The organism is Microbacterium sp. NRRL B-14842 (assembly GCF_050470785.1).
Genome location: NZ_JBFLUM010000001.1, coordinates 3,156,586 through 3,213,409, shown reverse-complemented (window position 1 = coordinate 3,213,409; position 56,824 = coordinate 3,156,586). Strand labels below are relative to the sequence as shown.

General features: G+C 69.8%; 51 protein-coding genes (2 of these 51 running past the window's edge). 23 read left to right on the top strand and 28 right to left on the bottom strand.

Going from position 1 to position 56,824, the window contains the following annotated elements; all coding sequences use genetic code 11:
• The 3 genes from AB1285_RS15630 to AB1285_RS15620 form a co-directional block, all read left to right on the top strand.
• A protein-coding gene (locus AB1285_RS15630; protein WP_370428236.1) for a 3'-5' exonuclease crosses the window boundary here: on the top strand, positions 1-639 show its final stretch. The gene continues 759 nt to the left of window position 1, outside the view; the window shows 639 of its 1,398 coding nt (coding positions 760-1,398); its start codon lies off the left edge, out of view; its stop codon occupies positions 637-639.
• Complete coding sequence (locus AB1285_RS15625) at positions 636-1,292, top strand: DarT ssDNA thymidine ADP-ribosyltransferase family protein (protein ID WP_370428235.1); 657 nt, start codon at positions 636-638, stop codon at positions 1,290-1,292. The genes AB1285_RS15630 and AB1285_RS15625 overlap by 4 nt, the downstream gene beginning before the upstream one ends.
• A 138-nt stretch (positions 1,293-1,430) precedes the next feature.
• Positions 1,431-3,008 (top strand): ADP-ribosylglycohydrolase family protein, encoded by a 1,578-nt coding sequence (locus tag AB1285_RS15620; RefSeq protein ID WP_370428234.1) that lies wholly within the window; start codon positions 1,431-1,433, stop codon positions 3,006-3,008.
• A 1,256-nt stretch (positions 3,009-4,264) separates the two neighbouring features.
• Here AB1285_RS15620 and dnaB read toward each other — a convergent pair.
• Positions 4,265-5,638: a replicative DNA helicase gene (dnaB, locus tag AB1285_RS15615; RefSeq protein WP_268776890.1), complete on the bottom strand. Its 1,374-nt coding sequence runs from the start codon at positions 5,636-5,638 to the stop codon at positions 4,265-4,267.
• Between the two features lie 516 nt (positions 5,639-6,154).
• Here dnaB and AB1285_RS15610 point away from each other — a divergent pair.
• A complete protein-coding gene (locus AB1285_RS15610; RefSeq protein ID WP_370428233.1) occupies positions 6,155-7,219 on the top strand; it encodes a hypothetical protein in 1,065 nt (354 codons plus the stop codon).
• A gap of 102 nt (positions 7,220-7,321) precedes the next feature.
• Positions 7,322-9,016, top strand: a complete 1,695-nt coding sequence (locus AB1285_RS15605) for a hypothetical protein (protein WP_370428232.1) — start codon at positions 7,322-7,324, stop codon at positions 9,014-9,016.
• A gap of 203 nt (positions 9,017-9,219) precedes the next feature.
• On the opposite strand, the gene AB1285_RS15600 is transcribed toward AB1285_RS15605, so the two are convergent.
• Positions 9,220-9,585: a cupin domain-containing protein gene (locus tag AB1285_RS15600; protein WP_187662741.1), complete on the bottom strand. Its 366-nt coding sequence runs from the start codon at positions 9,583-9,585 to the stop codon at positions 9,220-9,222.
• Between the two features lie 16 nt (positions 9,586-9,601).
• Positions 9,602-11,728, bottom strand: a complete 2,127-nt coding sequence (locus AB1285_RS15595; RefSeq protein WP_370428231.1) for a CapA family protein — start codon at positions 11,726-11,728, stop codon at positions 9,602-9,604.
• Positions 11,729-11,815: 87 nt separating this feature from the next.
• Here AB1285_RS15595 and AB1285_RS15590 point away from each other — a divergent pair, with 87 nt between their 5' ends.
• On the top strand, positions 11,816-13,510 hold the full coding sequence (locus AB1285_RS15590; protein WP_370428230.1) for a trypsin-like serine protease: 1,695 nt from the start codon (positions 11,816-11,818) through the stop codon (positions 13,508-13,510).
• An 80-nt stretch (positions 13,511-13,590) separates the two neighbouring features.
• Here AB1285_RS15590 and rplI read toward each other — a convergent pair whose 3' ends face one another.
• The 4 genes from rplI to rpsF form a co-directional block, all read right to left on the bottom strand.
• Positions 13,591-14,043 carry a 50S ribosomal protein L9 gene (gene rplI, locus AB1285_RS15585; RefSeq protein WP_187662744.1) on the bottom strand — a complete coding sequence of 151 codons (453 nt, stop codon included), beginning with the start codon at positions 14,041-14,043 and terminating at the stop codon, positions 13,591-13,593.
• Positions 14,044-14,054: 11 nt separating this feature from the next.
• Positions 14,055-14,309: a 30S ribosomal protein S18 gene (gene rpsR / locus AB1285_RS15580; protein WP_017829850.1), complete on the bottom strand. Its 255-nt coding sequence runs from the start codon at positions 14,307-14,309 to the stop codon at positions 14,055-14,057.
• Positions 14,310-14,380: 71 nt separating this feature from the next.
• Complete coding sequence (locus AB1285_RS15575; protein ID WP_025102815.1) at positions 14,381-14,884, bottom strand: single-stranded DNA-binding protein; 504 nt, start codon at positions 14,882-14,884, stop codon at positions 14,381-14,383.
• Between the two features lie 5 nt (positions 14,885-14,889).
• Positions 14,890-15,258, bottom strand: coding sequence for a 30S ribosomal protein S6 (rpsF, locus tag AB1285_RS15570; protein ID WP_021201450.1), 369 nt, complete (start codon positions 15,256-15,258; stop codon positions 14,890-14,892).
• A 226-nt stretch (positions 15,259-15,484) separates the two neighbouring features.
• On the opposite strand from rpsF, the gene AB1285_RS15565 reads away from it, so the two are divergent.
• Together AB1285_RS15565 and AB1285_RS15560 are read left to right on the top strand one after the other, a co-directional pair.
• Positions 15,485-16,189, top strand: coding sequence for a hypothetical protein (locus AB1285_RS15565; RefSeq protein WP_187662745.1), 705 nt, complete (start codon positions 15,485-15,487; stop codon positions 16,187-16,189).
• 89 nt (positions 16,190-16,278) lie between these two features.
• The gene (locus tag AB1285_RS15560) at positions 16,279-16,518 is read left to right on the top strand and encodes a DUF2283 domain-containing protein (protein ID WP_187662746.1); all 240 of its coding nucleotides are present in this window, start codon (positions 16,279-16,281) and stop codon (positions 16,516-16,518) included.
• Positions 16,519-16,551: 33 nt separating this feature from the next.
• On the opposite strand, the gene AB1285_RS15555 is transcribed toward AB1285_RS15560, so the two are convergent.
• Genes AB1285_RS15555 through AB1285_RS15535 form a run of 5 tightly spaced genes read right to left on the bottom strand, consistent with a single transcriptional unit; the run spans position 16,552 to position 21,760 of the window.
• On the bottom strand, positions 16,552-17,391 hold the full coding sequence (locus AB1285_RS15555; protein ID WP_259952709.1) for an ABC transporter ATP-binding protein: 840 nt from the start codon (positions 17,389-17,391) through the stop codon (positions 16,552-16,554).
• Entirely contained in the window at positions 17,384-18,199 is an 816-nt protein-coding gene (locus AB1285_RS15550) for an ABC transporter ATP-binding protein (RefSeq protein ID WP_187662748.1), read from the bottom strand. Before AB1285_RS15550 ends, AB1285_RS15555 begins: the two co-directional genes overlap by 8 nt.
• The gene (locus tag AB1285_RS15545; protein ID WP_187662749.1) at positions 18,196-19,107 is read right to left on the bottom strand and encodes an ABC transporter permease; all 912 of its coding nucleotides are present in this window, start codon (positions 19,105-19,107) and stop codon (positions 18,196-18,198) included. The genes AB1285_RS15550 and AB1285_RS15545 overlap by 4 nt, the downstream gene beginning before the upstream one ends.
• Complete coding sequence (locus AB1285_RS15540) at positions 19,104-20,165, bottom strand: ABC transporter permease (protein WP_370428229.1); 1,062 nt, start codon at positions 20,163-20,165, stop codon at positions 19,104-19,106. The genes AB1285_RS15545 and AB1285_RS15540 overlap by 4 nt, the downstream gene beginning before the upstream one ends.
• Before the next feature lie 11 nt (positions 20,166-20,176).
• Positions 20,177-21,760 (bottom strand): ABC transporter substrate-binding protein, encoded by a 1,584-nt coding sequence (locus AB1285_RS15535; protein WP_370428228.1) that lies wholly within the window; start codon positions 21,758-21,760, stop codon positions 20,177-20,179.
• A gap of 151 nt (positions 21,761-21,911) precedes the next feature.
• On the opposite strand from AB1285_RS15535, the gene AB1285_RS15530 reads away from it, so the two are divergent.
• Positions 21,912-22,499 carry an Lrp/AsnC family transcriptional regulator gene (locus tag AB1285_RS15530; protein ID WP_370428227.1) on the top strand — a complete coding sequence of 196 codons (588 nt, stop codon included), beginning with the start codon at positions 21,912-21,914 and terminating at the stop codon, positions 22,497-22,499.
• 2 nt (positions 22,500-22,501) lie between these two features.
• Here the strand turns inward: AB1285_RS15530 and AB1285_RS15525 are convergent, their stop codons facing one another.
• Entirely contained in the window at positions 22,502-22,861 is a 360-nt protein-coding gene (locus tag AB1285_RS15525; protein WP_231729533.1) for a hypothetical protein, read from the bottom strand.
• Positions 22,862-22,926: 65 nt separating this feature from the next.
• Between AB1285_RS15525 and AB1285_RS15520 the strand changes: the two genes are divergently transcribed.
• On the top strand, positions 22,927-23,832 hold the full coding sequence (locus AB1285_RS15520) for a hypothetical protein (protein WP_370428226.1): 906 nt from the start codon (positions 22,927-22,929) through the stop codon (positions 23,830-23,832).
• Complete coding sequence (locus AB1285_RS15515; RefSeq protein WP_370428225.1) at positions 23,829-24,917, top strand: hypothetical protein; 1,089 nt, start codon at positions 23,829-23,831, stop codon at positions 24,915-24,917. Before AB1285_RS15520 ends, AB1285_RS15515 begins: the two co-directional genes overlap by 4 nt.
• Before the next feature lie 223 nt (positions 24,918-25,140).
• Here AB1285_RS15515 and AB1285_RS15510 read toward each other — a convergent pair whose 3' ends face one another.
• Positions 25,141-26,451 (bottom strand): glycosyltransferase, encoded by a 1,311-nt coding sequence (locus AB1285_RS15510; RefSeq protein WP_370428224.1) that lies wholly within the window; start codon positions 26,449-26,451, stop codon positions 25,141-25,143.
• A 63-nt stretch (positions 26,452-26,514) separates the two neighbouring features.
• On the opposite strand from AB1285_RS15510, the gene AB1285_RS15505 reads away from it, so the two are divergent.
• Positions 26,515-27,153, top strand: coding sequence for a TetR/AcrR family transcriptional regulator (locus AB1285_RS15505; protein WP_259953765.1), 639 nt, complete (start codon positions 26,515-26,517; stop codon positions 27,151-27,153).
• A gap of 61 nt (positions 27,154-27,214) precedes the next feature.
• Complete coding sequence (locus tag AB1285_RS15500) at positions 27,215-27,643, top strand: hypothetical protein (protein WP_370428223.1); 429 nt, start codon at positions 27,215-27,217, stop codon at positions 27,641-27,643.
• Between the two features lie 31 nt (positions 27,644-27,674).
• On the opposite strand, the gene AB1285_RS15495 is transcribed toward AB1285_RS15500, so the two are convergent.
• The 4 genes from AB1285_RS15495 to AB1285_RS15480 form a co-directional block, all read right to left on the bottom strand.
• Positions 27,675-28,079: an arsenate reductase ArsC gene (locus tag AB1285_RS15495; protein ID WP_370428222.1), complete on the bottom strand. Its 405-nt coding sequence runs from the start codon at positions 28,077-28,079 to the stop codon at positions 27,675-27,677.
• An 84-nt stretch (positions 28,080-28,163) separates the two neighbouring features.
• On the bottom strand, positions 28,164-28,553 hold the full coding sequence (locus tag AB1285_RS15490; protein WP_187662759.1) for a DUF779 domain-containing protein: 390 nt from the start codon (positions 28,551-28,553) through the stop codon (positions 28,164-28,166).
• A 70-nt stretch (positions 28,554-28,623) separates the two neighbouring features.
• Positions 28,624-30,174 (bottom strand): acetaldehyde dehydrogenase ExaC, encoded by a 1,551-nt coding sequence (gene exaC, locus AB1285_RS15485; protein WP_187662760.1) that lies wholly within the window; start codon positions 30,172-30,174, stop codon positions 28,624-28,626.
• 170 nt (positions 30,175-30,344) lie between these two features.
• Complete coding sequence (locus AB1285_RS15480) at positions 30,345-31,667, bottom strand: GAF domain-containing protein (RefSeq protein WP_370428221.1); 1,323 nt, start codon at positions 31,665-31,667, stop codon at positions 30,345-30,347.
• A 206-nt stretch (positions 31,668-31,873) separates the two neighbouring features.
• On the opposite strand from AB1285_RS15480, the gene AB1285_RS15475 reads away from it, so the two are divergent.
• From AB1285_RS15475 to treZ, 4 genes are read left to right on the top strand one after another with little or no spacing between them, the layout of a single operon-like run.
• The gene (locus AB1285_RS15475) at positions 31,874-32,158 is read left to right on the top strand and encodes a hypothetical protein (protein WP_060922071.1); all 285 of its coding nucleotides are present in this window, start codon (positions 31,874-31,876) and stop codon (positions 32,156-32,158) included.
• A complete protein-coding gene (gene glgX / locus AB1285_RS15470; RefSeq protein ID WP_259953756.1) occupies positions 32,155-34,335 on the top strand; it encodes a glycogen debranching protein GlgX in 2,181 nt (726 codons plus the stop codon). Before AB1285_RS15475 ends, glgX begins: the two co-directional genes overlap by 4 nt.
• The gene (treY, locus tag AB1285_RS15465) at positions 34,332-36,680 is read left to right on the top strand and encodes a malto-oligosyltrehalose synthase (RefSeq protein WP_370428220.1); all 2,349 of its coding nucleotides are present in this window, start codon (positions 34,332-34,334) and stop codon (positions 36,678-36,680) included. Before glgX ends, treY begins: the two co-directional genes overlap by 4 nt.
• On the top strand, positions 36,677-38,419 hold the full coding sequence (treZ, locus tag AB1285_RS15460) for a malto-oligosyltrehalose trehalohydrolase (RefSeq protein WP_370428219.1): 1,743 nt from the start codon (positions 36,677-36,679) through the stop codon (positions 38,417-38,419). The genes treY and treZ overlap by 4 nt, the downstream gene beginning before the upstream one ends.
• An 88-nt stretch (positions 38,420-38,507) precedes the next feature.
• On the opposite strand, the gene AB1285_RS15455 is transcribed toward treZ, so the two are convergent.
• The gene (locus AB1285_RS15455) at positions 38,508-39,935 is read right to left on the bottom strand and encodes a CCA tRNA nucleotidyltransferase (RefSeq protein WP_370428218.1); all 1,428 of its coding nucleotides are present in this window, start codon (positions 39,933-39,935) and stop codon (positions 38,508-38,510) included.
• Positions 39,936-40,077: 142 nt separating this feature from the next.
• Between AB1285_RS15455 and AB1285_RS15450 the strand changes: the two genes are divergently transcribed.
• A complete protein-coding gene (locus AB1285_RS15450; RefSeq protein ID WP_370428217.1) occupies positions 40,078-42,639 on the top strand; it encodes a fibronectin type III domain-containing protein in 2,562 nt (853 codons plus the stop codon).
• Positions 42,640-42,764: 125 nt separating this feature from the next.
• A complete protein-coding gene (locus AB1285_RS15445; RefSeq protein WP_370428216.1) occupies positions 42,765-43,415 on the top strand; it encodes a hypothetical protein in 651 nt (216 codons plus the stop codon).
• A 128-nt stretch (positions 43,416-43,543) separates the two neighbouring features.
• Here the strand turns inward: AB1285_RS15445 and AB1285_RS15440 are convergent, their stop codons facing one another.
• From AB1285_RS15440 to AB1285_RS15420, 5 genes are all read right to left on the bottom strand, one after another.
• Positions 43,544-44,392, bottom strand: coding sequence for a PrsW family glutamic-type intramembrane protease (locus AB1285_RS15440; RefSeq protein ID WP_370428215.1), 849 nt, complete (start codon positions 44,390-44,392; stop codon positions 43,544-43,546).
• Between the two features lie 124 nt (positions 44,393-44,516).
• Positions 44,517-45,167, bottom strand: a complete 651-nt coding sequence (locus AB1285_RS15435; RefSeq protein ID WP_268777846.1) for a dihydrofolate reductase family protein — start codon at positions 45,165-45,167, stop codon at positions 44,517-44,519.
• A 73-nt stretch (positions 45,168-45,240) separates the two neighbouring features.
• Complete coding sequence (locus AB1285_RS15430) at positions 45,241-45,738, bottom strand: GNAT family N-acetyltransferase (protein WP_370428214.1); 498 nt, start codon at positions 45,736-45,738, stop codon at positions 45,241-45,243.
• Between the two features lie 35 nt (positions 45,739-45,773).
• Positions 45,774-46,832: an LLM class flavin-dependent oxidoreductase gene (locus tag AB1285_RS15425; RefSeq protein ID WP_187662773.1), complete on the bottom strand. Its 1,059-nt coding sequence runs from the start codon at positions 46,830-46,832 to the stop codon at positions 45,774-45,776.
• Between the two features lie 28 nt (positions 46,833-46,860).
• Positions 46,861-48,369: a class I SAM-dependent methyltransferase gene (locus tag AB1285_RS15420; protein ID WP_370428213.1), complete on the bottom strand. Its 1,509-nt coding sequence runs from the start codon at positions 48,367-48,369 to the stop codon at positions 46,861-46,863.
• 96 nt (positions 48,370-48,465) lie between these two features.
• Between AB1285_RS15420 and AB1285_RS15415 the strand changes: the two genes are divergently transcribed.
• The 4 genes from AB1285_RS15415 to trxA all read left to right on the top strand — a co-directional run bounded on the left by AB1285_RS15415 (position 48,466) and on the right by trxA (position 53,716).
• Positions 48,466-50,661, top strand: a complete 2,196-nt coding sequence (locus tag AB1285_RS15415; protein WP_370428212.1) for a DUF6049 family protein — start codon at positions 48,466-48,468, stop codon at positions 50,659-50,661.
• Positions 50,654-52,270, top strand: coding sequence for a murein biosynthesis integral membrane protein MurJ (murJ, locus tag AB1285_RS15410; RefSeq protein ID WP_259953744.1), 1,617 nt, complete (start codon positions 50,654-50,656; stop codon positions 52,268-52,270). Before AB1285_RS15415 ends, murJ begins: the two co-directional genes overlap by 8 nt.
• Before the next feature lie 79 nt (positions 52,271-52,349).
• Positions 52,350-53,324, top strand: coding sequence for a thioredoxin-disulfide reductase (gene trxB / locus AB1285_RS15405; RefSeq protein ID WP_280567630.1), 975 nt, complete (start codon positions 52,350-52,352; stop codon positions 53,322-53,324).
• 68 nt (positions 53,325-53,392) lie between these two features.
• Positions 53,393-53,716 carry a thioredoxin gene (gene trxA / locus AB1285_RS15400; RefSeq protein WP_025102859.1) on the top strand — a complete coding sequence of 108 codons (324 nt, stop codon included), beginning with the start codon at positions 53,393-53,395 and terminating at the stop codon, positions 53,714-53,716.
• 71 nt (positions 53,717-53,787) lie between these two features.
• On the opposite strand, the gene AB1285_RS15395 is transcribed toward trxA, so the two are convergent.
• The 4 genes from AB1285_RS15395 to AB1285_RS15380 all read right to left on the bottom strand — a co-directional run.
• Entirely contained in the window at positions 53,788-54,312 is a 525-nt protein-coding gene (locus AB1285_RS15395) for a GrpB family protein (RefSeq protein ID WP_370428211.1), read from the bottom strand.
• Between the two features lie 6 nt (positions 54,313-54,318).
• Positions 54,319-54,654: a hypothetical protein gene (locus AB1285_RS15390; RefSeq protein ID WP_025102860.1), complete on the bottom strand. Its 336-nt coding sequence runs from the start codon at positions 54,652-54,654 to the stop codon at positions 54,319-54,321.
• A gap of 9 nt (positions 54,655-54,663) precedes the next feature.
• Positions 54,664-56,112 carry a sugar porter family MFS transporter gene (locus AB1285_RS15385; RefSeq protein WP_187662780.1) on the bottom strand — a complete coding sequence of 483 codons (1,449 nt, stop codon included), beginning with the start codon at positions 56,110-56,112 and terminating at the stop codon, positions 54,664-54,666.
• A gap of 61 nt (positions 56,113-56,173) precedes the next feature.
• Positions 56,174-56,824: the 3' portion of a ParB/RepB/Spo0J family partition protein gene (locus AB1285_RS15380; RefSeq protein ID WP_187662781.1), read on the bottom strand. The gene runs 324 nt beyond the window's last position; only the last 651 of its 975 coding nucleotides appear in the window; its start codon lies beyond the right edge, outside the window; its stop codon occupies positions 56,174-56,176.

The following is a 56,824-nucleotide window of genomic DNA, read 5'->3' as shown; positions in this document are numbered from 1 at the left end:
AAGCACGGCTTCGCTTGGTCCGACGTCGGCCTCAGGAACCCTCGCGTGCGGTCGCTGAAGAAGAACCATCGCAATACGCGTCAGATAGCCGCATTTGCGCGGCCCCTAGTCGATGGCCTCACGGTCAGTTCTGACGGGATGCTGCCCGACCTGGACGCCGCTACCCGCGAGGGCCCCAAGCCCATCATTCTCTCCGGCCGTTTTCGCGGCCAGCTGCGATGGGTCCTCGATAACATCATCCGCAAAGTGGATCTGGCCAACGAGTCCGTCGCGTTCCTGCACGCGCTCGGCGGCGGGTGGAACAGTGAACTGCTTGCGCGTCTCGATGCGGAGAGCGTCCCCTACGTCGACCTGCAGCGTGCAGACCATTGGCCCGCAGGAGACGAGGCTGTCGCTGTGTCCACCCTGCACTCCGCGAAGGGACTCGAGTTCGACCACGTTGTCATCCTGGGCCTCAACGCCGAAGTCACCCCCCACGGCGCCGCCGCCGACGACACCGACCTCGACGGGTTGCGACGCCTACTCGCTATGGGCATTGGACGAGCACAACAGACCGTCACCATCGGCTACAAGCCGACCGAAGCCTCAACGCTCGTGTCCTACTTCGCCGCCGACACCTACACGAAGATCTCCGTATGACTGCGCGCCCCTCGGATCTAGCCCGCGAACGCGGTGTCACCGAGCTGCTCCACTTCACCACCAGCAACGGCCTCATCGGCATCCTCCACAAGGGGATGGTTCTCAGCCGCGGGCTCCTCGAAGTCGACGACTACCTCGAGAACATCAAGATCCTGAACTCTCCCGACCGATCCCGTGACATCGCCTGGGTCAACTGGGTGAACCTGTCCGTCAGCCAAGTGAATTCCGCGTTCCTCGGGCACTCCAAAGGGTGGCACGTGGACGACGACATCTGGTGGGCATGCCTGTCCTTCGACGTCAGTCTCCTCGACCACGACGACGTCTACTTCTGCACCGGCAACAACGCATACACCGCTACAACCCGTGGGCAGGGTGTCGCTGGCTTCGAAGCTCTCTTCGCGCCCCGCGTCATCTGGGGCATGTACAACACCCCCAAGAATCGTCCCGCTGACCATCCCCCACACTTGCCCACAGATGAACAGGCCGAAGTGCTCTATCCCGGAGGGATCGACCTGTCCTACCTGCGCGCGGTCTATGTCCCAGAGCCAGATCACCTCGACGAAGTCGCTGGGATCGTCGAGGTCACAGGCACCCCTGACCGCATCGATCTCACTGGACTCTCCGTCTCCGTCGCAGCCGGGATCTTCCAATGATCACCCCGCCGCTCTCCGTCTCACCCCGAACGTCCCCCACACCCAGTAGCGTTCGGTATGGAGGTACTGCACATGGCTGAATCGCGGCCGCGCCCAGCGAGCAACGCGCGAGAATATGAGCGACGAGTCACCTCGTCGATGCTATGGGCTGCCTGGGCAGACGCCGTCGGATTCATCTCCGAGCTGACCGACGAATCCGGACTTCGTCACCGCACCCACGGGAACGAGCTGGACGGGACCCTTGACTGGCGGCGTCGCATCGGCGGCAAGTACGGAGTGCACGCTGACCTCCCCGCCGGCACCTACTCCGACGACACACAGCTGCGACTGGCAACCGCCCGTTGCATCTCCAGTTCCGGCTTCGATGTCGAAGCTTTCGCGCGCATCGAACTTCCTGTGTGGCCCGCCTACGCTCTCGGCGGTGGACGAGCGTCCCGTGCCGCCGCGACCAGCATGACGAAGGCCAACGCCACCTGGTACGCCAACTTCTACGACGGGTGGACGACGGCCGGCGGTAACGGCGCCGCAATGCGCATCCAGCCTCATGTATGGGCCGACGGGTTCCACGACACATACATCTCCGCCGTCATCCGTGACGCCACCGTCACCCACGGGCATCCTCGCGCGCTACTGGGCGCCGTCCTGCACGCCATCGCCCTCTCTTACAGCCTTCGAGAATCGACCACCCCGACCCCCCGCACATGGATCGACCTGCTTGCTGCCGCCCGCCGCGCAGTCCGGTTCTTCCGACAAGACACCGACCTCTGGACAATCTGGGTCCCCGCATGGGAGCACCACGAACAACGCTCCTTCGACGACGCCTGGAATCAAGCAGCCGACGAATGCGACGCACTCCTCGACATCGCTGGCCGGTTCGTCGCCCACACCCCCCCGACGTCCGACACCTACCAGACCCTTGTTGACCAGATGGGGCTCCGCGATCCGAAGACACTCGGCAGCGGCACGGGCACCGTCATCGCAGCACTCGCCCTCGCCGCCGCGTTCCCCACCGACCCGAGAGCGGCGACCCTCCTCGCCGCGCACACCCTCGGCACAGACACCGACACGATCGCGACGATGGCCGCCGCACTGATCGCTGCCGCCCACCCACAACCACTCCCCAGCCCCGTACAAGACGAGGTCTACCTGCGCGCCACCGCCGCACGGCTGGCCGCTGTCGCACTCGGCGAACATGTGCGCCCCTTCGCTCACCCCGACATTCTTCGCTGGAAGCCGCCCACGTCCCAACTCGATACCGTCGGACTCGCAGACGGCACCCCCGCGATCAGCGGGCTGGGATGGATCGATCACACCCGCCAGGTCTACCCCTCCCGCGACAGTGTGTGGAGCTGGGTGCACAGTTCCTTCGGCGCCAGCTTCCTCATCAAACATCGCAACGAACTCCGCGAACTTCCCACCGGAAACTGGCCGATCCCGCAGACAGAACTGTCCGACGCTGCGTCGCGGCCCGTCGCAGCCCAGCCCGTCCCCCTCGATCTTTTCCCCGTCTCCACCGTCATCCCCGATGCAGACAGCGACGAGGACGTGCGCCACACCGGTGTAACGGACGACCTCGACGAGATCCGCAGTCTGAGACGAGATGCCCGCGACGACGATACCCTTGGGCGCCTCGTCCGAGAGGCGGCGCTACGGGGAAACCGCGACGAGCTCGCCCTCCTCATCGGGGCGATATGGTCTCACTACTCCGCGCCATAAGCAGAAGCCAACCTACGAGTTCACCGATGCCCGGGAGCTCGAGTTAGGTCACCCGCTACGCCCCGCAACACAGCCGAAGCATCGGCAGTCGCGTTCTGCAACGACGCACGAATCCCGCCCAAGACCCCGACGCCTGCCACGATCTCCCCCGGTGCTGCGTGCACAACGAGCGACTCAAGGAACGTCGACTCTCCAACACCGAAGTCTCGCGCGGCCGCGAACACACCGAACATGGCAGCGATCGCGGATCGGTCCACGTCGCGTCCATACTCCGGCGCACTCATGAGACTGATGTGGCGCACGCCGGCCCACAGACGCACACATCGCCGCGCCCGCGGTCATGACCGTTCTACCGTCTGGAGCCGCTAGCGTTCCGGGCGTGCGACGGGCACAGCGCCACGGACCACAGCGCCACCGTGTGGACCGTTGCCGGCGCCCCACACTCTTCACACGTCCAAGCACTTTCTCGCTCGGCCGCATCGACGGCGGCAGTGAAGACCGGATCGAAGCCGGCCGGGTCCTCGGTCGGGCGAGCGCAGAACGACAGCACCGCGAACTTCGACTTCACCTGCGCGACGACGCACGTCGGAGCGATACTCGCCAGCGTGCCATCCAGAGTGACTAGGAGCGAACACCACCCCGGTCCGACCTCGAGCACTGCTGGCCACGGGTCCTCGAACCGGGTGAGCAGGCCGCTGAGTTCCGGCGGATGGACCTCACTCACACAGTTCTTCTCACTTCCATCAGATACCACCGGTCACCCTCCAACGTGACCGGGACGGGCACTCTCGCCCCGGCAAGCGCTCGGGCCACGTCACGCCCCCGTGCGGAGATCAGCCACCACTGATTGTCCGCACCAGTCGAGCGCTCCCGTCGTGGACCACCTCGTGCAGACCCTCGACGGTGTGATGTGCCGGGAGCTCCACACGCAGCTGTCCGCTCAGGTCCCGGAGGCGTTCACGAGCGAGCGCCTTCTCGACCAGGGCCAGATGGTCAAGGTCGCCCTCTCGCACCCCGGCACCGCGCTCCCAGACCCATACGGCGACGTCACTCGGCGGAACGGCGGAGTGTGTCGGGCTTGGCGTATGAGGGCCGACACCGCGACGATCAACGGTGCTGTGCCGCGTCGCCTGACGACGACGAGAGCGTTCCCGGAACACGCGACCTACGCGCAGGCTTCGGGCCACTCCCCCGATCAAAAGCGATCATACCACGCCGACTCCGCTCGATCGCCACATGCCGGCGGAAGTCAGCGATCAGTTGAAGTCGCCGCCCGGGGCCATGTCGGCGAACCGGGAGTAGTGCCCCTGGAAGGCGACCGTGATGGTCGCGGTCGGCCCGTTACGGTGCTTGGCCACGATGAGGTCGGCCTCGCCGGGACGGACATCCTTGTCATAGACCGAGTCGCGGTGCAGCAGGATGACCATGTCGGCGTCCTGCTCGATCGATCCGGACTCTCGCAGGTCGCTGATGGCGGGCTTCTTGTCCTGTCGCTGCTCGGGACCACGGTTCAGCTGCGACAGGGCGATGACCGGGACCTGCAGCTCCTTGGCGATGAGCTTGAGGCTTCGCGAGAACTCCGAGACCTCCTGCTGACGGGACTCGACGCGCTTGCCGGATGTCATGAGCTGGAGATAGTCGATGATGACCATCCGCAGACCGGCCCGCTGCTTCAGCCGCCGGCACTTCGCCCGGATCTCGACGAGCGTCATGTTCGGGCTGTCGTCGATGTAGAGCGGGGCGTCGTTGATGCGGCCGCGGGTGGCGGCGACCGTCGTCCAGTCCCGCGGGTCGAGCGTTCCCTTGCGCATGTTCTGCAGCGGGATCGCCCCCTCGGCGCTGAGCAGACGCATCGCGATCTCGCTCTTGCCCATCTCGAGCGAGAAGAAGATCGAGGGGAAGTCGTGCCCGATCGAGGCCGCACGGGCGAAGTCGAGGGCGAGCGTGGACTTACCCATCGCGGGTCGCGCGGCGACGACGATCATCTGGCCGCCGTGCAGGCCGTTGGTGAGCTCGTCGAGCTCGCGGAAGCCGGTGGGGATGCCGGTCATGGAACCGTCGCGGCCGTTGGCCGCCTCGATCTCCTCGACGGCGGCATCGACCGCGACGGTGAGCGGTACGTAGTCCTCGGCCGTCTCCGAGCCGGTGACCGAGTAGATCTCCGCCTGCGCGTTGTTGACGATGTCGGTCGCGTCGCCCTGGCCGTCGTAGCCGAGCTGGACGATGCGCGTCCCGGCGTCGACGAGGCGGCGGAGGATCGCTCGCTCGGAGACGATGCCCGCGTAGTAGCCGGCGTTGGCCGCGGTCGGGACGATCGACGTAAGGGTGTGCAGGTAGTCCGCGCCGCCCGCCTTGTTCAGCTCACCGGTCTTGATGAGCTCGTCGGTGACGGCGACGACGTCGGTCGGCTCACCGTGGGAGTAGAGGGAGAGGATGGCCTCGAAGATGAGCTCGTGCTTCGGGATGTAGAAGTCGGCGCCCTTGAGCGTCTCGATCACATCGGCGACGGCGTCCTTCGACAGAAGCATGCCGCCCAGGGCGCTCTGCTCGGCGAGGAGGTCGTGCGGAGGGGTGCGCTCGGGCGGACGCTGCCCTCCCAGGCGCTCCGCGGAGATGTCGGCGATCGACACTGTGTTCCCTTCGATGCGACGGTTCTGAGGCGGGCCCCGCGCGCGCATTCGCGGATGCCGGTGCGGGGGACCGCGGCCGCGCGGCGGCCATCCCCAGACAAGCAGGTGCCCCCGACATTCGGTCGCTCGACCACGCTATGAGCGGTCTCCACACGGTGCAACACGGCCTGTGGATAACCATGTGGACAGCGTGCGGACAATCTCGGAGTGTCTGTGCAGAACGGGTGTGGATAACCCGGTGGACGGTGTGAAGAGCGAAGTTTTTTCTGCGAACTGACCAGGTATAAATCGTTTCCCCAGCCTGTGGATGAAAACGAGTTTAAATTGCGCGTTGAAGGTTTCCCCTCCGGAGGGGGCATGTGTAGAACCTGGGGAAAGTCAAGCCGGAAATCCGCCGGGCGCGTCACGATCTGACACGAGACGAATCGGATGTAAACGCCCCTGGACAGAGAGGGGGTCCGCGAGTATTGTGCCTCCCATCGACACACCCGTAGACCTTCGGAGGGGGAGGACGACGTGGACGCTCGGACCACCCGACGCGGCGTACCCAACGCCGTCCTCTGGGGTGGCGTCGGCGTGCTCGCCTGGGCGGCCCTGACCGTCCTCACCGGTGGGGGCTCCGCGCATGCGGCCGAGGAGCCGAAGGGTCCGCTCGACGGCCTCACCTCCGTCGTGTCGGAGACGGTCACCGCCGTGACGAAGCCGGTCGTGAACAACGTCGTGGCTCCGGTGGTGAAGCAGGTGGCGACGCCGGTGGTCCAGGAGGTCGTGGCCCCCGTCGTGCAGGAGGTCGTCGCGCCGGTCGTGACCCACACCGTTGCTCCGGTCCAGGAGGCGGCTCCCGCCGTCGTCGAGACGGTTACCGAAACGGTGACGCAGGTCCCGGTCGTCGGAGACACTGCGGCTCCGTTGCTCGAGGCGGTCGCCGAGACCACCGAGACGGTCGTCGAGCCCGTGACCGACGTGCTCGGCTCTGCACCGGTCTCGCAGATCACCGCGCCCGTGCTCGACCTCGTCGGCGGCCTTCCGCTGGTCGGCGGCATCGTCGTGGACTCCGGCGCCATCGACCTGGTCGAGAACGTCGTCGGTGTCGTCGACGGCACGACCAGCCTGATCGGCGGCGTCGTCGAAGAGACCGTTCCGCCGGTCGTCGAGGTGCTCACGCCACATGAGCCGGCTGCACCGCAGACCCCGGAGGGCTCCGTCCCCATGGGCGTCCCCCCTGTGCGCGAGGACATCGCCGCGCTTCCCGAGCCTGCTCCCGCACCGTCGGCCTCGCCGAGCACGGGCCAGGACTCTGTGCTCCGCACCGTGGCTTCCTTCGCAGGTCCGGTCTCCGCACCCGACTCCTCGGACGCCGGTGCCGGTGACACCGCTCCGGTGCCGTTCGGTGCTCCTCCGGCCGCTCCGACCGCCCCCGCCTCTTCCTCCGCCACCTCGGCCGGAGGTTCCGCCAGCGCCCCCGCTCGCCTCAGCGAGATCGGCGCAACCCCGCTCCGTGCCTGGGAGCGGGCCGCCGGCGCACGGGACGACGCCCTTCCGGGCGCACCCGTCGCCGACACCGACGTCTCGCCTGACTGACGGACTGTCGCGTCATCCCACCGGGATGACAGATGCCGTGCTGCGCGCGCACTTCCTCGCGCGCATCCCATCAGACAGACCAGTCACGTCAGGAGAACCATCATGCGTACCTACGCGAAGCGCGTCCTCTGGGGCACGCTCATCGCCGGCGGGATCACCCTGCTCGGCGCGACGGCCGCCAATGCGGCCGAGACATCCGGAGACGACGGCTTCCTCTCCGGCACCCAGGCAGTAGCGCCCATCACCGCCCCGATCACGGTCGTCGACAACGCGATCTCCGTGCTCGGCGACGCGGCATCCACCGCGCCGGCTCCGGCCCCGGCTCCCGCCCCTGCTCCGGCTCCCGCACCGGCGTCCGCCCCCGCTCCGCAGACGAGCGGCGAGGAGGGCACCGCATCCGGCACCCAAGCCGTGGTGACCGTGAACCTCCCCGTCACGGTGACGGACAACGCGATCAGCCTCACCGAAGACTCCACGACCAGCACCCCGGCCGCCGCTCCTCCCCAGAGCGCGGCTCCCCAGGCCCCTGACGCGGCCGGGGTGCTCTCCCTCGACACGGACGGCCTGGATGGCGTGCTCTCGGGCACGCAGGCTCTGGTGGCGGTCAACGCCCCGGTGACCGTGTCCGACAACGCTATCTCGCTGCTCGGTGACTCCGAGTCGGCCGCTGAGGGAGAGAGCGCCGCAGCACCGGCGCCTGCCCCGGCGACCGGGTCGAGCACCTCGGGCGAGGACGGCACCGCGAGCGGCACCCAGGTCGTCGCCCCGGTGACGGCCCCCGTCACCGTCGGCGGCAACGCCATCTCGCTCCTCGGCGACAGCGAGGCCACCGGCACCACCGGCGGCACCGCGGCCCCGACCGCACCCGCGGCCGGCGGGAGCACCACCGGCGGTGACGACAGCATCCTCGGGGGCACGCAGGCCGTGGCACCCGTGACGGCGCCTGTCACCGTCGGCGGCAACGCCATCTCGCTCCTCGGCGACAGCGAGGCCACCGGCACCTCCGGCGGCACCAGCCCGGCACCGGCTGCGCCCGCGGCCGGGTCGAGCACCTCGGGCGAGGACGGCACGGCGAGCGGCACCCAGGTCGTCGCCCCGGTGACGGCCCCCGTCACCGTCGGCGGCAACGCCATCTCGCTCCTCGGCGACAGCGAGGCCACCGGCACCACCGGCGGCGCCACGGCCCCGACCGCACCCGCGACCGGAGGCAGCACCACCGGCGGTGACGACAGCATCCTCGGCGGCACCCAGGTGGTCGCGCCCGTGACCGCCCCCATCGGCGTCACCGGCAACGCCATCTCCGTCACCGACGACGCCACCGTCACCGGCACCACCGGCGGCGCCACGGCCCCGACCGCACCCGCGACCGGAGGCAGCACCACCGGCGGTGACGACAGCGTCCTCGGCGGGACTCAGCTGGAGCTACCGGTGACGCTTCCCATCACGATCGGCGGGAACGCGATCTCCGTCGTCGGCGAGAGCACGGTGACCGATCCCGGCACGAACCCCGGCACCGATCCGGGCACGGACCCGGGCACTGATCCCGGAACGGACCCGGGCACCGACCCGGGCACCGACCCCGGCACCAACCCCGGAACCGACCCCGGAGCGAACCCGGGAACGACGCCGAGCACCGGAGCCGGCATGACCAGCATGCCGTGGGCTGCGGGTGCCGCCGCGACGGGTGAGGCCACCGGTCTCGCGATGACCGGTGGCGCCTCGGCCCCGTGGCTGTGGGCCCTCGCCGCTCTCCTGCTGCTGGGAGGTGCGGGCCTGCTGCGCCGTCGCACGGCGTAGGCGCTGAGCCCCGGCGGTGGCGATGTCCTCGGGGGAGGAGACTCGCCCCCGCCGGTGCGCGGCAGCGTCCGCCCGTGCGGTGCAGCCCTCGCTGCGCTTCCTCTGCCGAGCGTGACCGCCGCGCAAACGGCGGATGCCCCGTGGTCCCCCCACCGCGGGGCATCCGTGCGCCCGTTCCGCGGACGCACGGGACGTGATGGGGCTTAGCCGAGCTCCTGGAGCTCCGCCGTCATGTCGCCGCCTGCGTCTCCGGTGTTGACCGTGCCCTTCGGCTCGAAGAGGATCGCCTGCACCTCTTCCTCGGCTTTCGGGCAATGCTCGACCCCCCGAGGAACGACGAACACGTCGTTCGGGTTCAGGACGACGTCGCGGTCGCGGAGCTGGATCGTCAGGCGCCCGCTCACCACGAAGAACAGCTCGTCGGTCTCGGGATGCGTGTGCCAGACGAACTCGCCCTGCAGCTTCACGACCTTGACGTCGTAGTCGTTGACGCTCGTCAGCCGGTGCGGCTGCCAGTGCTCGTGGATGGTGGAAAGGGCCTCGCGCACATTGCGAACGTCGTCCGTCATGGCCAGCAGCCTATACTCACGGCGGGGCGATCGACCCGTCGGCGTCGACGACGGCGGCACTGCCCGGGAAGTCCCGTCGGCCGCGCTCGTCCATCAGGGCGCCGGCCCGACCGGTCGGATCGGGCGCCGGGGCGCCGCCGTCGGCCTCCAAGCCGATCGAGCGGACCTGTCCGCCGAGATACGTTCCGTCTGCGCGGAGACGGACCGACAGGTAGGCGCCGAAGCGCGTCTCCTCCTCGGCCCCGAAGACGCCCCCTCCCGCGAAGTTGCCCAGGCTGTACGCGATGAGCCGGCCACGGTAGAACTCCGCACCCCGGACGACGTGCGGACCGTGCCCGACCACCAGATCGGCCCCGGCGTCGACGGCCGCATGCGCGAACGCCTGCGGATCACCCCGGTTCTCCCCGAAGCTGTGCTCGGTCCCGCCGGTGACCGCGTCGGCCTCTGGTCCCTCGGCGCCCATGTGCGCGTGGACGACGACGAGATCGGCCTGTTCCGCCGCCGCGCGCACCACCTGACCGACGTGACGGAGGTCGGTGACCCGGTTGAACCCCCCGTAGGGCGCGAACCCGACCAGGGCCACGGTGGTCTCCCCCACCCTCGTCACGACGACCTCGTTCCGGTCGCCGACCGCGTCCATGCCCTCTGCGCGGAGGATCGTCCTCGTCTCGTCGACGCCCTCCCGGCCGAAGTCGTGACTGTGGTTGTTCGCCTGATTGAGCACGTCGAATCCACGCAGCGCCTCCACGGCATCCGGCTCGCTGCGGAACGCGAGGCAGTGGTCGCTCCCGCCGCACTTGTCGACGCCGGTGTCCGCCGCGATCACCTGCTCGAGGTTGCCGGTGACGATGTCTTCGGTGAACCACGGGCGCACGGCGTCGAAGGTCGATCGTCCGCGATCCACCGGGATCCCGCGCGACGCGTCGTACAGCAGGATGTCGCCGACGGCGCCGATGCTGACCTCGCCCTCGTTGGTCGCGGCGCGGTCGGCGATCGCGGCGGGGCGGGCGGGGACCGCCGCCGCGGCGCTGACGGCGAGGCCGACCCCCACCAAGGTCAGCACCGCGACCGGTGTCCGCCAGGGGACTCTCCGAGGCGCGCCGTCGACCGCGGCCCGCCGACGAGGCAGATCCCACAGCCAGGCGAGTCCATCGCGAGCGGTGAGGCGATCGAGGCCGATGCACGCGGCGACCAGACCCGCCGTGAGCACGACCGGGAGCAGGACGGCCGCGAGCAGCTGCACGGCTTGCCCCGCGTCGGACAGGACCCCCACGAGCGCGGCGTCGGCGAGCGCGAGCAGCGGCATGTGCAGGAGGTAGATGGGCAGGCTCCGGACGCCGAGCGCTTGCAGGCCCCGCCCGGCCAGCGGGAGGCCCGCGAGGATCGGGGCGACGGCGAGTCCCATCGCCACCCCGAGGACGGACACCGCCGGCCACACCCCGGGAACGGTCTCCGTACCCGTCACGCGCATGACGGCGTAGGCGGCGAGGTACCCGAGGATCAGGGCCCCGGCGAGTGCTGGTCGCGGACGAGCGGTGAAGCGACGGATGCGCGGTGCGAGGTACGCACCTCCGAGGAAGAAGAAGAGGTTGTAGAGGAGCGATCCGCGGTTGCTCACCACATCGACCAGCCCGGCGGCCACCGCCACCGAGAGGACTCCGGAACCCGCCAGCAGGACGCCGCGCGGCAGTCGCTGCAATCCCTTCGCGACGACGAAGTACAGCGCGAGGGCGTAGAGGTACCAGGTGTTCGGCGGGCTGATCGTCACCCCCTCCACGAACGCGGAGACACTCCTCGGTACGAACGTCGGGAAGTCGGGGAACGCCCACATCGCGGCGGCATGGATGAGGCTCCAGAGGAGATAGAGGTAGAGGAAGCGGCCCACGCGCGGACGGAGCACGGCCGCCCACGGTCGAGCCAACGCTGCGGAGGCGAAGTATCCGGACAGGAACAGGAACAGCGGCATGAGGAACGGCCAGATGAGGTCGCTCGCGAGACCCCAGGCTCCGGGAAGGGGGATGCCGAGCCGCCAGTCGACCTGCAGGTAGGTCTTCAGCACGACGTGCCAGAACACCACGAGGACGATCAGCAGCCCCTTCGCGGCATCGCCCCAGGGCGCGCGCGATGTCGTCGCTGCGGTCATGACACCAGCCCACCCCACCGGATGTTGCGAGAGCGTATGCGAATCCGGCGACAGTCCTGCAACATCCCCGTCCGTACGGTCCTTCGCATGACACGCATCAGATACCTCGTCGCCGCCGTGCTCGCCTCGCTCCTGGTCCTCGCGGGCACGACGCCCGCGCTCGCGATCAGCGACGGCAGCGACGCGACGGAGTCCTACCCCTTCATGGGCGCCTACAAGCCCGGCTACCCGGAGACGCCGGGGCCGGGAGGCAACGGCTGCGGCGTCACCCTGATCGACGCGAACTGGGGCCTCACCGCCGCGCACTGCCGCAAGAACAACCTCGTCAGCACGGGAACGCCGAAGGGATGGACGGTCCAATTCGGTTCCGCCGACGTGACGGAAGGCGGTGAGGTCGCCACGGTGAGCCGGTTCTTCCGCCTCCCCGAGGGTACCGAGCCCGTGATCGGTGAAGACCTCATGCTGTTGCGCTTCGACGAGCCGGTGTCGCAGACGCCGATCCCTCTCGCGTCGGCGCGGCCGAAGGTCGGCACGGCGGTGCGTTTTCTCGGTTGGGGTAATGACGCGAGTCCGGGCGAACAATCCCACTATCCGACGATGCTGAAGGAGTTCGACGCGCGAGTCCTCGACAACGCCGACTGCCCCACCATCGAACGAGTCAGCGAGATGTGCGCCGGCGACGGCGACGGCAAGACCGGAAACGCAGACTCCGGGGGGCCGCTGCTCGTCCGTGTGAACGGAGGGTGGGCCCTCGCCGGCATACTCACCGGCAGCGAGGACCAGAACCCGGAGGTCAGCGGCCTCTTCACCGACGTGACCGCGCACGCCGACTGGATCCGGACCGTCATGTCGACGTACGAGTCGATTCCCGATGACGTCGTGCCCCATGACCCCCTCGCCGGCTACCCGGGCGTCGGGCCCTGCGCGTCCTCCATCGTCAGAGCCGCGGCGTCGACGGACGAGGACCATGCCCTCCTCCTCACCAACGGGCACTGCACCCCGGCCGTGGATCCGTCTCGAGACATCCCGCAGCCTGGAGCATTCGAGCTTGACCGATCATCGGACTCCTCGGTCCCGTTCAAGGACGAGAACGGGTACCTCCTGACCACATCGAGAACGGAGCGGCTGCTGTTCGCCACCATGACCGGCACCGATCTCGCGCTCTATCGGCTCGACGCCTCCTACGCCGACCTCGAATCGCAGGGCGTCACCGTCCTGGACATCGCCGCCGCGCCGCCGAAGATCGGAGACGTGGTCACCCTGCAGGCGGATGAGGGCTCCACCTGCACCGTCGAGACGATCGTCCCCACCCTGCGCGAAGGCGAGTATGAGCTCTATGACTCGCTGCGACTGGCGAAGGACGAGGACTGCGAGACCTACCACGGCACCTCCGGGGCAGCCCTCGTCGCCGCCGACGGGAAGACCATCGTCGGGGTGAACAGTTCGAGCAACACCGACGGGGAGAAGTGCACGGAGGACAACCCGTGCGAGGTGGGGGCGGACGGGAAGATCAGCGTCCACACCGATCAGGCCTATGCCCGTCAGGTCACCGTGCTGAACGACTGCATCGCGGCCGGTTCGGTGTTCGACGCGGACGCTCCCGGGTGCACCCTCGCCGCCTCTGCCCGTGGCGAGGAGCCGCTGAACGTCCCGCTCCTCGTCGGCGGTGCGGTGTTCGGCCTCGGCATCGTGGCGTTGGCGTGGGCGCTCGTCGCGCAGCGTCGACGGAGGCATCACCTCATCGACCAGACGATGGAATCAGGCAGCACCCCTGCCGCCTGACCCGCGTCCAGACGCAGAAACGCCCCCTGTCCCGGAGGACAGGGGGCGTTCTGTTCGACAGGCAGGGCCCGTCGGGTGCCTTACTTGGCGGCGACGACCTGCAGCGTGATGACGGCAGTGACGTCCTCGTGCAGACGCACGGTCGCCTCGTGCTCACCGGTCGCCTTGATGGGCGAGGTGATGTGCACCTTGCGCTTGTCGATCGAGCCGAGGCCCGCAGCCGTGACGGCCTCTGCGACGTCGGCGGTCTTCACCGAGCCGAACAGACGGCCTTCCTTGCCGGCCTTCACCGCGAGGCGCACCTTGGTGCCCTCGAGGGTGTTCTTCAGGGCCACAGCCTCGTCGCGGTCGTGGATCGCGCGTGCCTGACGCGCGGCCTGGATCGATGCGACCTGCTTTTCGCCACCGCGGGTCCACGCCGTAGCGAAGCCCTGCGGGATGAGGAAGTTGCGGGCGTACCCGTTCTTGACCTCGACCACGTCACCGGCGCTACCGAGCCCGGCGACCTCGTTCGTGAGAATCAGCTTTGCCATCTCGATACCCCTTACCGGCCGGCGCCAGCGTAGGGCAGGAGCGCCATTTCGCGCGCGTTCTTGATCGCCGTGGCGATCAGACGCTGCTCCTGCACCGAGACACCGGTGATACGACGGGCGCGGATCTTGCCGCGCTCCGAGACGAACTTGCGAAGGGTGGCGACATCCTTGTAATCGATGACACCGACCCGGATGGACTTCGCGGGAGCGGTGGGCTTGCCACCCTTCCGCGGCTTGCGGCGGTCGCCGCTCGACTTTCCAGCCATAGTTTTTCCTTAGTGATGAGCGGGGTGCGGCCCTTCGACAAGCTCAGGGACCCACCCGTGAAGAAGTGTTTTCAGAAGGGGGTGTCGTCGCCGAAGCTGCCCGGAGTGCTCCAGGCGTCGGCGCTGGTCGACGAGCCGGGCGTGGACCACGGCTCCTCCGACACCTGCTGCTGCTGCGCGGGACGGGACTGTCCCCCGCCGCCACCGCCCGAGGCCGCACGGGTGACCTGCGCGGTCGCGTACCGCAGCGAGGGGCCGATCTCGTCGACCTCCAGCTCGATCGCGGTGCGCTGGTTGCCCTCGCGGTCCTGGTAGGAACGCTGGCGCAGACGACCCTGCGCGATCACGCGCATGCCCTTGGTGAGCGAGCCCGCCACGTGCTCGGCGAACTCACGCCACACCGAGGCGCGGAGGAACAGCGCTTCGCCGTCCTTCCACTCGTTCGCGGCACGGTCGAAGTTGCGAGGCGTCGATGCGATGGTGAAGTTCGCCACCGGCAGCCCGTTCTGCGTGTAGCGCAGCTCGGGGTCGGCGGTGAGGTTGCCCACCACGGTGATGACGGTTTCGCCGGCCATGAGACTTAGGCCTTCGCAGCCTTGGCGGCCTTGCGGGCAGCCTTCTCTTCGGAGCGCTTGGCCTCGGAAGCGATCATCGCCTGAGCCTCTTCAGCGCGGAGCACCTTGGTGCGCATGATCTGCTCGTTCAGCTTGAGCTGACGGTCGAGCTCCTGCGTGGCGGCGCTGGTCGCGGTGAAGTTGACGACGGCGTAGATGCCCTCGGTCTTCTTCTGGATCTCGTAGGCGAGACGGCGCTTGCCCCAGATGTCGACGTTCTCGATAGAGCCACCATCGTTGGTGATGACCTTCAGGAACTTGTCGAGCGTCGGGGCGACCTGGCGCTCGTCGATCTCGGGGGTCAGAATGACCATGAGTTCGTACTGGTGCGTCACTTACCCACCTCCTTCGGACTAGAACGGCTCTCGGGGCTTTCCCGGGAGCAGGAGGGTGTGTGCACGTGCCCGCCCGTGGAATCCCGAATGGACGCCGCAAGGCAGACAACCTCGACAGTCTAGCGGAGTTTCCTCGGAACCGCCTCCCGCACATCCGCTCGGTCCTTGGCATGCTGGAGGGCGTGCCTGGTGACGGTCATCGGCACATGACCTGGAGGGGGGCGCCATGCGCGTCAACAAGTGGGGGGTCGGCGTCGTGCTCGCCGCCGCCGTCATGCTCACCGGATGCTCGGCGGGAGCGTCGGACAAGCCGGCCGAGTCGAAGCCGAGCGGGGCCGCGTCGCAGGAGGCCGAAGCGCCGTCCACCGACTGCCCCGAGCTCGCCGACGGCGCCACCGTCGACGGCTCTGCCCTCGGCGCCTGCATCGCCGAGGCCATGACCGACACTGCCGGCTACGCCGCCAAGACCGTCGTGATGGGCATGGAGTCCACCACGCGCTTCAACCCGTCCGAGAAGGCGCTGGAGTCGCTCTCCCCGATGGGCTCGATCGTCGCGATCGGCGACGACGTCTGGGTGAAGTCGCCGTCGAGCGACTGGCAGACCGCCGACCCGTCGTCGAGCGACCCGATCATCGCGGGCCTCAGCACCACCGCGAAGGACGTCACCGCGATGGACCCCGCCGAGACGGCGAAGGCCATCACGGGTGACTTCACCGTGACCGGCACCGGCGAGCGCCTCGGCCAGAAGGTCTACCTCGTCAGCGGCACCGTCGAGCAGGCGGGCACGCCCGTCGAGGTCGTGTTCGAGGTCACCGAGGACTACGTCAACCTCGCCTCGACCAGCTCCGCGACCGTCCAGGGGCAGTCGGTCGACGTCGCGCTCGAGATCACCGAGTGGGACGTGAAGCAGGACATCGTCGCGCCGCTCTGATCGCACGAGACACGCGAAGGGCCGGGGTGCATGCTCCGGCCCTTCGCCGTCACCAGGACCGGTGGCGGAGGAACGAGCGGAGGCCGTTGATGCACCTCAGATATGACCCCGAAGCGGATGCTGCGTACCTCCCGGTCGGACGTGAGCTCCACGCGGGCGAATCCGCCGCGCAGGTACCGGAGATACGCAACCCGCACGGCGCCGGGGAGATCATCCTCGATTTCGACGCCGACGGGCACCTTCTCGGCGTCGAGATCCTTCAGGCGTCGAAGCTCCTCCGGGCCGAAGACCTCGATCGGGCTCAGCGCATCTCCGACGAATCTCCCTGACGGAGCATCGGGTCCGCCCCGCCGTGCCCGGCGTCAGTAGGCGACGGGAGGCACCTCGGCCCAGACCGCGCGGTCGTCGGCGGAGGGGGCATCGGGGATGCGGCCGGTGCCGTCGGGCTCCGGGATCGCGGCGAGCAGCGCCTGCGTGTAGGGGTGCCGCGGCGCCGCCCAGAGCTCAGCGGTCGGCCCTGATTCGAGCACCCTCCCGCCGAACATCACGAACGTGCGGTCGGCGATGCGGCGCACGACGGCGAGGTCGTGGGAGATGAAGAGCATCCCGGCGCCGGACTCGGCCACGAGGTCGCGCATGAGCCCCGCGACACTCGTCTGGGTGGACGCGTCGAGGGCGGAGATCGGCTCATCGGCGACGAGCAGCGAGGGCCGCGCGGCGAGCGCTCGGGCGATCGCGATGCGCTGCTTCTGGCCGCCGGAGAACTGATGCGGGAAGCGGGTGCGCACCTCAGCGGGCAGTCCGACCCGCTCCAGCCACTCCTCCACGGTGGAACCGGCGGCACCGCGCGCGCGGGCGGTCGCGATGCCGTCGGAGATCTGGTCGCCGATCCGCCGGCGCGGATTCAGCGAGGTCGCCGGGTCCTGGAAGACCATCTGGATGCCCGTGAGCGCCGTGTCACGACGACGGATCCCCAGCGGCGCGACGGGGGCTCCGCGGAACGACACCGTCCCGCCGGCGGTCTTCTCGATGCCGACGACAGCGCGGGCCAGGCTCGACTTGCCGCTGCCGGACTCGCCCACGAGGGCGACCGTCTCTCCCGCCGCGACACTCAGCGAGACGCCGTTCACCGCGATCACGGGCGGGGTGCCCGGATACCGCACCACCACGTCGCGCGCGTCGAGGACGCTGACCTCACTCATCCGCGGCCTCCTCCGGGCTCTCATCGATGCGCGACCCCGGCAGGGCCGCGAGCAGCATGCGCGTGTACTCGTGCTGCGGGGCGCGGAACAGCGTCTCCCGGTCGGCGAGCTCCACGATGCGACCGTCCTTCATGACGGCGACCGTGTCGGCGATCGCGCTCATCACGCCCAGGTCGTGAGTCACGAGCAGGACGGCGAGGTTCCGCTCGATCGCGAGGTCGCGCAGCAGCTTCAGGATGCCGGCCTGCACCGTCACGTCGAGGGCGGTCGTCGGCTCGTCCGCGAGCAGCACCTCCGGATCGCACGCGAGGGCGCACGCGATCGCGATGCGCTGCCGCTGCCCGCCGGAGAACTGGTGCGGATACCGCTTCAACGCCTCGGCCGGATTTGGCACCTGCACGGTCTGGAGCAGCTCCACCGCCCGCTCGCGCGCAGCGGCGCCCTTGAGCCCGAGATGCACGCGCATGTGATCGGTGAGCTGCCGACCGACCGGAAGCTGCGGGTGCAGCGAGGCCGACGGATCCTGGAAGACCATCGCGATGCGCTTCCCGCGGATGCGGTTGAGCCCCCGGCGGTTGCGACCGACGAGCTCCTCCCCCGCGAGCAGGATCGAGCCGCCGGTCTTCGCCTGTCGCGGCAGCAGGCCGAGCACGGCGAGGGAGGTGAGCGTCTTGCCGGAGCCGGACTCCCCCGCGAGGCCGTGGATGCGCCCCGGTTCGAGTTCCAGGGACACGCCCTTGACCAGCGGACGGCCGATGTCGATCGTGAGGTCGCGGATGCTCAGCGTCGCCGTGCTGTGCGCGGTCATGCGGGCACCCCCGTCGCGGAAGCCGTGTGCTCCGCCTGCTTCTCGTGGGCGATCTCGGCGGTCGGGTCGAGCACGTCGCGCATCGCGTCTCCGAGGAAGTTGAACGCGAGCACCACCGTGAGGATCGCGAGACCGGGGAAGACTCCGAGCCACCAGGCGTCGAAGTTCTGCATCGCACCGGAGATCATCGACCCCCACTCGGCCGTCGGCGGCTGCGCCCCCAGGCCGAGGAAGGAGAGGCCGGAGAGCAGCAGGATCGCCGCCCCGATGTCGAGTGTCGCGAGCACCAGGACCGGGCCGGCGATGTTCGGGAGGATGTCGACGAACAGGGTGCGCACCGGCGAGTGTCCGAGCAGGCGGCCCGCGATCACGTAGTTCTGTCCGCGGAGACCGAGCACGATGCTGCGGGTGACGCGGGCGTACTGCGGCCACGAGACCACGATCGCGGCGATGACGGCGTTGAACAGCGAGGGGCCGAGCGAGGCCGCGACCACCATCGCGAGGATCACGGTCGGGAACGCCATGAACAGGTCCGTGATGCGCATGAGCGTCTCGTCGACGGCGCGCCCGAAGTACCCGGCGACCGCGCCGACGAGGGTGCCGATGATGAGGGCGGCGATCACGAGCATGAGCGCGAGCGGCAGACTCACCGTCGCGCCGGTCATCAATCGGGAGAAGATGTCGCGGCCGTTGCCGTCGGTGCCGAGGATCGTGTCGATGCCCGGCGCCTGCAGACGGGGCAGCACCTGCGCGTTCGGCGGGTAGGGCACCCACCACTGCGCGGTGAAGGCGACGATGATCCACGCACCGGCGATGACGGTGCCGATGATGCCGAGCGGGGTGCGCCAGGCGCGCGGCCAGCGGAAGCGGAAGCGTCCGGCGGGGGTCGCTGCGGCGATGCGGCTCATGCGATCCTCACTCTCGGGTCGAGCACGCCGTAGAGCAGGTCCACGATGAAGTTGATGAGGAGGTAGATGACGCCGACCACGAGGCCCACGCCCATGATGCCGGGCAGGTCGAGGTTCGCGGCGGAGTTGTAGGCGTACGTGCCCAGCCCCGGCCAGGCGAACACCGACTCGACGAGCACCGTTCCGGAGAGCAGGGCTCCGAAGGCCACGCCGACCACGGTGAGGATCGGCAGCGAGGCGCCCCGCAGCACGTAGTCGAGGATGACGCGCATCGCCGGCAGGCCCTTGGCACGGGCTGCCCGCACGTAGTCGCTGCCGAGGACCTCGAGCACCGAGGTGCGGATGAAGCGGGTGAGCAGACCGATGGTCACGAGCGAGAGCACCATGACCGGCAGCGCGAGGTGCGCGAGGGCGTCGAAGAAGCCCACCGCGTCGCCGTTGAGGAGGTAGTCGACCGTGTAGAGCCCGGTCACACGGGGCGGCGGGGTGATCGACGGCGAGATGCGTCCGGAGCCCGGCGCGATGCGCAGCTCCAGGAAGAACACGTAGAAGCTGACCAGCGCGAGCCAGAAGGTCGGGACGCTGAGCCCGACGAGCGTGACGACGCGGATGACCTGGTCGGCGACGAGTCCGCGGCGGTAGGCGGCGAGCGTGCCGAGCACGACGCTGACCGCGAGGCTGACGATGATCGCGCTGATCGCGATCTCGATCGTCGCGGGCACGGCGGTGGCGAGGTCGCTGGTGACCGGGCGTCCGGTCACCAGCGACGTGCCGAGGTCCCCGCGGAGCAGGTTCCCCATATAGATGAAGTACTGCACGAACAGTGGCTGGTCGAGACCGTTCGCCGTGATGAACGCCTCGCGCGTCGCGGGGTTCTGCGACGCGCCCTCGCCGAGCGCGGCCGAGACCGGGTCTCCCGGCACCAGGTTGGTGAGCGCGAACGTGACGATGGTCACGCCCACCAACAGGAGCAGGGAGGTCCCGGCCCGCCGCAGCAGGTACCCGACGAGAGGCGAGCGGCGCCGCTGCGCCTGCCTCTGCACGGCCACTGTCGTCATGAGTCGTCCGATCAGCCGGCGGGCGTGATCTCGGCGATGTCCATCTCCCACACGGAGTTGTAGACGGCGCCGGACACGCTGGAGGCGGAGGAGATGTTGCGACCGGGGACGATCAGCGGCACGAACGGGCCCTCGGCCTGCATGGCCTCGGCGAACTCCGTGAAGGCCTCGGTGCGCTGCTCGGCGTCGGTCGCGGCGGCCGCACCGGCGGCGATGCCCGCGATCTCCGGGTTCGCCTCGGCCGCCCAGCCGGCGCGGAGGCCGACCTTCAGACCGGGCGCGAAGGGCAGGAAGTTCGCGGAGTCGGCGTAGTCCGGACCCCAGAACCAGAGGCCGAAGCCCTCAGTGCCGTTGACGTACGCGTCGAGCTCGGTCGCGAACGGTGCAGGAGCGAGGTCGACGGCGATGCCGGCGTCCTCGAGCTGCGCCTGGATGCGCTCTGCGAGCGGCGTGAACTCCACGCCGCCGACCGGGTAGTCGTTCGGGAACTGGAGCTTGAGGGTCTGACCGGTGTAGCCGGCCTCCTCCAGCGCGGCCTTCGCCTTGTCGAGGTCCTGCTCCACGCCGCTGTCGAGGGCACCCTCGAACCCGGGCGGGATGACGCCGGTCGCCTGCACGGCACCCGCGCCCGCGAGCTCGAGCAGCGCGTCGTAGTCGAGCGCGTAGCGGATGGCCTCCGCGATCTTCACGTTCGCGAGGTCACCGCCGGCCTCGCCCTGGTTGAGCAGCAGGAAGATGGTCTGACCGGAAGGGACCGAGTCGACGCTGATGTCGTCGCCGAGGCCCGCGACCTGGTCGCCGTTGAGGTCCATCGCGACCATCGAGTCGCCGCCCTTGAGGTTGGCGAGCTGGGTCGCGCTCTCCGAGACGTTGCGCACGACGACGCGGCTGTAGGCCGACTCCTCGTCGCCGTTGTACTCGTCGTTGCGGGTGAGGACGACCTGCGAGCTGAGGTCGAGGGTGTCCAGCACGAAGGGGCCGGATCCGGCGGACTCGCCGTCGAGGAAGCCCTGGGCGCTGTCGGTGCCATCGGTGGTCCCGCCGTTCTCCATGACGACGTCGGCGTTGACGATGCCGAGCGCCGGGTTCGCGAGGATCGCGGGGAGCTGCAGCAGCGGGGTCTCCGAGGTGAACCGGATGGTCTTGTCGTCGACCTCCTCGATCGTGAGGCCGCCGAGCAGGAAGTTGGGCTTGGCGTCTGCCATGCCCTGGATGCGCTGCAGCGAGAACACGACGTCCTTCGCCTCGATGGGCGAGCCGTCGGAGAACACGCGGTCGCCGTCGAGCGTGAAGGTGAACTCCGTCGCCTCGTCGTTCTGCTCCCACGACGCCAGGCCAGGGACCGGGGTCGAGACGTCGGAGCCCTCGAAGTCGACAAGGGTCTCGTACAGCGCCTTCGCGATCATGTTGCCGGTCGGGTCGTAGGTGTGACCGGGGTCGGTCGTCTCGATCGAGAACGCGGTGTCGATGACGAGGGAGTCGGAGCCCTGGGACGACTCGGAGTTGTTCGCCGAGTTCCCTCCCGAGCAACCTGCGAGCGCCAGGAGCGCGACGGCTCCGAGCGCGATGACCGGCGTGATACGGCGTGACGACATCAGGGCCTCCAAGGGCGAGGAGTACATTCGGGTCCGGTCGCCACCGATGTGGACGACCGGGGATCAGATTCGCATCATATGCGACGATGTGTCCAGCAAGTGCGCGTCACACAGGCACGCATTGTCGAGAACCTCGGATGTGAGGAGCAATATGTCCAGCAAGGACGCGGATCCGTCGAAGCAATCTGGACGAAGTGCCGCCCCTTTGGATGAGACGGCGTACAGAATCCTCGATGTGCTGCGCGATAACGGTCGCGTCTCGATCGCCGCGCTGGCCGAGAAGGTCGGCATCTCGCGGGCCAGTGCGTACACGCGGGTCGAGTCGCTCGTGCACGACAACGTCATCACGGGGTTCAGCGCGCGCGTTGATCAGGCGAAGGCCGGGCTGTCGATCGGGGCGCTCGTCTTCGTCACGGTGATGCCGCAGGCCTGGGCCTCGTTCCGGGAGCGCATCATCGAGATGCCGGACGTGGAATGGTGCGCGATCACGACCGGGGAGCACGACGCGATGCTGCTCATCCGCGCCGTCGACGTGAGCGGCGTGCACGAGTTCTCGACGGGGGTCATCGCGCAGCTTCCGGAGGTGCGGACCGTGGTCAGCGTCGTCGTGCTCGACGAAGTGATCCGGCGGCCCTACCTGCTGCCCGGCGACCTGCCGGAGCGGCAGACCGAGGTCCCGTTGGGGATGACCCGGTGGACGCCGGCCTCCCCCGGTCGGGATGCGCTCCCGCCGCGCTGAGGTCAGGCGGCCGGGATCTCCTCGACGACACTGAGCTGCGGGAGTCCGTGCATCTCGTAGTGCTCGACCAGACGGATGCGGCCGTCGTCGGTGAGCTCCAACTCGCTCTCGCCGTCGCCGGTGACGACGGTGCCGTCGGCCTTGAGCACGTGGACGAACGAGACCCAGATCGTGTCGCCGGTACGCGTGCCCACGAACTTCCCGAAGGTGACCGTGTCGCCCTCGTAGCCGCCCCAGATCGCGCCGTCGCGTTCGAAGTACTCGAAGACGCTGGGGGCGTCGGGGTCGACGGCGGAGGTCGTGGACGAGACCATGCGGAAGCGTCGGCCGTCGAGGGAAGGGAGGGTCGCGGTGGCAGTCACCCCTCGATTATGAGGGATCGACGGCCGCGGATCGTGTCGTCGGACACGGCCGGTACCGTGGTCGCATGGAGTGGATCGCAGACCCCGGCGTCGGCGCGTGGCTGCGCGAGACCCTCGACGAGGGTTTGGGCAGCATGCACGCGGTCGTCCCCCGCGGCTTCCCCGCGTACGCCCGGGTCTTCCATCCCGCCACCGTGCGGGAGAGTCCCACGGCAGCGGATTCCGAGGTACGCGTCAGCTGGGCGCAGACCGCCGCCGCCTTCGGCACGACGATGCACGCGGAGGCGCAGTGGCACCGGATCGTGCGGACTCCCGTCGACGCCGATTGGCGGACCCGCATCGCTCCGGACGGCCGCGAGTTCACGGCGCCGCTCGAGGGTGCGCTCGACAGCGACCTCGTGTCGATCCTGGCCGGGCACCTCGCCGCCCACACCGCGACCCCGGACGACGGGGTCGTCGCGCTCTGGGACGGGTTCGGCGCCCTCGTCGGGTTCTTCGGCGACGGCCCGTCCCGCGCGTTCCTCACGTTCAGCGACGACCCGAACCATCAGGCGATGCTCGACCGGAGCATCCACGACCCGTTCAACAACGTCTTCCGGAAGCCCACCTGGCAGGACGGCATCCTCTCGCGGGAGATCTCCGAAGGGCCGCGGCTGCAGCTCCCCGGGCGCGACTACGTGCTGTTCTCCGGCGGCGCCAGGGACTTCATCGATCCGGCGTGGGTGCTCGGCGTGCCGTGGCGCGACCGGGTGGGCGAGGAGCACGGCTTCCCGCCCTCCGCGCAGAGCCCGAACATCCTGTGGCCGAAGGATCGCACGTGGGTGATGGTCTCGGAGATCGACTACGACTCCACGATCGTCGCGGGCTCGCCCGACCTCGTCCGCGCGATCTGCACGGGCGAACGTCTGGAGGCGAAGGCGCTTCGCGAGGGCGCCGACCTCACCTGGGACGCCGACGAGGTCAACCGATGACGTCTCCGCAGGCGTCGGCGTCGTTCGACGCGCGTCCCCTCACCGATCCGGTCGACCCGGCCGCCGTCCGCGCCTTCACGGCGGAGCTCCGGTCCCGGCGGACGACCGGCATGGCGGTGTCGTCGATCATCGCCATCGTGGCCGTGGCGATCGCGGGTGTCGTGCTGCTCCCGATCCTCGCCTCCGTGGTGGTGGCGCTGGCAGCGGGCAGTGGGTCCCCCGCCTCCGCGGCGATCCCGCTCGTCCTCCTGCTCCTGGTGGCGGCGGGGGTGGGCGTCCTCGTCTGGATGGGCGTCCGCAACGCGCGCACCGCTCGGTACCGCCTGCACCGTTTCGCGCAGGCCAACGGCATGACATACGAGCCGCGGGTCGACGATCCCCCGCTCCCCGGCATGATCTTCCACCTCGGCCGTTCGCGCCTGGCCACCGACCTCGTCCGCGGAACCCACCCGCGGTTCGTGGAGTTCGGCAACTACCAGTACACGGTGCAGTCCGGGAAGAACTCGACGACGTATCGCTGGGGCTACGTCGCCGTGAAGCTGGATGTGCCCCTGCCGAACATCGTGCTCGACGCGAAGGGCAACAACGGCTTCGGCTCCAACCTGCCGGCATCGTTCCAGCGGGCGCAGCGTCTGTCGCTCGAGGGCGACTTCGATCAGCACTTCACCCTCTACTGCCCCGAAGGCTACGAGCAGGACGCGCTCTACCTCTTCACGCCCGACATCATGGCGCGCTTCATCGACAACGCCGCGCAGCTCGACGTCGAGATCGTCGACGACTGGCTGTTCCTCTACACGCCCCGCCGGGCCTCCACACTCGATCCGGCGACGTGGGCCTGGCTGTTCGGGACGGTGGGCGCGTTGCTGACCAAGCTCGACCAGTGGGCGCGGTGGCGCGACGACCGCCTGGCTGCCGCGGCGACGCCCGGGGGCCACGCGCTCCCGTTCGCTCCGCCGGCGGGGATGATCACCCCGCCACCGGGGGTCGCGCCGCAGGGTCGGCGCCTCAAGCGCACGGGCACGTGGGTCCCGATCCTCGTGGTGATCGGATTCGCGGTCTTCTGGATGCTCAGCCGCTGGAACTGACGACGGTCCGATGTGGGGGTGGGTGTCGTTCTGGGGAACCGACGCCCACCCCATCCCCCCTCGGGATCGAAAGGAATTCGACGTTCCCTCCGCATTGACGGTTCGACCGTCCCGCCCGTGGTCAGCTGGGGACTGACGCTGCGTGGCGATACCCGGATGGTATACCGGCGGACGTTGCACCCGGTTGCGTTCATGCGCGGGAATGCACTTTCCCGCGCGGCAGTCAGCGGTGCATCGCGCTGTCTGGTGCGGCCCGAGTGGCCTCCCCCGCCAGGACCGCGTCGAGCGTCTGCCAGGCGTCCGCAGCGCGCATCGCCTCTCCGACCTGCCGTGCGCGGTCGCGGAACGCCGGCTCGACCAGCACCCGGTGCACGGCCGCGGCGACCTGTCCCGGCTTCGGCGCATTCGTCCGCAGGTTGATGCCGACGCCGGTCCACCCAACTCGGGCGGAGACCTCGACCTTGTCCTCCGTCTGACCCGCGACCACCAGCGGGACGCCCTGGGCCAGGGCCTGCTGCACCCCGCCGAAGCCGCCGTTGGTGACGAACACGTCGATCTCCGGCAGCAGCCGGTCGTAGGGCAGGTACTCGGCGACCCGGACGTTCGCCGGGAGCTCCGCCGGGAGCGCGTCGACAGGACGACCGCCGGTGGAGACCACCACGAGGGCGTCCGTTGCCGCGAGCCCGGCGATCGTGGGGAGCACGAGCTGACCGAAGTCGGCGTTGGCGATGGTGCCCTGACTGACATGGATCACGGGCCGCCGGCCGTCCAGGTCGGACCACCAGTCGGGCAGTGGCACGGTCGACGGCGCGGCCGGAAGGGGGCCGGCGAAATGCACGGACGCCGGGAGGTCAGAGCGCGGGTACTCGAACGCGGACACGGAGAACTGCACGTACGCGTCGGCGCGGCCCGCCCAGTCCAGCACGAATCCGCCGAGATCGCGGCCGACGGCCTCGCGCGCCATGGCATCGGCCTCCTTCTGCACGCCCCCGAAGATCACGCGCTCCGCCACCAGACGCAGGAAGGCGTTGCGCACGCGTCCGAACGGCCCGGGCATCGGCGTGACTCCGAGCCCGAACGGGGCCGTGTCGACGCTGCGAGCGCCGAGCGGGAAGATCCCGAGGACCACGACCGGGGGCCGCTCGGCCTTCGGCAACCGCTGCAGCAGCGCCGCACCGACGAATAGCGGTTCGGTGAGGACCGCGTCGATGCGGTTCCGCGCCAGCTCGACGCGCACGGCCTCGAGCTGAGCCCGACCCGGGCGGATGAAGAGGGTGCTCATATCAAAACGGAGCGCGGCCGCCCCGGTGAGACCTTCGCGCTCGGGGAACGCGTCGTTCGCGTCGTCGAGATCGACGTCGGCCTCCGCGGGCAGCGGGCGGAACAGCGCACCGGCCGCTGTCACCCGCTCCTCGTATCGGCTGCTCGTGAGGAAGAGGACCTCGTGCCCGCCCGCGACCAGGTGCCTGGCGACCTGCAGCAGCGGGAGCACGTGCCCGTGAGCGGGAGTGCAGGTGAGGAGGTAACGGGACATGGCGGCTCTCTCGATAGGGTTGGTTGTACCGTTGAAGTATTCATCACCCTTTGAGGAAAGTCAATGACGTCGAGTGTGCGCCCCTACCGCTCCGCCCTGCGGACCCGCCAGGCCGAGGAGACCCGTGCGCGCATCGTCGCGGCGGCCGCCCGCCTCTTCGCCGCGCAGGGATACCAGGCGACGACGATCTCCGCGATCGCCAAGGAGGCCGGGGTGTCCGCGGAGACGGTGAAGACCACGGCGGCGAAGGCGGAACTGCTCATCGCCGCCTTCGAGGTCACCTTCTCCGGCTCGGAAGCCGCCGAGACCCTCGCCGACACCGAGGCCGGTTCGGGACTGACGGCCCTGCCCGACGACGTCTTCCTGGACGCCGTCATCACGCAGATCGGCGCCGCGAACGAGCGCGGGCATGCCCTCTGGACGGTCCTCCTGGGTGCGGCGCTCTCCGACCCGGTCGTCGATGCCGCCCTCCAGCGCATCCTCGCGAACCGGGCGGCGGACTACCGGGGGTTCGCGGCGGAACTGCAGCGCCGGGGCATCGTCGCCTCCGACCGCGACGGCGACACCCTCGCCGACGTGCTCTCGTTCCTGCTCTCGCCCGAGAGCCACCAGCAGCTCGTCGTGCAGTCCGGCTGGTCGCCGGACCGCTACCGCTCCTGGCTGCGGAGTGCTGTGCTCGCCGCGGCCTCTCCGTCGGCGTGACGACGAGGTCGGCGAGGACATTCGTTGACCGATTCGTCAACCAACGCGTAACGTGCTACTCATGCGCATCAAGACACCGACCGCCAAGGTCGGGTATCTGCTCGTCGTCATCGTCGGGATCGTGCTCACCGTCGTACCGCTCACGGTCCTCAGGTTCGAACTCGGATTCGTGTGGGCCACCGTGGTTATCGTGGCGGCCGTCGTCGTGGCGGCACGAACGTTCCGTAGCCCCGGAGAGTCGGACGCCCCACGCCCCTGGTGGAAGATGACCAGCACACGAGGGAGCGGAATCCTCCTCAGCGCAATGTTCTTGATCCAAGGGATCATGGCCTCCTCCGGAGCATTCGCTTCACCGAGTCCGGTGCTGGCCGTGATCGGTGGCCTGGTGGCGCTCGCAGTGGCAGCTCTCTACCTGAACTCCGCAGTCCGGGTCCAGGGCACTCCGGTGCCGTCGCTGCCAGAGAGCTCCAGGCCGAAGCTCTCCCCCTGACAGGTGCTCGACGGGGCGGGCTGAGCGCGGGTCAGAGCAGCTCGGCCACGAGGGTCTCGATGCGGCCGCGGATATCGTCGCGGATCGGCCGGACGGCATCGATTCCCTGGCCGGCGGGGTCATCGAGCACCCAGTCCTCATAGCGCGTGCCGGGGAAGAACGGGCACGCGTCACCGCAGCCCATCGTGATCACGACGTCCGACGCCTGCACGGCCTCGGTCGTGAGCACCTTCGGCTGCTCGGCCGTGATGTCGATGCCGAGCTCCCCCATCGCCGCCACCGCGACGGGGTTGATCTCGGCAGCGGGCATCGACCCGGCGGAGCGCACCTCGATGCGGTCGCCGGCGAGGTGCCGGAGGAAGCCGGCGGCCATCTGCGAGCGCCCCGCGTTGTGGACGCAGACGAAGAGGACGGAGGGTCGGTGCGGTGCGTTCACGATGGGGCCAGCGTATCCCGTTCGAGTCGCTTGATTGGCTGCATCTCCGGCCGAAATGGGACCAATCGGGCGATTCGAAGGCCCTCAGGCCAGGCCGAGGCCCGCCAGCTCGGCGGGGTCGAGCATCCGCGACCGGATGAGGAACCGCATCCCCGTGGGGCCCTCGACGCTGAACCCGGCGCCGCGTCCCGGCACGACATCGATGGTGAGGTGCGTGAACTTCCAGTACTCGAACTGCGAGGCCGACATGTAGACCTCGACCGGATCGTCGAGCCCGACGTCGAGGGTGCCGAGGAGCACGTCGCCGGGACCGGTGAGGAACATCCCCACGGGGTAGCACATGGGGGCGGAGCCGTCGCAGCAGCCGCCGGACTGGTGGAACATGAGCGGCCCGTGCTGCGCGGTGAGTTCGCGGACGAGCGCGGCGGCGGGGTCGGTCACCGCGACGCGGGCGGGCGTGGTCTGACTGACCATGGGACTCCTTCCGGAATGCCGAGTGCCGGACGGCGCGGCGAGCGCCGCCCGTCACCCGGGCTCGGGCGGATCAGAAGAAGCCCATCGGGCCCTCCGCGTACGAGACGAGGAGGTTCTTCGTCTGCTGGTAGTGGTCGAGCATCATCTTGTGGTTCTCGCGGCCCACCCCCGACTGCTTGTACCCGCCGAACGCGGCATGCGCCGGGTACTGGTGGTAGGTGTTCGTCCACACGCGACCAGCCTCGATCGCCCGGCCCGCGCGGTACGCGGTGTCGCCGCTGCGACTCCACACACCGGCCCCCAACCCGTACAGGGTGTCGTTCGCGATGGAGATCGCGTCGTCGAAGTCGTCGAACGAGGTGACCGAGAGCACCGGACCGAAGATCTCCTCCTGGAAGATCCGCATGTCGTTCGTCCCCTCGAACACGGTCGGCTGCACGTAGAAGCCCTCGCTGAGGTCGCCGCCGAGGTCGGCGCGCTCGCCTCCCGTGAGCAGCCGGGCCCCGCCCTGCTTGCCGATGTCGATGTAGCTGAGGATCTTCTCCAGCTGATCGTTCGAGGCCTGCGCGCCGATCATCGTCGCAGGGTCGAGCGGATTGCCCTGCACGACCTTCTCCACCCGCTCGAGGCCGTCGGCGAGGAAGCCGTCGTAGATCGAGCGCTGGATGAGGGCGCGTGACGGGCAGGTGCAGACCTCGCCCTGGTTGAGCGCGAACATCGTGAAGCCTTCGAGCGCCTTGTCGTAGAACGGGTCGCTCGTGGAGCGGGCGACGTCCTCGAAGAAGACGTTCGGGCTCTTGCCGCCGAGCTCCAGGGTGACCGGGATGAGGTTCTGCGAGGCGTACTGCATGATGAGGCGGCCGGTCGTGGTCTCGCCGGTGAAGGCGACCTTGCGGATGCGCTTGTGCTGCGCGAGCGGCGCGCCGGCCTCGATCCCGAAGCCGTTCACGATGTTCACGACCCCGGCCGGCAGCAGGTCGCCGATGATGTCGAACAGGAACAGGATCGACGCGGGGGTCTGCTCCGCAGGCTTGATGACGATGCAGTTGCCCGCGGCGAGCGCCGGCGCCAGCTTCCACACGGCCATGAGGATCGGGAAGTTCCAGGGGATGATCTGCCCGACCACGCCGAGCGGCTCATGGAAGTGGTACGCGACGGTGTTCTCGTCGAGCTGGCTGATGCCGCCCTCCTGCGCGCGGAGCACCCCCGCGAAGTAGCGGAAGTGGTCGATCGCGAGCGGGATGTCGGCGGCGAGGGTCTCCCGCACGGGCTTGCCGTTCTCCCACGTCTCCGCGACCGCGATCTCCTCGAGGTGCTGCTCCATCCGGTCGGCGATGCGGTTCAGGATCACGGAGCGCTCCGCGGGGCTGGTCTTGCCCCAGGCGCTGAAGGCCTTCCAGGCGACGTCGACGGCGCGGTCGATGTCCTCGACGGTGCCGCGGCCGACCTCGGTGAAGGGCTTGCCGTTGACGGGACTGATGTTCTCGAAGTATTGGCCCTTGGCGGGCTCGACGAACTCGCCGCCGATGTAGTGACCGTAGCGGGGCCGGTAGTTCGCGACCGCTCCGGGCTGTCCGGGGGCGGCGTAGGCGAGGGACACGTCTTCTTCGACGATGGTCATGGGGTCTCCTTCGACGGGGGCGCCGCGGCGTCGATGCCGCGGTGTTCCCTCGACGCTAGGCCGCGCTCCGTTGCACTCCCGGTGCGCAACGTTGCACGCGGTTGCACCCGGCTCGAATCGCCCACCTGGCTGCATCCGCGGCCGAAATGCGACCAATCGGGCGATTCGAATCAGCCGAGGCGCTCGATCCGCGTCACGAGACCGGTACGACGCGGCGAGCGCGCCGGCAGCATCTCCAGCGCGAGCCGGAGCACCTCCGCGTCCTCGCTCCCCTCGGGGGTGTCCGCATAGGCGAGCAGCACGTCCAGACTCGCCCCCGACAGCATCACCTCCCGCAGCGCCGCACGGACCGAATCGCGGAACTCCTCGACGCCGGGCGAAGTCGAATCCGGCAGCACCGGCCCCCGGTAGGCCGTCAGCGCGACCCGGTGCGCGCCGCGATCCAGGAGGGACAGCACGTCCTGAGCATCGGTCTCCAGCGGCACCGGAAGGCGATACGGGCGGGACTCCGGCACGAGATCCGGGGCCGCCCGCTCCAGGACCTTGCGCAGGCGCACCATCTCCGGCCGCAGGGTGTCCGGCGAGACCCCGGGACCGTAGACGAGCTCCGCGAGCCGGTCGGCGGAGAGGCCCTGGCGGTGCACGGCCAGCATCAGGAGGATGGCCGCGTGCCGGGCGCTGAGCTCGGTGACGGCCTCCTCGTGTGCCGACGCGGTCTCCAACCGGGCACGGTCGCGTCCGAGCACCTGCAGTCGCGCGCGAGCGAGGGGTTCCGGCGGGGTCCTGCCCGGCAGGCGTCGAGCCGGAGGCTCCGCTCGTCGCTGCAGCCGCGCCACGAGGAGCTCGGACTCGACCGCCCGCGCCGTCGCGTCGACGAGCAGTCGCGCCTGCGGGGTCACCACTTCGGGTCCGCCGGTGATGTCGATCACGCCGAGGACCCGCTGCGTCTCCGGGTCGCGCACGGGCGCCGCACTGCACGACCACGGGTGCACCAGGCGGTTGTAGTGCTCGGCCCCACGGATCTGCACCGACCGCTCCAGGGCGAGCGCCGTGCCCGGGGCGCTCGTGCCGACGGCGTCCTCCGCCCAGTTCGCGCCGGCCACGAACCCCATGCCCTCGGTGAGGGACCGGAGCTGCGCATCGCCCTCGATCCACAGCAGGCGCCCTGCCTGATCTCCGACGGCGATCACGACCCCCGAGTCCTCGGAGTCGCCGGGAAGCAGCAGCGCGCGGATCATCTCCATCGCGGAGGCGAGCGGGTGAGTCAGACGATAGGCGTCGAGCTCGTCCTCGAACAGGTCGAGCGGTGGCAGCGCCTCCGGACCGACACGGCGGCGCCAGGACCGCTCCCACGACTCCCGCACGAGTGGCCGCACCTCGCGGAGGCGGTGGTCGTCGAGATTGCCGGCGATGAGCTCCTCGTGCGCACGCTCGACGAGGAGGCGAGACGCCGTCGGCGACGCCTCCCGCGGATCGTGCCACGTCGCAGACACGCGTTCTCCGTTTCTGGAGTCGAGAGCGTGCCCTCAGTGTACGAGCAGGATCGACCGGGCGGAACAGCGGCCGCGGCAGTGGTCAGGGCAACAGGGAGTGATCCCGCCGTCATCGGGTGCGTAGCCGGTCGAGGCCCGGATGGCAATACCGTTCTCGAATCTGTTCCCGGTTCCTATCGTGGTCCCATCACGAGTCAGGAGGCGCCATGAACGTCCACACCCCCACCAGCACTGGCTCCTCGCAGCGCGCCGACGCGGCCCACCCCGCCGCGACCGAGCCGGCCTGCGAGCGGATCGACTTCGACCGGTACGTCGTCGCGCACGACGCTCCCGTCGGATACATCGAGGTCGTGCCGCCGCTCTACGTCTGCTACCTCGGACACCCGTATCCTCGGGCTGTGGAGATCGCTCAGGTGTACGACTACGACCATGCCGTCAGCATCGTCAGTGCCATGGCCGCGGGTTCGCGCGACCACGCCCTCGCCGGATGAGCGGCGAGGTCTGGCCCGGGTCCGCGTACCCGCTGGGGGCCACCTTCGACGGTCAGGGCACCAACTTCGCGCTCTTCAGCGAGGGCGCGGAGCGCGTGGAACTCTGCCTCTTCGACGCGGACGGCACGGAGACACGAGTGCCGCTCACCGAGGTCGACGCGTTCGTCTGGCACGGCTACCTGCCCACGGTGCAGCCGGGGCAACGCTATGGCTACCGTGTGCACGGTCCGTACGATCCCGCGCAGGGACAGCGCTTCAACCCGAACAAGCTGCTCCTCGACCCCTACGCGAAGGCCGTCGCCGGTGAGATCGACTGGGGCCAGTCCCTCTTCGGCTACGACTTCGGCGACCCCGACTCCCGCAACGACGACGACTCCGCGACCGCGATGGCGAAGGGCGTGGTCGTCAGCCCGTTCTTCGAGTGGGGCGGCGACCGTCCGCTGAAGACCCCGTACGCGGAGACGGTCATCTACGAGGCCCACGTCAAGGGGCTCACCCAGCGGCACCCCGAGGTCCCGGAGGAGCTGCGCGGCACCTACGCCGGCATCGCGCATCCGGCAGTCATCGAGCATCTCCAGCGCCTCGGCGTCACGGCCCTGGAGCTGATGCCGGTGCATCAATTCGTGAACGACTCGGTGCTGCAGGACAAGGGCCTGTCGAACTACTGGGGCTACAACACCCTCGGATTCTTCGCACCGCACAACGCCTATGCCGCCGGCGGCCAGGACGGCCAGCAGGTGCAGGAGTTCCGCGCCATGGTGCGCGCGCTCCACGAGGCCGGCATCGAAGTCATCCTCGACGTCGTCTACAACCACACCGCTGAGGGCAACCACCTCGGGCCGACGCTCTCCATGCGCGGGATCGACAACGAGGCGTACTACCGGCTCGAAGAGGACAAGCGGTACTACACGGACTACACCGGCACGGGCAACAGCCTGAACGCGGGCAACCCGCACGCGCTCCAGTTGCTCATGGACTCGCTGCGCTACTGGGTGACCGAGATGCACGTCGACGGTTTCCGATTCGACCTCGCGGCGACCCTCGCCCGCGAGTTCTACGACGTCGACCGCCTTGCAGCCTTCTTCGAGCTCGTGCAGCAGGATCCGATCGTCTCGCAGGTGAAGCTCATCGCCGAGCCGTGGGATATCGGCCCCGGCGGCTATCAGGTCGGGAACTTCCCGCCGCAGTGGACGGAGTGGAACGGCAAGTACCGCGACACCGTGCGCGACTTCTGGCGCGGTGAGCCGCAGGCGCTCGGCGAGTTCGCCTCCCGCCTCACCGGGTCCGCCGACCTGTACGAGCACTCCGGCCGGCGCCCGGTCGCCTCCATCAACTTCGTCACCGCCCACGACGGCTTCACGCTGCGGGACCTCGTGTCGTACAACGAGAAGCACAACGAGGACAACGGCGAGGACAACAACGACGGCGAATCCCACAACCGCTCCGACAACATGGGCGCCGAGGGGCCGACCGACGACATCGACATCAACCGGCGGCGCGCGCGTCAGCAGCGGAACTTCCTGGCGACGCTGCTGCTCTCGCAGGGCGTGCCGATGATCTCCCACGGCGACGAACTCGGTCGCACGCAGCACGGCAACAACAACGGCTACGCGCAGGACAACGAGCTCACGTGGATCGACTGGGAGGCGGCCGACCTGCCGCTCGTGGAGTTCACGGCGGCGGTCGCTCGGCTCCGGCACGAGCACCCGACCTTCCGCCGCAGCCGCTTCTTCGACGGACGCCCGGTCGCAGACGAGGACGAGGACGGCGAGCGCATCCCCGACGTCGTATGGCTGCGCCCGGACGGTGCCCGCATGACCCCGGAGGACTGGGACTCGGGCTTCGGACGCTCCGTGGGCATGTTCCTGAACGGCCGCGGCATCCGCGAGAACGACCGCCGCGGACGTCCCGTGGAGGACGTGAACTTCCTCGTCTACTTCAACAGCGGAGACGAGCCCGTCGACCTCGCCCTGCCGGACGACCGGCACGGCGCGGAATGGCTCGTCTCCGTGGACACCGCCGGCGAACTCGGTGACCGGAAGCTCCGGGCGCGGGACAGCGTGCCGCTCGAGGGCAAGGCCATGCTCGTGCTGCAGGAACTCGACGGCGAGCCCGTCGACACGGATGACTCCGTCGATGCCTCGCTCCGCGCGCAGAGCGAGCAGGCTGCGTCATGACCGACAGACCGGTCTCGACGTATCGCCTGCAGATCAGCGAGGACTTCCCCCTGGACGCGGCCGCGGAGGTGACCGGATACGTCGCCGAGCTCGGCGCCTCGTGGGCCTACCTGTCACCGTTGCTGGCGGCGACCCGCGGCTCGAACCACGGCTACGACGTCGTGGACCACGGCCGCATCGATCCCGACCGCGGCGGCGCGGAGGGGCTCGTCCGCTTCGCGGCGGCCGCACGGGCGGCAGGCCTTGGCATCCTCGTCGACATCGTGCCCAACCACGTGGGGGTGGCCGTGCCGCGGCAGAACCCGTGGTGGTGGGAGGTGCTGCGGCTGGGTCGGAAGACCCGTCATGCGGCGGCGTTCGACATCGACTGGGCAGCGGGCGGCGGGCGTCTCCTGCTGCCCCTGCTGGGCGCGAGCCCGGACGAGGTCGTCGCGAACGGCGAGCTCGTGGTCGACACCACACCGGCCGCCGACGCGCCGGACGGCGTTCTGCGCTACTTCGAGCATGAGCTGCCCCTCGCCCCCGGGACCGCGGCACTGGCGGACGATCTCCCGGCGCTCCTGGGCGCCCAGAACTACGAGCTGCGGTTCTGGCAGGACCAGAACACCGACCTCACCTACCGCCGGTTCTTCGCCGTCTCCGAACTCGCCGGCATCCGGGTCGAACGGCCCGAGGTGTTCGCCGAGTCGCACCGGGAGATCCTGCGCTGGATCCGGGAGGGCCTCGCGGACGGTCTGCGGGTGGATCACCCGGACGGCCTCGTCGACCCCGGCGCGTACCTGGAGCAGCTCGCCGACGCGACCGGACGCGCGTACACGCTCGTCGAGAAGATCCTGGAGCCGGGCGAGGCCCTGCCGGCCTGGTGGCGGACCGACGGCACCACCGGATACGACGCGCTGGCCGAGCTCGACCGCCTGTTCGTCGACGCGGAGGGCGTCGCGGCGCTGGACCGGCTGGATGCCAGGCTCCGCGCGGAGACCGGTCTCCCGGACGCGCTCCCCTGGCACGACCTCATCCACGACACGAAGCGGATGATCGCGGACACCCTCCTGGCCGCCGAGGTGCGCCGACTGGTGCGTACGCTCCCCCACGGGATCGTGCACGCCGACGACGCGCTGGCCGAGCTCCTCGCCTGCTTCCCCGTGTATCGCTCCTATCTCCCGGAGGGCCGCGAACACCTGCGCGCCGCCTTCGCGGAGGCCCGTCGCCGACGCCCCGACCTCGCGACCGCGTTCACAGCGCTGGAGCCGCTGCTGAACGATCCGCGCCTCGAGGTCGCGCAGCGATTCCCGCAGGTGAGCGGCGCCGTGATGGCGAAGGGTGTGGAGGACACAGCGTTCTACCGGTTCACCCGCCTCGGAACGCTGACCGAGGTCGGCGCCGACCCGTCCCTCCCCGCGCTGTCGGTCGAGGAGTTCCACGACGCGCAGCGGGCGCGGCTGGCGGCGTGGCCGCACTCGATGACGACGCTCTCCACGCACGACACGAAGCGCTCGGAGGACGTGCGCGCGCGCCTGTCGGTGCTCTCGGAGATCCCGGAGCGCTGGGCCGAGGTGCTGGCGGAGCTGCGCGCCGTCGCGACCACCGGACACGGTCCTCTCGACACGCTGATCTGGCAGGCCGCGGTCGGCGCCTGGCCGCTCCCCTCCGACCGGCTGCTCGCCTACGCCACCAAGGCCGCGCGTGAGGCCGCGGAGGGGACGACCTGGCAGCATCCGGATGCGGAGTTCGAAGAGGGCCTGGCCGCGATCGCCCGGTCCGTCGAGGGAGAGGCCGCGCCGATCCTCGACCGTTTCGTGGCCGAGATCGTCGATGCGGGGCGCTCCAACTCCCTCTCCGCCAAGCTGCTGCAGCTCACCGGCCCCGGCGTGCCTGACGTGTACCAGGGCACCGAGCTGTGGGACCTCTCGCTCGTCGACCCCGACAACCGTCGACCCGTCGACTTCGCTCTGCGCGCCCGGATGCTGCGGGAGCTCGACGCGGACCACGCCCGCGGTGTGGTCCCCCCGATCGACGACTCCGGCGCCGCGAAGCTGCTGGTGACCTCGCGGGCACTGCGACTGCGGCGGGACAATCCGGAGCTGTTCCGCTTCTACCGGCCGGCCGTCGTCGAAGGTGAGGCCGCAGACCACGCGATCGCCGTGCACCGCGGCGGCGCAACCGCCGTGGCCACACGGCTGCCGGTCGCGCTGGCGCGCCGCGGGGGCTGGGGCGACACGGTCATGATGCGCCCCGAGCTGCCGGGGACCGACCTCCTCACCGGCCGGCGGATCCCGCCCGGGCCCGTGCGACTGGCGGAACTCCTCGACACCTACCCCGTCGCGCTGATCGAGCTGGCCCGATGATCTCGGTGTGGGCGCCGCGGGCGACCCGTGTGCGGGTACGACGCCTCGACGACGCGGGCACCACCGTGGAGGAGCGCGCACTCACGGCGGGGGCAGAGGGGCGCTGGACCACCGACCTCGTCCTCGCGGACGGTGAGCGCTACGGCTTCGTCCTCGACGACGGCGACGACCTCCGCCCTGACCCTCGCTCGCGGCGGCAGCCGGACGGCGTGCACGGGGCCTCGGCGGCCTTCGACCCCGCCGCCTTCGCGTGGACCGACGCCTCCTGGACCGGACGGCAGCTCGCGGGCGGGCTGATCTACGAGCTGCACCTCGGCACCTTCACACCGGAGGGCACGCTCGACGCGGCGGTCGGCCGCCTGGCGCATCTCGTCGACCTCGGCGTCACCCATGTCGAGCTGCTGCCCGTCAACGCCTTCAACGGCGCCTGGAACTGGGGATACGACGGCGTGCTCTGGTACGCGGTGCAGGAGGAGTACGGCGGCCCCGCGGCCTATCAGCGCTTCGTCGACGCCGCCCACGCGCACGGGCTCGCCGTCGTGCAGGACGTCGTCTACAACCACCTCGGCCCGAGCGGCAACTACCTCCCCCTCTTCGGCCCGTACCTGCGCGAGGGCGAGAGCACCACGTGGGGCGACTCGGTGAACCTCGACGAGGACGCCGTGCGGGAGTACATCCTCGACAACGCCCTGATGTGGCTGCGCGACTTCCACGTCGACGGACTCCGGCTCGATGCCGTGCACGCCCTCCACGACCGGCGGCCGGTGCACCTGCTGCGGGAGCTCGCCGAACGCGTGGACGCCCTCTCCGCGCAGCAGAACCGGCCGCTGAGCCTCATCGCGGAGTCAGACCTCAACGATCCGACGCTCATCCTGCCGCGGGAAGCCGGGGGCTACGGGCTCACGGCGCAGTGGTCGGACGACTGGCACCACGCCGTGCACGTCGCGCTCACCGGAGAGACCGCCGGGTACTACGCCGACTTCGCCGCAGACGAGGCGGTGGCCAAGGTGACGGAGGGCGGCTTCTTCCACGACGGCTCCTTCTCGTCCTTCCGCGACCGTCCGCACGGCGCCTCGATCCCGGCCGAGGTGCCGAGCTGGCGGCTGGTCACCTTCGCGCAGGACCACGATCAGATCGGCAACCGCGCCGCCGGGGATCGGCTCTCTGCCACCCTGTCCCCCGATCGGCTCGCGGTGGCCGCCGTCCTCACGCTGACGGCCCCGGGCACCCCGATGCTGTTCATGGGTGAGGAGTGGGGGGCCACGACCCCCTGGCAGTTCTTCACGTCCCACCCCGAACCCGAGCTCGGGCGCGCCGTGGCCGAGGGCCGCACGGCGGAGTTCGCCCGCATGGGGTGGGATCCGGATGCGGTGCCCGACCCGCAGGACCCCGAGACCTTCCACCGCTCGCACCTCGACTGGGCCGAGGCCGAGGCCCCGGAGCACTCCCGGCTCCTGACGCTGTACCGCGACCTGGCACGACTGCGGCGAGCGCTACCGGAGCTCACCGACCCGGACTCAGCGCACACGACGGTCGAGGTCCGGGAGACGGACGGCCGCCCCGAGCACCGTGTCTACCGCATCGACCGAGGAGGAGTGTCGGTGCTCGTGAACCTCTCCCCCACCCCCGCGACGTTCAGTGTCCCCGCTACGGCCGACCTCCTCCTCGCCACCGCCGCCCTGACGCGCTCCTCCACGTCCCTGACACTCCCCCCGGACGCCGCCGCCATCGTCAACTGAGGTCGACCCACCCCTCTCCGGTCCTCCCGGCCCCCTGCGTGCGGCCGTAAGGGGCCGGGACGCACGGAAGGGGGTGGGCCGGCAGGAGTCAACCGCGCGACGCCCACCACTCCCGGAGACGCTGCTCCGCGACGGCCTCGCCCAGCACACCCTCGTCGAGGCGCAGATCGAGGAGGAACCGGTACGCCTCGCCGACCTCCCGGCCCGGCTTGATGCCGAGGACCTCCTGGATGCGGTTGCCGTCGAGTTCCGGACGGATCGCGTCGAGCTCCTCCTGCTCCCGGAGCGCCGCGATCCGTGACTCGATGTCGTCGTAGGCGGCGGCGAGCCGGGCGGCCTTGCGCTTGTTCCGCGTGGTGACGTCGGCGCGCGTGAGGATGTGCAGCCGCTCCAGCAGGTCCCCGGCATCGCGGACGTAGCGGCGCACGGCGGCATCCGTCCACGCCCCCTCCGCATAGCCGAAGAACCGAAGATGCAGCTCGATCAGGGTCGCGACGGCATCGGTGGTCGCGGTGTCGAAGCGCAGCGCCTGCAGCCGCTTGCGAGCCATGCGCGCGCCGACGACGTCGTGATGGTGGAAGGTCACCGCACCGCCCGGCTCGAGCTTGCGCGTGCGGGGTTTGCCGATGTCGTGGAGCAGAGCCGCGATCCGCAGCGGCACGTCCGGTGCCGCCCCGGGGTTCCGGGCATGCTCGAGCGCGATGGCCTGGCTGAGCACCGTGAGGGAGTGCTCGTAGACGTCCTTGTGGTGGTGGTGCTCGTCGACCTCGAGCTTGAGAGCGCTCACCTCGGGGAGGAACTCGTCGATGAGTCCGGTCTCCACCAGCACCCGGATGCCGCGGACGGGGTCGTCGGTCTGCATGAGGCGCACGAGCTCGGATTGCACGCGCTCGGGGCTCACGATCTTCAGCGTCTCGCGGAGCTCGGTGATCGCCCGCTCCGTGTCCTCCTCCACCGTGAAGCCGAGCTGCGCGCTGAACCGGGCGGCCCGCAGCATCCGGAGCGGGTCGTCGCCGAACGACACCCGAGGATCCGTCGGCGTCCGCAGTACCCCCGCCACGAGGTCCTCGACCCCGCCGGTCGGATCGACGAGCTTCACCGCGGGCACCTGGAGGGCCATCGCGTTGACCGTGAAGTCGCGGCGGACGAGGTCGCCATCGATCGAGTCGCCGAACTCCACCGTCGGCTTGCGCGTCACGCCGTCGTAGCTGTCCGCCCGATAGGTCGTGATCTCGACCTGCTCGCCGCGCAGCCGGGCGCCGATGGTCCCGAAGGCGCGACCGATGTCCCAGTGCGCGGAGGCCACCGGCTTCACGATCGCGAGGATCTCGTCCGGCGACGCACTCGTCGTGAAGTCGAGGTCGTGCGTCTCCCGGCCGAGCAGCGCATCGCGCACCGGACCGCCCACGACGGCGAGCTCGAAACCGGCGGCGTCGAAGGCCTCCGCGAGGGTACGGACGACGGGATTCTCGGCGAGCGCGCCGAGACGCGCGAGGCCGTCGGCCATGTTGAGCATGGGTTCCAGCGTACCGGCCGCCCCCTGACGCGCCCGCGTTCACCTCCCCGTCGTCTTGATGTCAGACCCCGGTCATCCGGCTCCGCTGGGCTGGGGGCGCCCCGTGCGGCTGAGCACGGACACCCACCCACGAAGGACAGACATGACCTCCCCCACCCCTGCGGTGCGGTGGCGGCGTCGCGGACTGACGTCCGTCGCGCTGCTCGCCGTGCTCGGCGGCGCCGTCGTCGCCCCCGCGGCCCTCGCCGCACCTGATCCCGAGGTGCCGACCGGATCGCTCCTCACCGGCGACACTCCCTGGCGCTACCTCGACGACGGCTCGGACCCGTCGCCCGCCCCGGCCGCGCTGCGCGACTGGACCCTGCCCGCGTACGACGACAGCGCCTGGAAGACCGCACCGGGCAGCTTCGGTGCCAAGAACGGCGCCCTCGCGCCGGTGGGACCGCAGACCCCGAAGACACTCCTCAACCACTACCTCGACGGGGTGAAGGCACCGACGGTGCCGACGTACTTCTTCCGCACGACCTTCGAGCTGGAGGCCGGCGTCGCCGAGCAGGTCGCCGCTCTGCAGAGCACCGTCACCTTCGACGACGCGATCATCGTGTGGATCAACGGCGAGGAGGTCGCCCGCTACGTCGACGGCCGCATCACCGACACCACCAACGTCGAGTACGCCGGAGACTCCAACGGCGACCCCCTGACCAGCACGTTCAGCGCCGAGGGCGACCTGCTCCGCGACGGCACGAACACCATCGCCGTGTCGCTGTTCCAGGACCGCGCGTCGAGCTCCGACATCTACTTCGACATGTCGTCGCTGACCCTCGTGAAGGCCTCCGACCCCGGCACTCCCGTCGTCGCCCCGCCGACCCGCGTCATCCTCACCCCGACCGAGAAGCCGGAGGTGTCGCAGTCGTTCTCCTGGCTCGCGGGCGACGCGTCGCACACGGCAGGTCAGGTCGAGATCGGCCCCGCAGCAGGTGGGGCCACCCGGACGGTCGACGCCTATGGCGCCGGAGTGGTGAACGGCAACCCGAACAAGCACTTCTCGGCCACGGTCACCGACCTCACCCCGGCCACCGCGTACCGTTACCGTGTCGGCCTCCCCGGCAGCTGGAGCGACTGGCACGAGTTCCGCACCGCGGACCCGAAGGCGAGCGACTTCCAGTTCATCTACTACGGCGACGCCCAGATCGGTCTCGACACCACCTGGCCGAGCGTCGTGAAGCAGGCAGAGGCCCACGCCCCGCGATCGATCGGCTCCGTGCACGCCGGAGACCTCATCAACACGTCCAGCAACGAGAACGAGTGGCTGAACTGGTTCAAGGGCATGGAGGATTCCGCCGTGCGCACCAACGTGATGGCCGCCCCCGGCAACCACGAGTACTCGGGGGACAAACTCCTCACCGCCTGGAAGGCCGCGTTCGAGTACCCGCACAACAACCCGTCCACGAGCTCGATCGGGGAACTCGCGAACCTGGCGAAGGGCGACTCAGAGGTGGCGCAGCAGTACCGCGCGTTCTTCGACCACTGGAGCTCGTTCGCCGCAGAGACCGCGTACTACACCGACTACCAGGGCGTCCGTTTCATCACCTTGAACGCGACGCGCGACACGACCTTCCTCACGCCGGCCGGGCTCCCGTCCTGCACGGGCGCGGAATGCCCGTCGTCGCAGATCGGCACGCTGTGGACGCGCTTCCAGGCGGCGTGGCTCGACCTGCTGCTGCAGAACAGCCCGTCGAAGTGGAACGTCGTCACGTTCCACCAGCCGGTGTTCTCGGCGTCGGCCGGTCGTGACGAGCCGGTGCTCCGTGCCGAGTGGCTGCCCGTCTTCCAGCGCAACGACATCGACCTCGTGCTCATGGGCCACGACCACACGTATGCCCGCGGTTTCGTGAACACGGACGCCACGGACACTCCCGGTCTGACCACGGGTCCTGTGTACGTCGTGTCGAACTCCGGCGCCAAGCACTACGACCTGGAGACGCCCGAGAAGAACGTCTGGACCAACAACGGCGCGACCCAGGTGCTGCGCGGTCAGGGCGTGACGACCTACCAGGTGATCGATGTCTCGAAGAACCAGCTCGTCTACCGGTCGTACCTCGCCGAGAAGCAGCCGGACGCCACGACCGACCTCCCCGTCGGCGCGGTCTACGACACGTTCACCGTGACCAAGTCCGACGCGGGCGAGAAGTGGGTGACCGAGGCCGGCGTCACCCCACCGGTCACGGAGGAGCCGGAGCCCGAGAAGCCCGCGACCGTCGAGCTGGGCGCGTCCTCGGTCACCGCCGGCGGCACGCTCGCCGTGTCGGGCAGCGGCTTCGCGGAGGGCGCCGAGCTCGCGCTCGAGCTGCGGTCCGACCCGGTCTCGCTCGGTACGGTCACGGTCGCGGCGGACGGCACGTTCGCGCGCACCGTCACCATCCCGGCGGGCACCCCGGCGGGTGCGCACACGCTCGCCGTGATCCTCCCCGACGGCTCGGAGGTGACGGCCTCCCTGACCGTGACCGCGGCGGCCGGTGGCGGAGCGATCGTCCCCGGTGAGAGCGACTCGGGTGGCGCGACCAACGGCGACCTCGCGACGACCGGTGCCGACAGCACGCCGTTCGTCATCGGCGCGGTCGTGCTGCTCGCCGCCGGCCTCGGCCTGTTCGCCCTGCGTCGCCGCCGCCGGGATGCCACGGTGGAGACGATCGAAACGGCGTAGCCCGTCAGCGGGCGTCGCCCGGGGTGCTCCCCGGGCGGCGCCCGCTCTTCGCGCACGGATCCCCCACCGATAACGGTTCAGCCTCCGTCCGCTGGCCGATCCCGCGTTCACTCTAGGCTCAAGCCATGCCCCACCCCTCTCGGCTCGTGATCGCTTCCACCGCAGCTGCACTCCTGGGCTTCGCCCTCACCGCCTGCGCGCCCGAGAGCACGGAGGGCGGTGGACCAGTGCCGTCGCCGTCGCCGTCGCCGTCGATTATCGCCTCTCCCCCCGCGACGCCCGCGGACCGTGTCGTCGAGATCTCGGTTGATGGCCTTTCAATCGATGACGGCCCGGTCCTCGCGTACGACGACGCCGACGGCGCCCTCGCCGCCCTCACCGATGCGTTCGGAGCGGCGCCGACGGAGGCACCCGTGGAGGGTCCGTACGGCGCCGTGTACGCCGGCTACGACTGGCCGGGAACGAAGGCCACGGTCCGCGACACCCGCATCGACCTCGTCGTGTCGGCAGACGCGCCGGGAGTGATCGTCCGGACTCCGGAGGGTATCGGCATCGGCTCGACGCGCGCTGAGGCGATGGCCGCAGGGGCCGTGGACGGGTGGGATGAGGACGGCGATGGCGTCGCCGACTACCTGAGCATCGGCGTGCGGGAAGTCCCCGGCACCTCCTCGCTCGTGAACCCCGGCGAGATCGGTGTGGAGTACGTCGACCTCACGATGACCGGCGACATCGTGAGCCGCCTCAGCACCGGTGGCAACGACTTCAGCGACATCTGAAGCACCCCACGACGCCGCCGCCCGTCCGGGCACAGCTTCGGAGCCGGGGCTCGACTCGCCGTCGTTCAGCCCCCCACGTCGGCGTGTCGGTCGAGATCTCCGAACCTGTGCACGCGATCCACGAGGGCTCAGGCTCCGCGGCGGGTCAGCACGAGGCGGAGGGTCACGGCGAGGACCGTCGACACCGCGATCCAACCAAGTGCCGTGCCCAAGGCTGTGAAGAACGAGGCCTGATCGGTGGCGCCGGCGAGGTTCCCGTAGTTGATCGCGGCGTGGGCTCCGATGGCCACCGTGAGTCCGGCGAGAGCGACGAGCGGGTGGGACCAGGCGCGACGGGCATCCAACGCGAGGCCGAGCGCCGCCCCGGTCCAGACGGTGAGAGCGGCATGCGTGGGGAAGGTGAGCGTGCGGACGATCCACGTCACCACGCCGTAGCCGACATCGTTCGCCGCGATGTCAGCCGCGATGGCGGAGGCGTCCTCCACCGCCGCGAAGCCCACGCCGACCAGCGCCCCGGCCATCGCGCCGAAGAGTACGCCGCGGCGCCCGACGCGCCGGGCGAGCACGAGGATGAGCAGCACCCCGAGACCCTTCCCGAGCTCCTCCACGATGGGCGTCAGCACCCACGTCGAGGGGATCGCCTCGCGCAGGATGCCCTGATCGTCGACGTACAGCGCCTGCTCGGAAGACCACGCGCCGAGCCCGGTGGCGATGAGCACCGCGGCACCGGCGCCCCAGGCCGGCGCCAGCAGGGAGGACGTCCAGGAGCGCGAGACCCGCGGAGCGACCCAGCGCGCGGCGAACATCGTCACCGCCGCCGCGGGGAGGACGGCCACGAGGCACAGGAGGAAGACGGGGCCGGATTCGACGGTGAACAGCAGGAGCGCCAGAGCCAGCGGGATGAGGAACACCGAGAGCACCACGGAGCGGCGCCCCCAGAACGGGACGGTTTCGGAGGGAGCGAGCGCGGAATGCACGCCCCGATCCTTCCAGACCGATGCCGCGACTCTCCTGGGCGCAGCCGCACTTCCGCACGAGGTCGCAGGTTCTCCCGGCAATCCGTGCGACCTCGGTGCGAATCTGCGACCGCGCGCCGGGGCCTCAGGCCCCGCGGGAGAACGTGATGTGGGTCACGCCGGACTCCGCGACCTCGGAGGTCACGCGATAGCCGGCCTCGAGGCCGCGCAGGTCGTCCCACAGTCGGATCCCGCTGCCGGTGAGGATCGGGGTGATGCCCACGTGCAGGTCGTCGACGAGCCCCGCGCGCAGGAACTCCCGGACCGTGGTCGCCCCGCCGCCGACACGGACGTCACGCCCTCCGGCCACCGCCACGGCCTCCCGCAGCGCCTCCTCGGGGGTCGCGGTCAGGAAGCGGAAGCTCGTGCCGTTCGCGAACTCGATCGGCGGGCGCGGGGTGTGGGTGAGGACGAACACCGGAACCTCGAACGGCGGCTCCTCACCCCACCAGCCGCGCCAGTCCGGGTCGTCCGGGTTCGCGTGGAGGCCGAACATCCCGGCGCCCATGATCTCGGCACCGATGCCCTGGAAGTACTGTGCCGCGTACTTCTCGTCCACCCCGGTCGTGCCGGCGCCGCTGGTGTCGTGGAAGACGCGCTCCTGGAAGGTGCGGGTCGCGGTGTAGGCGGCGGTAAGTCGTCCCCAGTCCTCACCGAACGGGTTCTCCGGGGTCTGATCGGTCGTCGTGGCGAAGCCGTCAAGAGTGATGTTGAGGTCGACGCGCACGCGGGTCATGGTGCCTCCGAAGCGGTGGGGACGGGCACCGGTCGGCGCGCCGTCCCCAGCGTCGGGCGTTCCGCGGCCGCTGTCAAGAGCGGACCGCCGTACCGGACTCCCGCGGATCAGGCCCGTCCGAAAGCGCCATGTGGATGATCGGATAGGGACGACCGTCACCGTCGAGCGCGCTCCGGCCCACCTCCACGAAGCCTCGGCTGCGGTAGAACCCGCGCGCGCCCGGGTTGTCCTCGTTCACATCGACCCTGGCCACGCCCTGGTGGACGACGACCTCGGCGAGCAGGGCAGAGCCCACACCGCGTCCGCGAACGGCATCGGAGACGAACAGCATCTCCAGCCCGTCGTCGTGGACGCCGGCGAACCCGACCGGAACCCCGTCCTGCTCGGCGACGGTGAGGGTCACCGCGGGGAAGTAATCGGACGCGAGGTGCGATTCGATCCGGGCGAAGTCGGTCTCCTCCAGGAAGTCATGGGTGGCGCGAACGGCGCTGCGCCAGATCTCGACGAGTTCCGCGTACTCCTCTTCCCCCCGGCACGGCCGGATGGTGAGGGGGGAACTGCCTGCGGACATGCCTCCGACACTATCGGTCGGACCGCCATGCCGGATCAGACCACGGGGTCGCCCTGGACCGGACCCTCCGTGTTGGGCTTCCACCCGAGGGCCGGCGCCACGTGCTCCGCGAACGCCTCGAGCACGTGGAGGTTGTACTCCGGCCCGAGCTGGTTCGGGATCGTCAGCATGAGGGTGTCCGCGGCCATGACGGCCTCGTCCTGCCGGAGCTGCTCGATGAGCACATCGGGCTCCGCGGCGTAGGTCTTGCCGAACGTGGAGCGGAACCCGTCGATGATGCCGATCTGGTCGCCGTTCTCCTCGCTGCGCAGCCCGAAGTAGGCGCGGTCCATGTCCGACACGAGCGGGAACACGCTGCGGCTGACCGACACGCGAGGCGTCCCGGTGTGGCCGGCCTCACGGTAGGCGGAGCGGAAGAGCTCGATCTGCTCGCGCTGCAGCTCGTGGAAGGGCTGACCGGTGGCCTCCGTCACGAGCGTCGAGCTCATCATGTTGAGTCCCTTGCGGCCGGTCTCCTCGGCCGTCGCGCGCGAACCCGAGCCCCACCAGATGTGGTCGCGCAGCGTGGAGGACTGCGGCTCGATCGCGAGGTACTGTCCCGCACCCACCATCCGGGGGTCGCCGGGAGCGAGTCGCTCGCCGTCGATGGCGCGGAGGAAGATCTCGAACTTCTCCCGTGCGAGCACGCTGCCGCGCTCCGGGTCCTCCTCGTCGCGGAAGCCGAAGGTCTCGTAGCCGCGCAGCGCCGTCTCGGGAGACCCGCGGCTCACGCCGAGCGCGATACGGCCGTCGGCGATGAGGTCGAGTGCGGCCGCCTCCTCGGCGAACTGGAACGGGTTCTCGTACCGCATGTCGATCACGCCGGTGCCGACCTCGATGCGCTCGGTGCGCGCGGCCATGGCCGTCAGCAGCGGCATCGGGGACGCCGCCTGGCGTGCCCAGTGGTGCACGCGGACGTAGGCGCCGTTGACGCCGAGCTCGTCGGCGCCCTCCGCGATCTCGATGGTCTGCTTCAGCATGTCGCCCGCCGTGCGGGTGGCCGAGCCGGGCACGTCGGCGTAGTGACCGAACGAGAGGAATCCGAAAGCCTTCATGGTGTATTCGAACGCATGGAAGCCGGGACTATTCCCCCGGGAGCAGGAAGCCGTCGAGGACGAGCCCGCGGATGCGCGGCTCGAGCTCCGCCCACAGCTGCGCGAACGGCACCTCGAAGAGGTCCGCGAGGGCGGGGGCGATCTGCAGCACCTGGAGCTCGCCGTCGCACGCGCCGACGAAGCCGGCAAGCGCGGGGTCCACCGCGACGGTGCGCGCGAACCCGCCGCCCTGACGCAGCTCGATCACGCTCGGGTCGTCGTTACCGGGGAGAAGGTGGCGCGCCTCGGTGACGTCCGGAGCCACGACGAGGGTGTCGGGCAGCCCTGCGGCGAGCGCATCGTGGGCCGCGAGCCCGAGGCCGAGCGCCGCGCCCACGTTCGCCACGGGCTGCGTCACCCGCTCCGATCGCCGCAGCGGCTCCCCCTGCCCCCGGCGGAGCAGCACATAGCCGAAGCCGATCGCGGTCACGCCGCGCGCCGCGAAGTCGTCGAGCCACGCGGTCAGCAGCGGAGTGAAGGCGGCATCGCGCGGCGTGATGCCGCCGTCCCTGATCCACAGCTCGGCATAGGCGAGAGGGGACAGCTCCTCCCGCTCCACGACCCACAGGTCGAGGTCAGCGGGCACCCACGCGTCCAGCCGCGCGAGGCCGGTGATGCCCGTCCGCGACTCCCAGTTGCCCAGCAGCTGCGCGATGCCGTCCGGGGTGAGGTGCGCCGGTGCCGTGCGGACGAACTGCTCGACCAGTGCGTCGCCGACCAGACCGCCGTCGCGATACTCGTAGGCGGGCACCCCCGCCGTGCGCGGGGTGATCACGAACGGCGGGTTCGAGACGATGAGGTCGAACGCCTCCCCGGCGACCGGCTCGAACATGCTCCCGTGACGGAACTCGATGTTCGTGACCCCGTTCAGTTGTGCGTTCAGCGCGGCGTAGGCGAGGGCGCGGCGGGAGACGTCGGTGGCCACGACCCGGCCGGCGCGTCGTGCCACGAGGAGCGCCTGGATGCCGCAGCCCGTGCCGAGGTCGAGGGCACGATCCACCGCGAGCGGGACGACCGTCTCAGCGAGCGTGCGGGAGGCTCCGCCCACACCGAGGACGTGGTCGGCGGGCAGCGGGCCGTCGAGGGCGACCTCGTCCAGGTCGCTGGCGATCCACCATTCCCCGACTCCGTCCTCGTCGACGAACGACTGCGGGCGCAGCAGCGCGCTCGGCGTCACGGTGTCGGCGTCGGTCGTCGCCAGCCCCAGAGCCTCCAGCCCGTCCACGCCGAGCGTCGGCAGTGCGCGCTCCACGGCCGCGCGCGGCTGGGGAAGACCGAGCACCAGGAGGCGTCCGAGGGTCGCGAGGACCCCCTCATCCTCGGCGATCGCCCGAAGGATGGGCTCGCGCAGACCACGGGCGAGTGCATCATCCGCCTCCTCGCCCCAGAGACGTCGCAGCGGCTCGGATCGGAGATCGGCGGCATCGAGATCCGCGGCGAACGCAGCGCTGCGGAGCGGGTCGGGGCGGGGGGCGGGGGTGTCGGACACGGCCGTCACTCTACGCGTCTTCAGGGTTCTCCTCCGTCCGGCCTCCTAGAATCGCAGGGTCAGTACTCACGATCCGCCTCTCCCCGGCGTTCGAGGAAGACCTTCATGACCGCGATCACTCCCCCGACGGGCCTCCGCGCGCGTGCGCGCCGGCTCGCGGCGTTCGTGGTCGCCGCCGGCGTCTGTGCGGTGGGTGTCGCCGGTCCCGCGATGGCGGCCGACCAGCCCGCCGCGGACGACGACCACCGTGTCGAACTGCACGTCACGGCGGGTCTGCGCGGCACCGTCGCGCCGGGCACGTCGACGTCGGCCGTGGTCACGATCGAGAACGAGACCGAGGCGGAGCTCTCCGCGGGTCGCGTCGAGATCGAGCTCGGGAGCACCCCACTGACCGACGACGATGCCGTGACCGAATGGCTGGACGAGGGACAGGCCACCGGTTCCTTCCTCTCCCTCGGCGAAGAGGCCACCAAGCCGGCGGAGGCGGGCGGATCCGCCACCACCACCGTGTTCGTGCCGCAGGAGACGCTGAAGCCGTTGAAACCGGGGGTGTACCCGCTGCGGGCCGCCCTGAGCGATGCCGGTACGGAGGACGCCGAGGGGGAGCGCACCACCACCTGGGACACCAGCGCGACGAGCGTCCTCGTGGTCAGCTCCAGCCCGACCAGTCCGGTCGGCGTCCTCGTGCCCATCACCGCCACCCCGGCCGGCGGTGCCCTCCTGAGCGCTGACGAGCTCACGGAGCTGACCGCCCCGGACGGCGACCTCACCGCGCAGCTCGACGGCGTCGCCGGGACGACGGCTGTGCTCGCGGTCGATCCCGCCATCCTCACCTCGATCCGCGCATTGGGCACCGCGGCTCCCTCCACGGCGAGCGACTGGCTGCAGAGGCTCGACGAACTCCCCAACGCCCGCTTCGCCCTGCAGTTCGGCGATGCCGACCTCACGGTGCAGGCGCAGGCCGGTCTGCCCGAGGCGCTGGCGCCGCTGCCGCTGACCTCGCTGCTCGATCCCGCGGCCTTCCCGCAGCAGCGCGCCGTGACACCGACGAACACCCCCGCCGCCACCGCCGTCCCCTCGGCGACGCCGACCGACGGGCCCGCGCTTCCCACCGACGACGAGCTCGCGGAGATCGACGGCGCGGTCCCGGGAATCGTCTGGCCGGAGAGCGACCTCACGCAGGCTGACCTCGCGTCGTTCACCGGCTACCTGGGGGGCACCGCCACGACGGTCGTGTCGTCCGAGACGGTCGGCGGTCAGAGTGCGGCTCATGCGACGGCGGGCGGACAGGACCTGCTCGTCACCGACGCGGCCACGTCGGCGGCCCTCTCCGCAGCGGCGACCGAATCCGCCTCGGCTCCCCGCCAGGGGTTGCTGGCAGAGGCGGCAGCGCGGCTCTTCCTCGCCGGTGCCCGGGCGCCTGGCGCTCCGCTCCTCATCGGCCTGGAGCGCGACGAGAGTCGTCCCGCAGAGGCCCTTCGTGACGCGATCTCCACCGCGGACTCCATCGGCTTCGAGCTCTCGGCGGTGCGGGCGGCCCCTGCCGTCGCGGTGACACTGCCGGAGACGGCCGCGGCGACCCGGGCGTCCGACCTCACGAACCTCCTCGCCGATGAGCGCTCCCTCACCGCTTTCGCGACCGTCCTCAGTGACCCGCTCGTGCTGCTGAGCCCGGAGCGGATCCGGATCCTGCGCACCATCGCGGTCGGTTCCTCCGCGGAAGCCTTCACCGAGAAGGTCGCGGCCCATCGCGCGCGCACCACCGAGACGCTCGGCGCCGTCAGCATCCCCGACTCCAGCACCATCCAGCTCCTCACGGCCAATGCCGATCTCCCCATCGCCGTGCGCAACGACCTCCCGTGGCCGGTGACGGTGCGGTTGTACGCGTCCCCCACCGATCCGCGCCTCGAAGTGACACCCGTGATCGACGTCGCCGTACAGGCGAGCTCGACCACGAGGGCGAAGGTGCCGGTGTCGGCCCGGGTCGGCAGCGGCGAGCTCGACCTGCGCCTCAGCCTCACCAGCCCGACCGGAGTGCCGATCCAGTCGGAGCAGACCATCCGGGTCGCGGTGCGCGCGGAATGGGAGACCATCGGTCTCATCGTCTTCGGCGGCCTCGCCGTGCTCCTCATCGCCCTCGGGGTGGTGCGCACGGTGCGCCGGAAGCGTCGGGAGGCCATCGAGGAGCAGGCCGTGGAGGCCGCCGTCGAGGAACTGATCGAGGAGAAGGAAGCGGAAGCCGCGGTGCAGGAGCGCCCCGACGGCCCGGATGCCCCTCCCACGAAGGAGTCGCGTGACTAGTCTCGGGCGCGCCAGCGCCATCATCGGCGCGGGCACCCTGGTCTCCCGCGTGACCGGGCTGCTGCGCAGTATCGTCCTCGTGGCGGTGATCGGCTCGTTCAAGTCGGGCCCGGCCGACGCCTTCGCCGCGGCGAACACGCTCCCGAACAGCGTCTTCTCCCTCATCTCCGTCGGCATCCTCACCGCGGTGATCGTGCCGCAGATCGTCAAGGCCACCGCCGACGCCGACGGGGGCAACGCGTTCATCTCGAAGCTCTTCACCCTCGGGACGGTCGTGCTCGTCGCCGTCACGGCTCTCGCCACGATCGCAGCGCCCTGGCTCGTGCAGATCGTGGCAGGCGGGCTCTCCTCGACGACCCAGGCGCTCGCCACCGCACTCGCCTACTGGTGTCTCCCGCAGATCCTCTTCTACGGTCTGTACGCCCTGTTGGGCGAAGCCCTGAACGCGCGGCGCATCTTCGGGCCGTTCACCTGGGCACCGGTCGTCAACAACATCGTCTCGATCATCGGATTCCTGATCCTGGGATGGGCGTTCTCGCCGGTGTCCCGCGACTCCGCCGACTGGACGCCGGAGATGATCGCCCTGCTCGGCGGCACGGCGACCCTCGGCATCGCCGTGCAGGCGCTCGTCCTGCTGCTTTTCTGGCGTCGGACGGGACTCTCGCTCCGCCCCGATTTCCAGTGGCGGGGCGTCGGCCTCGGCAACGTGGGAAAGCTCGCGGGATGGACCTTCCTGATGGCGTTCGCCTCACTGTCCGCCGGGGTGCTGCAGGGCAACATCGTCAGCAACGCCTCGGAGTCGGGCGCCTCGCTCGCCGTGACCACGAACGCCTGGCTCATCTTCATGCTCCCCTACTCGGTCATCGTGCTGTCGATCGGGACCCCGTACTTCACGCAGATCAGCGAGCACGCCGCCGCCGGGCGGCACGACGAGGTTCGCGGAGACATCTCGCGCAGCATCCGCACGCTGCTGTTCTTCATCGTCGCCGCCGTCGCCGCGGTGGCCGCCGCGGCGATCCCCGCCTCCCGTGTCTTCACCGAGAGTGCTTCCGACGCCGAGGGGGCGGCCGTCGTCCTCCTCTGCTACCTGGTCAGCCTGATCCCCCTCACGATCCTGTTCATCGTGCAGCGCACTTTCTACGCGTACGACGACACGCGCACGCCCTTCTGGTTCACGATCTTCCAGTGCGCGCTGATCGTCGTGACCGCGCTGGGAGCCGTCGCCCTGCTGTCGGCGGAGGTCATCGACCTCACGCAGCTGGCCGCCGCCGTGGCTCTGGGGCAGTCCATCGCCAGCACGCTGCAGACGATCGTCGCCACCTGGCTGCTGCATCGCAAGATCGGCGGCATCGGAATCCTGTCCTGGCTGCGTGCCCTCGCGCTGTTCGCGGTCGCCGCGATCCCGGCGGGGCTCGCCGGATGGGGAACGTTCCTCCTGATCGGGGGGACGACCGGATGGGCCACGTCCGGAGTCATCCCCGGCGCCCTGGCGACCGCCGTCGTCGGCCTCGTCGTCGTGATCGTCTACGTCGCGATCCTCGCGGTCTTCCGCGCCCCGGAGCTGAAGGCCGCCGGCGGGCTCGTCCGCCGCTTCCTGCCCGGCCGCTGACGCGGGAATGCCCCGCGGTTACCATGGGTTGAAGCAGTCGGACGTCTTTCGACGGCACCGCCTTTCTAACGGAGATCACATGCGTCAGGTCATCATCATCGGCTCCGGCCCCGCCGGATTCACGGCTGCCATCTACGCGGCGCGCGCGAACCTGGAGCCGCTCCTCATCGCGAGCTCCGTCGAGGTCGGCGGCGAGCTCATGAACACGACCGAGGTGGAGAACTACCCCGGCTTCCCGGAGGGCATCCAGGGCCCTGAGCTCATGGCGAAGTTCCAGGAGCAGGCCGAGAAGTTCGGCACCGAGGTGCTCTACGACGACGTCACGGAGCTCGATGTCGCCGGTCCCGTCAAGAAGGTCACCCTCGGTTCGGGTGCCACCCACGAGGCCAAGACGATCATCTACGCCACCGGTTCGGCCTACCGCAAGCTCGGCATCGAGGGCGAGGAGCGCCTCTCCGGCTTCGGCGTCTCCTGGTGCGCCACCTGCGACGGCTTCTTCTTCCGTCAGAAGACCATCGCGGTCGTCGGCGGCGGCGACTCGGCGATGGAGGAGGCGACCTTCCTCACCCGATTCGCCGACAAGGTGTACGTCATCCACCGCAAGGACTCCCTCCGCGCCTCGAAGATCATGCAGGAGCGCGCCTTCGCGAACGAGAAGATCGAGTTCGTGTGGAACAGCGAGGTCGTCGAGATCCTGGGCGACACCGCCGTCTCCGGCGTGCAGCTGCGTTCCACGGAGGACGGGTCGCTGCGCGACCTCCCTCTCGACGGCCTGTTCATCGCGATCGGCAACGACCCGCGCACGCACCTCGTCCACGAGAAGCTCGAGCTCACGCCCGAGGGGACGATCTGGGTCGACGGACGCTCCTCGCGGACGTCGGTCCCCGGTGTCTTCGCCGCCGGTGACGTGATCGACCCCACCTACCGCCAGGCCATCACCGCCGCCGGGACGGGCACGATCGCGGCTCTCGACGCCGAGCACTTCCTCGCCGACCTCGAGGACGCGTCCGTCGAGGTCCCCGCGGCCGAGGCCGCCGAGGTCATCACGGCCTGACCAGGGCCGGGAACACTTTCCCCCCGCCCGTTGTTGCAACAGGCGAACCTCGAACAAGGAGAACTCTGATGAGTGCAAAGGCAACGAGCCAGGCGACCTGGGAGCAGGACGTGCTGCAGGCCGATGGTCCCGTGCTGGTGGACTTCTGGGCCGAGTGGTGCGGTCCGTGTCGTATGGTCGCGCCGGTGCTGGACGAGATCCAGTCCGACAACCCCGACAAGATCACCATCCTCAAGCTCAACGTGGACGAGAACCCGGAGCTGGCCATGAAGTACCAGATCACGTCGATCCCGGCGATGAAGGTCTTCCAGGGCGGAGAGGTCAAGACGACGATCATCGGCGCCAAGCCGAAGTTCGCTCTCGAGCAGGATCTCGCCGCTTTCCTCGGCTGATCCCCACGACCACGAGAAGGGCCGCGCCTCCGGGCGCGGCCCTTCTCGCATGCTCGGCCAGCCTAGGGTGATCAGCGCTTGTCGTACACGTCCACCGGCTCGAGCCCGCGTGCTGCCCGCGCCCTGTCGACGATCTCCTGGATGACAGCGGTCTTCGCTGCGTTGTAGGAGGAGTTCCGCTCCTCCGCCGCCCGCGCTGCGTCGTGCTTGACGCGTTCGTATCGCTCCGCATCGTCCGGGTGCGCGCACAACCAGTCCCGCAGAAGGCGCTGTGGCACGTCATCCCATTCGGCTGCCGTGAAGAAGTGTGCGATGGCGAGGCGCTCCCCGGCCGCCTCCATGATCATCACCGGATGAGTGCGAATTCCGCTGCCGGTGCGCCATCCCACCGCCTCCAAGGCGGACCGGCACGCGTCGAACTCCCCTCGCGTCTGCACGCGCACCGCCAGGTCGACGATCGGTTTCGCGCTCATCCCGGGAATGGCCGTCGATCCGATGTGCTCGACGATCCAGCCGTCCGCCCCGGCAGCGCGGATCGATGCCGCGAACTCCTCGAATCGCTGCGGCCACGACGGGTCGTAGGGAACGAGGAGCATCGGTCGTCAGGAGGCGTCGGCGATGCGGGGGTCCCAGCGACGATGGCGCTGCTTCTCGTCCAGGAGTCCCCAGACGGCTGGTGTGAGCTCCGGGTACTCCAGGGCGATCTGACGCAGCACCCGGTAATGCCGCGCGGCGTTGGGACGTACCCCGTCGTTCGCGGCGATGTTGTCGGCGCGCAGCAGGTAGACGACGAGTTCGTCGACACTGGGCAGCTCCTCCATGAACTCCCAGGGGTCCTCACCGCCGAGCAGGCGCTCCTGGACGAGGACGGCGAGTTCGTCCGAGGCCTCGGCGCGCAGCACTTCCAGGCTGGCGCGACGGGGGACGGACTCGGTCATCCCTCCAGCCTACGCGCGTGCGCGACGGGGTCGGCGCTCCACCTTCGCATCCTCGCTCATGTCCTCGAGCTCGCGGCCCTTGGTCTCCGGCACCTTGAAGAACACGAAGAAGAACGACAGCAACGCGAAGAACGCGTAGAAGCCGTACGCGAAGGTGAGGCCGATCTCGGCGAACGCCGGGAACGTCGTCGAGATGAAGAAGTTCGCCACCCACTGCGCCGCGGCGGCCACGGCCAGGGCACCGGCACGGATCGAGTTCGGGAAGATCTCGCCCAGGAGGACCCACACGAGCGGTCCCCAGCTCGCACCGAAGAACACCACGAAGCCGTTGGCGCAGACGAGGGCGACGGTCGCCCACGGGTCGGGAAGCGTCGCGGTGCCCGAGGCATCCAGCGTGCCGAACGAGAAGGCGAGCGCCATGAGTCCGAGGGTCACCGTCATGCCGACGGAGCCGACGAGCAGCATGATCCGGCGTCCGATCCGGTCGACGAGCAGGATCGCGACGATCGTGACGACGATGTTGGTCACAGAGGTGATGACGGAGGTCAGGAGAGCGCTGGACTCGTCGAATCCGACCGACTGCCACAGTGTCGTGGAGTAGTAGAAGATCACGTTGATGCCGACGAACTGCTGGAACACCGACAGCAGGATGCCGACCCACACGATCGGCTTGAGGCCGAGACGGCTGCCTCGCAGATCTCGCAGCGACTCGGAGCGCTCCGTGTCGATCGTGCCCGTGATCTCCTTGATCTTCGCCTCGGTGTCGATCGTCCCCGTGACGGTCTGGAGCACTTCCGCGGCACGCTTCACTTCGCCCTTGCGCACCAGGTAGCGCGGGGATTCCGGCAGCCGGAGCGACATCAACCCGTAGACGAGCGCGGGGATGGCCGCGACCATGAACATCCATCGCCAGGCGGTCAGGCCCCAGAGCGGCTGGTCGGCCTCCCCCGCGATGCCGGCGAGCAGGGCGTCCGACAGCAGGGCGGCGAAGATGCCGAGGACGATGGCGAGCTGCTGCAACGAGCCCAGACGACCGCGGATCGCAGCGGGAGACACCTCCGCAATGTAGGCGGGGGCGATCACCGAAGCCGCGCCGACGCCGAGTCCGCCGATCACACGCCAGACGATGAGGTCGACGACGCTGAACGCGAGTCCGGAGCCGATCGCCGAGACGAAGAACATCGCCGCGGCGACAACCATCACCGGGATGCGTCCGAACTTGTTCGACACCGGGCCGGCGAACCAGGCGCCGACCGCACAGCCGATCAGGGCGGAGGAGACAGCGAAGCCCTTGAGACCCGTGCCGAGGTCGAACCCTGAGACATCTCCCGCCAGGGCGTCGACAGCACCGTTGATCACCGCGGTGTCGAATCCGAAGAGGAATCCGCCCAGAGCCGCCGCAATACTGACGGCGATCACGCGACGCTTGATACTCGCTGGATCAGCTGGTCTGGACATGACATCCCCCTCGCATCGACAAGATGACGCGAGTCTATGTCACCCCCGACCAGGGGCGGGGTCAGCGCGCGGAGCCGTATCCTTCTTCGCCGAGCTCCTCGAGAATGCGGTTCAGGTCCTGGATCGAAGCGAAATCGATCGTGACCTGGCCTTTCCGAGCGCCCAGTGCGATCCGGACGCGGGTGTTGAGCCGGTCCCCCAGCTTGCCGGCGACCTCATCCAGGTACGCCCGCCGCGCCCCGGGCGTGGGCTTGGGAGTCTTCCCTGCGGAGGGCTGGGACTTGGCCGCCTCTTCCGTGGCACGGACGGAGAGGTCTTCGTTGACGACCTTGTCCGCCAGGCGCTGCATGGCCTCCGGCGAGTCCACGCTCAGGATCGCGCGCGCGTGTCCGGCGGTCAGGACACCAGCGGCCACCCGCTGCTGCACGGGGACAGGAAGCTTGAGCAGGCGGATGGTGTTGCTGATCTGCGGACGGGAACGACCGATGCGCGTCGCGAGCTCCTCCTGCGTGATGCCGAAATCGTCGAGGAGCTGCTGGTAGGCCGATGCCTCTTCCAACGGGTTCAGCTCCGAGCGGTGGAGGTTCTCCAGGAGCGCGTCCCGCAGCAGGTCCTCATCGGCGGTATCCCGGACGATGGCCGGGATCGACTCGAGTCCGGCCTCGCGGGCAGCCCGCGTGCGCCGCTCCCCCATGATGAGTTCGTACTCGCC

What these genes read in the sequence shown, in the direction of transcription:
- AB1285_RS15530 (WP_370428227.1), top strand. Translation starts at nt 21,912, where the DNA reads ATGTCCAGCAAGGACGCGGATCCGTCGAAGCAATCTGGACGAAGTGCC.
- treY (WP_370428220.1), top strand. Translation starts at nt 34,332, where the DNA reads ATGACCGACAGACCGGTCTCGACGTATCGCCTGCAGATCAGCGAGGAC.
- AB1285_RS15590 (WP_370428230.1), top strand. Translation starts at nt 11,816, where the DNA reads ATGACACGCATCAGATACCTCGTCGCCGCCGTGCTCGCCTCGCTCCTG.
- AB1285_RS15505 (WP_259953765.1), top strand. Translation starts at nt 26,515, where the DNA reads ATGACGTCGAGTGTGCGCCCCTACCGCTCCGCCCTGCGGACCCGCCAG.
- AB1285_RS15425 (WP_187662773.1), bottom strand. Translation starts at nt 46,832, where the DNA reads ATGAAGGCTTTCGGATTCCTCTCGTTCGGTCACTACGCCGACGTGCCC.
- AB1285_RS15390 (WP_025102860.1), bottom strand. Translation starts at nt 54,654, where the DNA reads ATGACCGAGTCCGTCCCCCGTCGCGCCAGCCTGGAAGTGCTGCGCGCC.
- AB1285_RS15455 (WP_370428218.1), bottom strand. Translation starts at nt 39,935, where the DNA reads ATGCTCAACATGGCCGACGGCCTCGCGCGTCTCGGCGCGCTCGCCGAG.
- exaC (WP_187662760.1), bottom strand. Translation starts at nt 30,174, where the DNA reads ATGACCATCGTCGAAGAAGACGTGTCCCTCGCCTACGCCGCCCCCGGA.
- AB1285_RS15490 (WP_187662759.1), bottom strand. Translation starts at nt 28,553, where the DNA reads ATGGTCAGTCAGACCACGCCCGCCCGCGTCGCGGTGACCGACCCCGCC.
- AB1285_RS15550 (WP_187662748.1), bottom strand. Translation starts at nt 18,199, where the DNA reads ATGACCGCGCACAGCACGGCGACGCTGAGCATCCGCGACCTCACGATC.
- AB1285_RS15620 (WP_370428234.1), top strand. Translation starts at nt 1,431, where the DNA reads ATGCTATGGGCTGCCTGGGCAGACGCCGTCGGATTCATCTCCGAGCTG.
- AB1285_RS15450 (WP_370428217.1), top strand. Translation starts at nt 40,078, where the DNA reads ATGACCTCCCCCACCCCTGCGGTGCGGTGGCGGCGTCGCGGACTGACG.
- AB1285_RS15475 (WP_060922071.1), top strand. Translation starts at nt 31,874, where the DNA reads ATGAACGTCCACACCCCCACCAGCACTGGCTCCTCGCAGCGCGCCGAC.
- rpsR (WP_017829850.1), bottom strand. Translation starts at nt 14,309, where the DNA reads ATGGCTGGAAAGTCGAGCGGCGACCGCCGCAAGCCGCGGAAGGGTGGC.
- AB1285_RS15605 (WP_370428232.1), top strand. Translation starts at nt 7,322, where the DNA reads ATGCGTACCTACGCGAAGCGCGTCCTCTGGGGCACGCTCATCGCCGGC.
- AB1285_RS15500 (WP_370428223.1), top strand. Translation starts at nt 27,215, where the DNA reads ATGCGCATCAAGACACCGACCGCCAAGGTCGGGTATCTGCTCGTCGTC.
- AB1285_RS15540 (WP_370428229.1), bottom strand. Translation starts at nt 20,165, where the DNA reads ATGACGACAGTGGCCGTGCAGAGGCAGGCGCAGCGGCGCCGCTCGCCT.
- AB1285_RS15385 (WP_187662780.1), bottom strand. Translation starts at nt 56,112, where the DNA reads ATGTCCAGACCAGCTGATCCAGCGAGTATCAAGCGTCGCGTGATCGCC.
- AB1285_RS15515 (WP_370428225.1), top strand. Translation starts at nt 23,829, where the DNA reads ATGACGTCTCCGCAGGCGTCGGCGTCGTTCGACGCGCGTCCCCTCACC.
- AB1285_RS15545 (WP_187662749.1), bottom strand. Translation starts at nt 19,107, where the DNA reads ATGAGCCGCATCGCCGCAGCGACCCCCGCCGGACGCTTCCGCTTCCGC.
- AB1285_RS15535 (WP_370428228.1), bottom strand. Translation starts at nt 21,760, where the DNA reads ATGTCGTCACGCCGTATCACGCCGGTCATCGCGCTCGGAGCCGTCGCG.
- AB1285_RS15415 (WP_370428212.1), top strand. Translation starts at nt 48,466, where the DNA reads ATGACCGCGATCACTCCCCCGACGGGCCTCCGCGCGCGTGCGCGCCGG.
- rplI (WP_187662744.1), bottom strand. Translation starts at nt 14,043, where the DNA reads ATGGCAAAGCTGATTCTCACGAACGAGGTCGCCGGGCTCGGTAGCGCC.
- trxB (WP_280567630.1), top strand. Translation starts at nt 52,350, where the DNA reads ATGCGTCAGGTCATCATCATCGGCTCCGGCCCCGCCGGATTCACGGCT.
- AB1285_RS15595 (WP_370428231.1), bottom strand. Translation starts at nt 11,728, where the DNA reads ATGACCGCAGCGACGACATCGCGCGCGCCCTGGGGCGATGCCGCGAAG.
- AB1285_RS15510 (WP_370428224.1), bottom strand. Translation starts at nt 26,451, where the DNA reads ATGTCCCGTTACCTCCTCACCTGCACTCCCGCTCACGGGCACGTGCTC.
- AB1285_RS15520 (WP_370428226.1), top strand. Translation starts at nt 22,927, where the DNA reads ATGGAGTGGATCGCAGACCCCGGCGTCGGCGCGTGGCTGCGCGAGACC.
- AB1285_RS15600 (WP_187662741.1), bottom strand. Translation starts at nt 9,585, where the DNA reads ATGACGGACGACGTTCGCAATGTGCGCGAGGCCCTTTCCACCATCCAC.
- AB1285_RS15445 (WP_370428216.1), top strand. Translation starts at nt 42,765, where the DNA reads ATGCCCCACCCCTCTCGGCTCGTGATCGCTTCCACCGCAGCTGCACTC.
- AB1285_RS15560 (WP_187662746.1), top strand. Translation starts at nt 16,279, where the DNA reads ATGCACCTCAGATATGACCCCGAAGCGGATGCTGCGTACCTCCCGGTC.
- glgX (WP_259953756.1), top strand. Translation starts at nt 32,155, where the DNA reads ATGAGCGGCGAGGTCTGGCCCGGGTCCGCGTACCCGCTGGGGGCCACC.
- AB1285_RS15575 (WP_025102815.1), bottom strand. Translation starts at nt 14,884, where the DNA reads ATGGCCGGCGAAACCGTCATCACCGTGGTGGGCAACCTCACCGCCGAC.
- AB1285_RS15555 (WP_259952709.1), bottom strand. Translation starts at nt 17,391, where the DNA reads ATGAGTGAGGTCAGCGTCCTCGACGCGCGCGACGTGGTGGTGCGGTAT.
- AB1285_RS15435 (WP_268777846.1), bottom strand. Translation starts at nt 45,167, where the DNA reads ATGACCCGCGTGCGCGTCGACCTCAACATCACTCTTGACGGCTTCGCC.
- AB1285_RS15565 (WP_187662745.1), top strand. Translation starts at nt 15,485, where the DNA reads ATGCGCGTCAACAAGTGGGGGGTCGGCGTCGTGCTCGCCGCCGCCGTC.
- treZ (WP_370428219.1), top strand. Translation starts at nt 36,677, where the DNA reads ATGATCTCGGTGTGGGCGCCGCGGGCGACCCGTGTGCGGGTACGACGC.
- trxA (WP_025102859.1), top strand. Translation starts at nt 53,393, where the DNA reads ATGAGTGCAAAGGCAACGAGCCAGGCGACCTGGGAGCAGGACGTGCTG.
- AB1285_RS15625 (WP_370428235.1), top strand. Translation starts at nt 636, where the DNA reads ATGACTGCGCGCCCCTCGGATCTAGCCCGCGAACGCGGTGTCACCGAG.
- AB1285_RS15430 (WP_370428214.1), bottom strand. Translation starts at nt 45,738, where the DNA reads ATGTCCGCAGGCAGTTCCCCCCTCACCATCCGGCCGTGCCGGGGGGAA.
- AB1285_RS15395 (WP_370428211.1), bottom strand. Translation starts at nt 54,312, where the DNA reads ATGCTCCTCGTTCCCTACGACCCGTCGTGGCCGCAGCGATTCGAGGAG.